Raw genomic sequence first — 57,276 nt, 5'->3', positions numbered from 1 at the left:
AAAAGCGGTTCACGTTGATCGGACCAAAGCGGCGCGCGAAGTCGAGATGGTCGTCCGGAGCAATGTTTTGCTCCCTGAGAACAATGACAGAGTATTTGGCGAAGGCTGCCTGGATTTCCGCGAACTGCGCACCGTCTCTTACGTCAGCTCTGACAACTTCTGCCCCCAAGCTGCCTGTCAAAGGTCTGATGTCCATCGATTCTCTCCCTGTTTTCTATCGAGAAGGGTAGGATATTGCTTGAGATCGGAAAAACTGAATTAATCTGGCGCAAAGGATGATTTTCCTGATGGTTCGATTTTCACTACGTCAACTTGCCTTTCTGTCGGAAACCGCCCGATGCGGTGGCATCGCGCCTGCGGCGAGAAATCTGAACGTCTCCGCTGCGGCGGTCTCCTCGGCGCTTGACAAACTCGAAGCGGTCACCAGCCTGACCTTGTTTGATCGTTTTCCCGCGCGCGGTGTGCGGCTGACCAGTGCATGTACGGAGTTCCTTGCCGATGCAGAGGCTCCGCTAACGCGGGCGAAGGCCCTGGACCGACGTGCCGCCAAAATGGCCAAAGGGGAAACCAGCATGATCCGGATCGGAACATACTACGCCGTATTGCTTGCGCCAGCGGTAGTAGGTCTGTTCAAGAACGTCGATTTGCCTGACCGCATCAAGACGGGACTCCCCTTGTCCCATCAGCACCTCAACCTGCCGTAACTTCGAGACAATCTCTTCCGGCATTGGTCGCTTGTTTGAGGATATTCCACTTGCGGATAGCTGCATCGACACGGTTGTGCTGACCTATACACATTGTACGGTTCAAGACGTGTCAGCAGTGCTGAGTGATGTCCGGCGTGTGCGGCGCGCAGATGGCGAGGTGCAGTTCTGCTAAAATGTCAACGCACCAACGCCTGGGGTTTCGCGCGTGCAGGATATTGTTCAGCGACCCTGAGCTTCGCTGCTTGGCGGTTGTCAGCTGACCCGCGGCGCGGCTACCGCATTGCGCCGTGCTAAGTTTCGTGTCGACGCAGACACCTTCAAGCTCGGCGGTGTCCCGTTCCCAATTGCTTGGCAAACAACCGGGCGTGCGAGCCCCCTGAAGCCAGGCGAACGCCCTGACCGCTGCCCGACCGGCCCCGATCTTTGTCTGTTTATCTAATCCCCCAACTGCAGTCAGTTTCATGACCAAACACGTATCAACCGGCTATTGTCCCCACATTGATCGAGGGGCCAGATCACACATATTGTTCCTCCACAGCGCGGCGGGCGATCATCGGATCTGGGCACCTTACGTACAGGAGCTTTCGCAGAAGTACAGATGCATAGCTCCGACCTTGCGGTGGTACGGTCAATCGCCTTGGCCGGCAACTACGTTGGAGTTCAAGGAGCAAACGCATGCAGATGATCTTGCTTCTATCATTGAAAGACTTGGTTGTGGCCCGGTGTTTGTTGTGGGTTGGTTGTATGCTTCAAATATCGCCCTACACCTGAGTGTTGACAGACCTGACCTGATCTCGGGTGTCGCGGTTTCTGAACCCAGCTCAACAAGCCTAGTCAACAAGTCTTGGGGCCAAGACCGCCTACATCGAACCAGGATCACCTTGGGAGAACGGCTACTGCGAAAGCTTCAATGAGCGGCTGCGGGACGAATTGCTCAACGGCGAGATTTTCTGTTCGCTGCGTGAGGCCCAATTCATTATCGAAAACTGGAGGAAACACTACAACACCAAACGACCCCACTGTGCTCGGGGCTATCGACCACCAGCCCCGGAAGCCTTCGTCCCAAGGGACCACAAAGGACAACCATGCACTAATTTTCAATTTGGACCACACAAGTGGGGCTGCCCACCCTGCATGTCTCACCGACGTCTGATCGTTTTCTCTATTACGTCGTAGGGCAATTCACGCTCATCATAAACACCGATAAAAATACCGACATCAGCCGCACTCCCGTCTCGCTTCTTCAGCAGCGTTTCATTTGTAACTGTTGTACGTTGCGATGGACGGCGCGCCCATTCTGACAAGCGCTTCATGAACATGTTGATCACCTCGGCATGGCCCGGGTCGGCACCGAGATCATTCAACTCTTTAGGGTCGTTTTTTAGGTCGAACAATAACGGGCGAAACCCACCATCGGCAAAGATGAATTTCCAATCCTTGTCCGCCAGCATGAACAGGCGTGCTTGTTTGGGGTCAAGGCCCAGAGCCGCGGCTTCGGGCGTGGCAGAATAATCATATTCGCTAACCACATACTCGCGCCATGCTTTGGGGTTTTGGCCATACAGGAACGGCAGTAGCGAGCGGCCTTCGATAACGTGATCCGGGACATCGCTACCTGCCAGATCAACAAATGTTGCCGCCAGATCAATACTTTCGACCAGTGCGCTACAAACAGTGCCGCGTGTTGCGTCTGCTTCTGGTGACGGGTCATAGATGATCAGTGGAACGCGCACCGACGGATCATGGAAGAGATCCTTTTCACCCATCCAATGATCACCGAGGTAGTCCCCATGGTCGGAGGTCACGACGATCATCGTGTCTTCCATGTGGCCACTCTCTTCTAGCCAATTGAACAGGCGACCCATCTGATCATCAGCCTGTTTGATCAGCCCCATATAGGCGGGTATCACCTTTTCACGCACACCCGGCTTGCTAAAGGTTTGACCGATTTCGTTCTGCATGAATTGTTCATAGACAGGGTGAGGATTATGTAACTCGCCATCCGAGCGAACCACCGGCAAAACATCCTCTGCCGTGTACATGTCATGGTACGGCGCTGGAACAATGTAAGGCCAGTGCGGCTTGATATAGGACAGGTGGCACATCCATGGCCCAGCGGAATTTGCATCCTGCGTTTTAATAAATTCAATCGCCTGTCCCGTCAGCCAGGGCGTTTCGCTATCTTCTTCCTTAATGTTTGCAGGCTTATCAGCGTGCCGCATAAACCAACCCGAAGCGACACCACCATCTTCATCAACCCCGGCATTGGCATTGTGCTGCCAGGGGTTTTCAGCCTCATACCCCTGCCCTTTCAGATACTCGTTATAGGGCGAACGTCTTTTGTCATAAAAGCCTTGCGGCCCCTCACCCCATAAGCCGTCATCACGGAGGAAGACATCAAAACCACATTCCGCGACACGTGCTCCGATAACGCCATCGCGCGAAATGCCCAGACGATCCATCCCTGCCTGATCCACGCTCATATGCGTCTTTCCGATCAACCAACTATCCATCCCACGTTCGCGCAGATGATCGCCCAGAGTAACCTCTCCGACCTTGAGCGGAAAATTGTTCCAGGCAGCGCCGTGACTGTGTACGTAACGCCCTGTGTAAAAGCTCATTCTTGAGGCACCGCAGATGGGCGATTGAACATAGCAATGGGAAAACCGCACGCCCTTGGCCGCCAGCGCATCCAGATGGGGGGTATTCAAACTCGGATGTCCGGTGCAGCTCAGGTAATCGTACCGCAGCTGATCGAACATGATAAACAGGATGTTCTTGGCTTTTCTGGTCATGTCGCCTTAACCACCCCTTCATTCATCCATTTGTCGAACTGTTTGAGTACAGCCTCGCAGAAGGTGTCGTCATTGATATGGGCATCAATTTCTGTAGTTGATGCAACCGCAGGCATCACGTTGCGGGCCTCGTCCACCATTTCGGCAAGCGCTTCCGGGTCATGCGCTTCCTGACCTTCGCGATCCCATTCCTCAACACCGCCGGTGGGCAGGAAAAAATGGGTTGGGCCGGTGGCTTGTTTCAGACGATCAGCCATTTCCCGAATAGCGGCCCGTCGCTCTTTTGCATTGAACACCGCACTTTTGATCAGGCGATTATGTTCATGGAACGAGCGGTCGGCATATTGGTCGGGAATGTCCTGCCAACCGGCAAAATCCAAAAGATCCAGCGCGCCAGGGGCCACCATTTGCGGCACGCCCACGCGCCCGGCATTTGTCAGCCGGTCACGCCCCGAGGACACCAGCGAACCTGCAAGCATGTTGGCAAATTCCTGCATGCAGAAATCCATTACACAGCAGAACGCACCCTCACCCGCAAGCTTCTCGAATGCCATACCGCCCATGCCCGTTGAATGGAACACGGCCACTTCGTATCCCCGTTCTTCCAAAGCAGGTTTCAGGGTTTTCATATAACGCAGGCAGGATGAGCCCAACGAGGTCATTCCGATCATCGGGCGATCGCGCCGGGGGCGTTGGACGGCGCGGGCTGCGCCTAAAACAGCGCCTGCGGCCTGGCTTAGCGATGAGCGGCAAACCGAGTTCATACCATAAAGCCCGCCCGCCCACAGGATCATCTGAATATCCGGCGCCAAACGGTGTGGCGGAATCAGCGGTGAAAAACTGACGGTGGAGACAATGTATTTCGGCACACCCATTGGCAAAGCTTGCGCGCAATCCAGCGCCAGATCGGTGCCCATCGTGCCACCAGTTGCGAGCATCCCATCAAATTTGCCGTCGGCGTAGACCTGTGCCACAAGCGTTGCTGCGCCCCGCGACATCACGCGAAAAGCCTTGTTTTCGTCACCGAGCGCGATCACCTCATCTATGGTCATACCACCGGCCGCGGCCACATCATGTTTGGAAATGTCTGTGGGCGTGGTTGGATCCCCAAGAACCGAGACGTCCATGGTCAGCACGTTGCCACCCTGCGCAGAGATGCACTCTTCGATGTAGCGCATCTCGGGGTCTTTGGTGTCATAGGTGCCGATCAGCAAGATAGTCTTTTCGCCCATGGTAATCTTCTCCTCGCAGGCTATCGTCTTACAGCTGAATCCAGGCTGTTTTTAGATCGAAGTACTTTTCCATTGCGTGCAATGACTTGTCGTGGCCGTTGCCAGACTGTTTTACACCACCCAAAGGCACAGTGGCGTCAGCACCGCCGTAAGTATTGACGTGAACGACGCCAGAGCGGATGCCCGCCACCATGCGATGTGCACGGCTCAGGTTTGCAGTCCACACGCCCGAGGCCAATCCATAAACGCTGTCATTTGCCAGTCGCAGTGCCTCATCTTCGTCCCTGAACGGTGTCACGGCCAAAACCGGACCAAAGACCTCATTGCGGAACAGATTGTCGGTGGGTTTGACCCCGTTCATTACAGTGGGTGCCATATAATAGCCGCCCGTTTCCGTCAGAATTCGGTCACCGCCGGCACGGCGCTCAGCACCTTCCGCTTCGGCTTGGGCGACGAAATCCAGATTGCTTTCCAATTCCGGCAATGAGTGCACTGCCCCAATCTGTGTGTTCAAATCCAGCGGGTCGCCGACGCGGAAGGCCCGTGCGTGTTTAACGATCTCGGCGACAAAATCTTCGTGAATATCCTCCTGCACCAGCAAGCGTGATCCCGCGACGCAAATCTGACCTGAATTTCGGAAAATACCTGCGGCGGAGACCTTGGCCGCCTGCGCGAGATCAGGGGCGTCGTTGAACACGATGTTGGGGGACTTTCCGCCAAGCTCCAAGTAGCAGCGTTTCAAGTTCGAGCGCGCGGAATATTCCAGAAGCCGCCGCCCTGTCGCACCCGAGCCGGTAAAAACCATGATGTCTACATCCATCGACAGGGCCAGAGTTTCACCAACCACGCTGCCTTTGCCTGTGACAACGTTCAGGACACCGTCCGGCACACCTGCCTCAAGCGCCAATTCGGCCAATCGCAAAAGTGATAGCGAGGCCGATTCCGCTGGTTTCAACACCACCGAGTTACCCGCCGCCAGCGCCGGCGCGATCTTCCACGCACCGATCATCATCGGCATGTTCCAAGGCACAATCGCGCCTACAACGCCGACAGGCGCGTGATGCACAAGACCCAGCACATTTTCAGCTGTGGGCGCAATCTGACCATAGATCTTGTCTATGGCCTCGCCATAATAGCGGAACGTGCCCGCAGCCGACATCGGCTCGGCCTTCATGGCCATGTTGATCTCAGTGCCATTGTCCCGCACACCCAGAACGGCCAGTTCCAAAGCGTGTTCTTCAATCAGATCGGCCAGTTTCAACAACACCTTCTTGCGTACAGAAGGTGCAGCCCGCGACCAGCGTCCGTCTTCAAACGCCGTGCGGGCCGCCGCAATAGCCCGCTCCATATCCTCAGGGGTGCCCTCGGCAATTTGCGTTAGAACCTGACCGTCAATTGGAGAAATGACATCCAGTTGCCCTCCTGCCGCTGCGGCCTCGTGACGCCCATCAATCAGAAGGCTCCGGGCCGGTACGGGCTGACCACGTAGCGCGTCGATGGCAAGTTGATCCATAGGTCGCTTATCCTTGCTGGTTCGGATTATCGGAATCCACGGGTTGCATCGTAGGTTCCGGCCGCAGTTTGTTTTTGAATTCGAAATACAGCGTTCGGCAGTGCAGGATCAGGATCAGAACGATCAGGCCAAACAGAATGGCCGCGATGGGCCGGTCGATGAAGTCGAGCGGCGTTTTGACCCGTGCCATTGCGCTGCGCAGCTTGGTTTCCATAATCCCGCCAAGAACCATGCCCAAAATGATTGGAACAATCGGCAGGTCCAGCCGTTTTAGGATCAACCCAAAAACCCCGAACCCGGCAGCAATGGCGCAATCGGTGATCGAATTACGCAGACTATAGACCCCCACGAACGCCAAAATCAGGATCATGACACCAAGGAACCGGGTCGGGATCTGGATAATCTTCAGCAGCAGGTTCGTCGAAAACAACAAGAACACAAGAACGATCACGTTAAGCAGGATCAGCGCCATATACAGGGCCAATACGAAATCCATCTGGTTTTCGAACAGCTGCGGTCCGGGGATCACGTTGTGGACATAAAACACCGACAGCATCATCGCCGTCAGCGCCTCGCCAGGAATACCCAGAGCCAGCAGAGGAATCATCGCAGCGCCTGGAACGGCATTGTTCGCCGCCTCGGACGCTACAAGTCCCTCGGGTGAGCCATCACCAAACTTTTCTGGGTTCTTTGACGTTTTTTGAGCATAGGTGTAGGACAGAAATTGCGATGTAAACTCGCCCGTACCCGGCACCATGCCCATGAAGACACCGATACTTGAGGACACGGTAGCAACGCGTTTCACGCCCAGAAGTTCTTTGAGACCGGCAAAGATATTGCCACTTACATGGGTGTCGCCTGGCGCGTGGTTCTTTTCCAATAGCAGCAGAAATGCCTGGCTAATCGCAAACAGACCCAGCACGACCACAATGAGATCAATGCCGGAAGCCAGCCAACTTTGATCGAAGGTGAACCGGCGGGTGTATTTCACGGGCTCCAGCCCCACCGAATTCAGGAAAATGCCGAAGGCCGCCAACATACCAGCGGCAAAAATCTGCCCCCGGTGGGCCAGCACAACCAGAATGATGCCCAATAGCGCGGCCAGGAAAATCTCGCGGCTGCCGAAATGTGGGGCGACAAGGGCCAGAACCGGTGACAACACCATCAGACAGATGATCGCAAACACGCCCCCGAAGAACGAGGCCGAATACGCCAGAGACAGCGCACGGTGGCCCTGCCCCCGTTTGGTCATGGGATATCCGTCATAAGTGGTCAGCGCGTTCACCGCTGTGCCGGGGGTGTTGATCAGAATCGCGGGAATGGCTCCGCCATACATAGACGAGCCGTAGATACCCAATAACAGGGTTAGTCCTACGATGGGCTCGAACGCAAAGGTGGCAGGCAACAGGATTGCGATGGCCACCGCCGCACCCACGCCGGGTAATGCACCGATGATGACGCCGCCGATCGAACCAATCAGCAGGGCGACGATTACCTGCCATTGCAGCAGGATAGAAATGCCGGAAAGAAGCGTTTCCATAGTGGCCCCTTACAGATAGGTCAGCGCAAAGGCGCGCACGGAATCCGGAAGGTATTCATAGACCGCTCCGGCGGGGATTTTGACCTGAAGAAAGCCACGGAAAACGATTGTGACCACAAAGCCGAAAAACGCAGCTATTCCGATAGCATTTGCACCACGAAACCCTACACGAAGGGTCAGTAAGACTGCGAACAACATGGTTGAGGGTAGATATCCCAGCTGCGGAACCACCAGCACATAGATCAGGAAATAGGCAACATATTCGAACGACCGAACCCAAAACCCGACCTCGGTCCAGCGGCCGCTGATCCGGTCTGACAAGGCCGAGCTAAGCCAATGCAGAAACCCGAACACCACCATGCACCAGATTGCAATTGTGGGCCAAAGACCCGGCTGCGCGAACCATTTGGTTCGTTTGACGACCTTGGTCTGATCACCCAGTTGGGACAAAAGAAACACCGCGAATGCCAGAAACAGTACGGCGAAAACGACATCGCCGGGTCGGCGATATCTTTTGAACATGTCCTGTAAAGTCTTTGCAATCATCGTTTCCTCCCAACCTGAAAGAGGCGTGAGGCAGCGCCCCACGCCCGATCTGGATCTTACTCGCCCAGAATTTCTTCAATCTTAGCGAAAGAGGATTTGTCTTGCTCAATCTGAGCGTTGGATGCGTCTGGGTCCTGCCAGTAGATCAAAGCACCAGTTTCCTCAGCAAGCTGCTTGGCTTTGTCCGACTGCACCGCCTTTTGTGCTGCTGCGGTGATTTTTTCGCGTGCCTCGGGTGGAGTATCCTTGTGAACGAACAGGCCGTTCCACAATGCCAGCGGCAGATCCGGGTTGAGCTCGACGATCGTCGGCGTATCGGGGATCAGCGAAATCCGCTCGCCACCTATGCTCGCCAGAATGTTCACGTCATCCAGGCAAGGTAGAACAAGTTGCAACGTGGTGTTGATGACGTCCACGTCACCCGATGCCAGCGTGTTGCAATCCAACGCGTCAAAGGCTGCTTCACTTGCAAAATCAAATCCGCTGCTGACAGCAGCAGCAAAGGTGACCTGCGTGGGCGGCAAGACCGAGCCGAAATGACCAAGCGCCAAATCGTTGTCCTTGCCGTGTTCCGCCAGTTCTTCCCAGTTCGAGAACGGCGCATCCTTGCTGGATGCGATTACGAACGGGTAAGTCAGAAAAATACCGATCGGATCGAACGGGTTCGGGTTCAGTTCAGGGATACCGATTTCCGGTCCAATGACGGGAACGCCAATGACGAAAGAACCAATAGTGTATCCGTCCGCTGGGGCGGTGGCGACTTCGACTGCACCTGGGAACGGACCGCCGCCGCCGCCGGGCTTGTTCACGACCGCGGCCGGGACGTCGTACATGGCTTGAAATTCGTCCGCGATCATTCGCGTCAGCACGTCCTCAAGATCGCCCGGAGGCCATGGAACCACGAAGGTTACCGGTTTCTCTGGATACTCTGCCAGTGCAGCGGTTGCTGACGCTACAAATGCGGCGGTTGCTAGAAATTTCTTCATTGACACCTCCCGTTAGTGGTTCAATAAATGAACCGCGTTAACAATAATAATGTTGCGTTGTTAAGTTAATTCTGTCAAGTATAACCTGACCGGGAGGAGGCAAAACACATGGGCACCGCACTTAATGCCTTGAAAATGCTAGAGTACTTTTCAAGCTCTCAACCGGAAATCGGGCTGAGTCACATTGCGCGCCTGGCTGGTTTGAACAAGGCGACCGCCCTCCGCCACTTACGGGCACTGGAAGAGTTCGGCCTAATCGAGCAGAATCCGCAGACGAAATCATATGCCATCGGACCAGCTGCTCTACGGTTGGCCGCCCTGCGCGAAATTGCCAAGCCCGGCCTTGATGGAGCACGCCAGAAAATGCAGGCCGCGATGTATGAGGTTGGCGAGAGCCTGCACCTTACCCTGCTTGAGAAAGACACTCTACAAACCGCGTTGGTGGTTGAAACCACGCAGCACAGCGTTCGCGTAAGTCTCGACCCTAGCGAAATTATTCCGGTCAACGCGACTGCTTCGGGATTGTGCATGCTGAGCTTCGGTCCCGCTTTCCTTCTGGAACGCTTGGAATCCGACACACTCACCCGATTTACCGAGGCAACAATGACGGACCCAGAGATTATCCGTGACCGGGTTGCACAAATCGGTCAGGCGGGCTGGGCCAATAGTAATGGCAGCTTTGAAGATGGTGTCTTCGGATATGCGGCGCCTATCTTCGGTATTGATCAGATCGCGATTGGAACCATTGCGATTGCCGTTCCCGAAATTCGTGCAACCAGCGCGCGGCAGCCGCTGATTTTGACCTCACTCCACACCCTTTCGAAAGAACTGACCGCAAACTTTGGCGGCCAGATGCCCGAAAATTTTCCAACTGAATTCCACCCATGATTGACGGGCGGACTAAATCTCCGGAGACACGCTACATGAAAGACTCCAACTTTCTGAAAGAAAACAACGCCCGACATTTCTGGCAACCAATGGCGCACCCGGCAGACAGCCAGAAAAACCCGCCGACCATTCTGACCGGAGGTGAAGGAGTCAGCATCATTGATGTAGATGGTCACAAGGCGCTGGATGCAGTGGGTGGCTTATGGAACGTCAATCTGGGCTATTCCTGTGATCCGGTAAAGCAGGCCATCACCGATCAGCTGAACGCGCTGCCCTATTATTCAACCTTTCGCGGCACCAGCAACGACAAGGCGATCGAATTGTCCTACGAGTTGGCTCAGTTCTTTGCGCCTGACGGACTGACCCGTGCATTCTTTACTTCGGGTGGATCGGATTCGGTTGAGATCGCGCTGAAACTGGCGCGCCAGTATCACAAAGTACGCGGCGAGGCTGGCCGTACCAAGTTCATCAGCCTGAAACAGGGCTATCACGGCACCCATTTCGCGGCTGCCTCGGTCAATGGCAATCAAAAGTTCCGCGCGGCTTATGAGCCGATGATGCCGGGCTGTTTCCACGTGCCAGCACCCTGGACCTATCGCAATCCGTTCGATGAGACGGACCCCGAGCGTCTTGCGCAGCTTTGCGTAAAAGCGCTGGAGGCCGAAATCGCATTCCAGGGTGCAAACACCGTCGCCGCATTTATTATGGAGCCAATCTTGGGCGCAGGCGGAGTGATCCCGCCGCACAAGAGCTTTATGCCCATGGTGTGTGAGGTCTGCTCGAAGCACGGAATTTTGCTGATTTCGGACGAAATCATTACTGCCTTTGGGCGTACAGGCAGCGAAAGTGGCGCGAGACATTGGGGGGTGCAGCCCGATATCATGACAACGGCCAAAGCCATCACAAACGGCTATTTCCCATTCGGCGCGGCAATGATCTCAGGCGCGGTTGCGGAGGTGTTCGAAAGCGACACTACCGGCAAAGCTTCTGTCGATCAGGGCTACACCTATTCCGGGCACCCGGTTGGCGCGGCCGCAGCCTTGGCCACGCTTGCCGAGATCAACCGCCTGCGAGTTTGGGAAAACGCAGCTGCACGGGGGGATGAGTTGTTTGCCGGGTTGAAAAAACTGGCCGACAAATACGACGTAGTCGGTGACGTGCGAGGGGGTGAAGGTCTGATGTGCGCGCTCGAGCTGGTTTCGGATCGCGCAACCAAGGCGCCAATTGCCAAACATCTTCCGTTGCAGGTTCAAAAAGCGACTTATGAAGATGGCGTGATGGTCCGTGTATCTGGAAACAACATCATATTGTCTCCGCCGCTGGTCATCACGTCTGATGACGTAGCCAAGATCCTGGCCGCCCTAGATACAGGACTAGCGAGCCTGTAGTGATCATGCTGGCCCCGGCCTTCAAGGTCGGGGTCAAACCTTTACGGCCTGCAATTCCTCAAGTAGATCCAATAGGTTGTCGATTTTTTCCTGTCCCATTTGCGCCTCGATTGTATTGTGAATCGCTAGCGAGGTCGCGAGATTTTCTTCAAGAATTTGACGCCCCTCATCGGTGATCTTCACCATGGTGCGACGCTTATCCGTGCTGCCCTGACGGCGGGATATCTGCCCATCACTCTCCATCGTGCGTAGAATTCGCGTCAGGCTGGGCAGCAAAAGGCAGGCCTCATTTGCAATAGCGCTTTGTTCCACTTCGCCCATTTCGTCCAGAACACGAAGGATACGCCACTTTTGCTCGGTCAGCTGTATCCCCTGCAGCATATCCCGAATTGGGGCCATAACGGTTTCGCGTGCGCGCAGCAGTGCAATCGGAAGAGCGCGAGAGGTTCTCGTGGTATGGCTTTGTCGGTTCATTCCAGCCTTCTAGAACGCCATTTCAGGAATTGCAAAGATTAACAAAGCAAGTTCTTGACGGCCGCGATCCAATTTACTAAACATGTTAAGTAGTAAAGGAGAGGTCATGCCACACTTCCACGTCGAATACTCCGGCAATCTGGACGATCGGGTCGACATCGGTGGCTTGTGCGAATGCATACGAGACACCGCTGCGGGGATTGAGGCTTTTCCAATGCCGGGAATTCGCGTCCGCGCCACGCGTGTTGACTATTTTGCCATTGCGGATGGAGATCCCAAGCATGGCTTTGTGGACATCTCAATCCGCCTGCGCGCTGGCCGTCCTGACGACGTTAAGAAGGACGCAACACAGCGTATCTTTGACGCGGTTGAGGCGTATCTGGAACCGGCCTTCTCGAAGCACTCTATCGCGCTTTCACTAGAGATGCGTGACATCGACCCAGACCTTTCGCCCAAGACCGGCACAATCCGGAATCATTTGGCTGCGACAAAGCAGGAGACCTGACGCATGAGCGTACTGGATACGAATATCGAGAAACTGGCAGGCTTTCTGGCCCGGTTCAAAGAAACAGGCATCAAGAACCGTATCGCAGGCGAAGACCGGGATGGCGCAGCGGGTGTTTTCCAATCCACCTCTCCGGTGGATAAATTGGTGATCTGCGACGTTGCGCACGGTACGTCCGACGATATCGACGCAGCGGTCAAAGCGGCCCATGCCGCCTTTACTGAATGGCGCGACATGCCCGCCACCGAACGCCGCCGGATCCTGCTAAACGTTGCCGATGCGATCGAAGCCCGGGCCGAAGAAATTGCGCTGTGTGAATGTTGGGATACGGGCCAAACATTACGGTTCATGTCCAAGGCCGCGCTGCGCGGTGCCGAGAATTTTCGCTACTTTGCGGATCAAGTCGTGCAGGCTCGCGACGGGCAGCACCTGAAGTCGCCGACGTTGATGAATATCACCAGTCGTGTACCTATCGGCCCGGTTGGTGTGATCACTCCGTGGAACACGCCCTTCATGCTGTCGACTTGGAAAATCGCGCCCGCTCTGGCCGCGGGCTGCACCGTGGTCCACAAACCAGCCGAAGACTCGCCTTTGTCCGCCCGCCTGTTGGTGGAAATCGCTGAAGAGGCAGGGCTGCCCAAGGGCGTGCTGAATACCGTGAACGGTTTTGGCCCTGATGCCGGTAAGGCGCTGACAGAGCACCCCTTGATCAAAGCCATCGCATTTGTCGGAGAAAGCCGGACAGGCAGCATCATCACAAAGCAGGGTGCCGATACGCTCAAGCGGATGCACCTGGAACTGGGCGGCAAGAACCCCGTTGTCGTGTTTGATGACGCCGATCTGGACCGGGCTCTGGATGCGGTAATTTTCATGATCTACTCGATCAACGGTGAGCGCTGCACCTCGTCCTCGCGGCTGCTGGTGCAGGACACTATCAAGGAAGAATTCGAGGCCAAACTGGTCGAGCGTGTGAACAACATCAAGGTCGGGCACCCCCTGGACCCTGCAACCGAGATCGGCCCGCTGGTCACCGAGGAACATTACAACAAGGTGACCTCATACTTTGACATCGCCAAAGAGGATGGTGCGACCGTCGCGGCCGGTGGGGTCAAGGTTGGTGATGTCGGATTTTTCGTACGCCCGACATTGTTTACCAATGCCAACAACAACATGCGCATCGCGCGAGAGGAAATATTTGGCCCCGTGCTAACTTCCATTCCATTCTCGACCGAAGAAGAAGCTCTGAATATCGCCAATGACACGCCCTATGGGTTAACCGGCTATGTCTGGACCAACGACCTTACACGCGCCCTGCGCTTTACCGATAAGTTGGAAGCTGGGATGATCTGGGTGAACTCAGAAAATGTTCGCCACCTGCCCACGCCCTTTGGCGGGGTAAAGGCGTCAGGTATCGGTCGCGACGGCGGTGATTGGAGCTTTGACTTCTATATGGAGCAGAAACACGTGGGCTTTGCCACTGGTCAGCACAAGATTATGCAGTTGGGAAAGTAACGCCTTCCGAGCGACGTCTGGACAAGGTGCCGCTCGTAAAAAGTTAGGATACTCGCGCACATCTATGGTCCATGAACTCTTTGAGAGTCGGACCAAACGACGTCTGGTCGTCCGCTCTCCCTTCCAAAGCGGTCAGACGCCACCTTATATGAGGAGGAACTGTCATGGGAAAGATTGTACAGGCTGCTAAGATCACACATGTGCCCAGCATCTGGATGTCCCACACGATGCCGAAATACAAAGGTATCCGGCAACCTGCGATAGATGGTTACGCACGTCTGCGTCAGGACGCGATTGACCGCGAGGTCGACACCTTCATCGTTTTCGATACACATTGGATCACCAATCAGGGCTTTCACCTGAACACAAAAGAGCGCCACAAGGGCCGTTTTATTAGCCATGAACTGCCGCACATGCTGGCGGATATGGAGTTCAACTATCGCGGTGATCACGACCTTGGTGAAACCATCCTCGACGTCCTGAGAGAGCGTGGGGAACGGGCTCTGGGTCATTCGCATCCCGACATGGGAATGGAGTACGGTACCCTTCTGCCTATGCATTTCATCAATGAAGGTGTGAATGCCCGGGTGCTGCCGGTTGCGGTCAACCAGTTCTCGTCTATCGCCGAGAACCGCGTTTGGGGTGAAGCCATCGCCGAAGGCATCCGGCGTTCGAACCGCAATGTTTCGATTCTGGCCTCCGGGTCTCTAAGTCATGACTTCACGCCAAATGAGCGCTCGGTCGAAGGTCTGAACGCAGTGAATGGCGAGTTCAACCGCCAGATGGATATGCGCGTTCTCGAATTGTGGGAACAGGGCCGGTTCGAAGAATTCTTGGACCTTTTGCCTGACTACGCCAAGAAATGTACGGGCGAGTGTGCGATGAACGACACTGCGCTGCTGTTCGGTGCGTTGGGATGGGGCAGTTACAAAGGCGAGATCGACATCTACACCCCGTATTTCGGTAGTTCCGGAACGGGTCAGGCAAATATCAGCTTTTCGGTCTGAGGCCGAGACACGGAAATCCTGCAAATGACAGACTTACGTCTCAACGACCCCACGTTGCTTATCGAAGCAGCGCGGGTTGGCTCCAAATGGGTCGGTGCCACTGAGGTATCCACCACCCTGGAAGTGACCAACCCGGCAACTGGTGATCTAATCGGACGAGTCCCCAATCTTGGGGCGGCCGAAACGGCCGAAGCAATCGCCGAAGCGCACCGTGCACAGAAGAGCTGGGCCAAGCTCACAGCGAAGGCCCGCAGCCAAATTCTGCGCCGCTGGTATGACCTGATGATCGAAAACCAGGATGATCTTGGCGCTATCCTGAACGCAGAGCAGTGCAAGCCGCTGGCTGAGGCCAAGGGTGAAATCGCTTATGGTGCCAGCTTCATCGAATGGTTCGCTGAAGAGGCCCGCCGCGCCTATGGCGACGTCACCCCTAGCCACGCGCCGGATAAGCGGATCATCACAATCAAACAGCCGATTGGGGTTGTTGCCGCGATCACGCCGTGGAATTTCCCCAATGCCATGATCACGCGAAAGGCGGGACCGGCACTGGCGGCAGGCTGTTCCATGGTGCTCAAACCTGCCAGCCAGACGCCGTTCTCGGCTATCGCGCTGGCGGTTTTGGCCGAGCGAGCTGGGTTGCCTGCGGGATTGTTCTCGGTCATCACTGGATCAGCGCGCGCCATCGGAGGTGAGATGACCTCGAGCAAAATCGCGCAGAAACTGACCTTTACCGGGTCCACCGAAATCGGCGCGATGCTTTATGCGCAATGCGCACCTACGATCAAGAAACTAGGATTGGAATTGGGCGGCAACGCGCCGTTCATCGTTTTTGACGACGCAGATCTGGACGCGGCAGTCGAAGGGGCAGTGATCGCCAAGTTCCGAAACAACGGCCAGACCTGCGTCTGTGCCAACCGCATCTATGTCCAGTCTGGGGTCTACGACGCGTTCGCCGAAAAACTGGCGGCTAAGGTCGCAAACCTGCCGACTGGAAACGGCTTTGACGAGGGCACCGTCTTTGGCCCACTAATCGATCAAGCCGCAGTCGCGAAAGTGTCTGAGCACATCAAAGACGCAACCGCCAAGGGTGCAACAGTCACACTGGGTGGCAAGCCGCATACCCTTGGCGGCACTTTTTTCGAGCCGACCATCCTGACTGGCGTGACCGCAGACATGGCGGTGGCGACCGAGGAAACCTTCGGCCCAGTCGCGCCTTTGTTCAAATTTGACAGGGAAAGCGAAGTTATCGTAGCCGCCAATGATACCGAATTCGGCCTCGCTTCGTATTTCTATTCGCGCGACATGGCCCGTGTCTGGCGCGTATCTGAGGCATTGGAATATGGCATGGTCGGGATCAACACCGGCCTGATCTCAACTGCTGAAGCGCCCTTTGGAGGCGTTAAGATGTCAGGTCTGGGACGCGAGGGGTCGCGCCATGGGCTGGATGACTTCATGGAACTCAAATACTTGTGCATGGGTGGCATTGACGCCGCCGAGGAGGCCTGATGCGCTTTGCAACTTTCACCGCAAACGGAGCAACTTTTTTCGGCGCGATCACCAAGGACGGTGCAATTGCGCTAAACGACGCCTTTCCCGATCAGGCCAGCCTTTACGAGGTGATCGCCGCGGGCACGTTTGAAAAGTTGACCGAGGCCGCAGCAGGCCGCGAAGTAACCCACAAGGAATTCACTTACGAAATGGTGATGCCGGATGTCCGCCGCATCCTCTGCGTCGGAGTGAACTTTCCCGACCGCAACGCAGAATACAAAGACGGCAGCGAACAGCCGAAATACATGTCGTTGTTTCCGCGCTTTGCCAGCGGTTTCACCGGGCACGACCGCCCGCTGATCCGTCCTCCAGAAAACCACACGCTGGATTACGAGGGCGAGGTTGTTATCGTGATTGGCAAATCCGGTCGGCGAATTTCGCAGGAAGACGCCTATGACCACATCGCGGCCCTAACCTTGTGTAACGAAGGCACAATCCGGGACTGGGTCCGCCATGCCAAGTTCAACGTCACACAGGGAAAGAACTGGGACAATTCCGGTGCCATCGGTCCTTGGCTAGTGCCATTCACCGACGCGGCCCAGTTGGACGATGCCCGAATTCAGACCCATGTGAATGGTGAGTTGCGCCAAGACGATACGCTGAACCGCATGATGTTCCCGATAAGGCGCGAGATCGAGTATATTTCGACCTTCATGACGCTTCTGCCTGGTGACATCATCGTCACCGGCACCCCGACGGGTGCGGGCGCGCGGTTTGATCCACCGAAATACCTGGAACCGGGTGACGTAGTGGAAATCTCAGTCGAGGGCATTGGAACGCTGCGCAACACAGTCGAGGACGAACAGGTATGACCCCCGAAGATCATGCCCGTGCCGCAGCCGACTTATTGCAGGCTGAATGTTCGCACGAACAGATTGGCCTTCTGACACTGCGCCATCCCGAAATGGGGATGAGCGACGCCTATGAGGTGCAGAACGCCATTTATAGAAAAAAATTGGCCGAAGGGCACAAGGTGATCGGCTGGAAAATCGGGCTGACCTCTAAAGCGATGCAATATGCGCTGAATATCGATATTCCCGACAGCGGAATTTTGTTCGATGATATGAAGTTCGATCACGGCGAAACCGTTCCTGCGGGCCGGTTCATCCAGCCCCGGATCGAGGCCGAGATTGCTTTTGTCATGAAATCTGCGGTAGGCGGAGAGAACGTCACCCGTGACGACATCATTGCCGCCACGGATTACGTCGCGCCTTCAATTGAAATCCTCGACACGCGCATTCAGCGTGTCGACCCCGCGACCGGACAAACACGTACAGTCTATGACACAATAAGCGACAACGCCGCCAATGCGGGCATCGTGTTGGGCCCTGAGCGTCACGCGATAGATGCATTTGATTTGCGTTGGGTTGGGGCACTGACCTTCCGCAATGGTGAGATCGAGGAAACCGGTCTGGGCGCGGGTGTTCTGAACGACCCGGTCGAAAGCGTCGTCTGGCTGGCTCGTCGCATGGCGCAGTACGACCAGAGCATAGAACCGGGCCAGGTGGTCTTGTCTGGCAGCTTTATTCGACCCGTCGAATGCCCTCCGAGCACCGAAATCCATGCTGATTTCGGGTCATTTGGCTCGGTCGATATCAACTTTGCCTAAAGGAGGCCGGGATGCCTGCGCCACTAAACGCTTTCAAGGCCGCGCTGCAGGCTGGTCAGCCGCAGGTCGGCTGCTGGATTGGAATGGCCAACACCTATGCCGCTGAAATCGCGGCCACGTCCCAGTTCGACTGGTTGCTTGTTGACGGGGAACACGCCCCAAACGATCTTCGCTCAATCCTGGAACAGGTGCGGGTCATCGAAGGAAGCGGCAGCCAACCGGTCGCACGCTTGCCGATCGGTGAAACCTGGATGATCAAGCAATACCTCGATGCCGGCGTTCAGAATATTCTGGTGCCGATGGTCGAAAGCGGAGATCAGGCACGGGATTTGGTACGGGCGGTGCGATACCCACCCCACGGGGTTCGGGGCGTGGGTTCGGCGTTGGCAAGGGCTTCGCGATTTGGGGCGATCCCGGACTATCTGAAAACGGCGGATGAACAGATCTGCCTGCTCGTTCAGGTGGAAAACCGCGCCGGGTTAGAGGCACTGGACGATATTCTTGCCTCTGACGTTGATGGGGTCTTTCTCGGTCCCTCCGATCTGGCCGCTGACATGGGACATATCGGTGATGCTGGTCATACAGAAGTGGTAGAAGCCATTTTGGAAGCGATAACTCGGGTCGTCGCGGCAGGCAAATTTGCCGGGATACTGACACTTGATCCGGCCATGCAGCGTAAATGTCTGGATCTGGGGGCGACCTTCCTAGCCACAAACATCGACGTTACTTTGTTCGCGCAGGCGGTGCGCCGGGCCGCCGATGAAGCCTTGGCGTTGCTACCTGACCAAAGCATCTCGGGTGTTGCCCAAACGGAAGCGGCCAGCAAGTACCTGCAGCAATTGTGCAAACACTGGTCCCACAAGGCCAAGGTGGCTTTCGACGACAACCACGGCTGCGTGGAATTTCCGGGCGGAAACCGGCTGACCTTGGTCGCGGGTGAATCCGGCCTTTCGCTGACGGCTGAAACCGGCCCTCGCGGAGATCTGACCCGCTGGCAGGAAGTCATCGAAGCGCATCTGGTACGGTTTGCCTTTCGCGAAGACATTAGCATTGACTGGGTGGGCTGATCCCAAATCAACTACCGCCTGAAGACGACGACAAGGAACACTCATGTCAGATCCGGTTTATGTAATTGGCGATATCCATGGCCAACTGGGGATGCTTGAAGACGCACTGGACCGGATCGAACGGGATGGAGGGCCAGACGCCAAGATCGTGTTTCTTGGCGATTATACGGACAGGGGTGCGCAAAGTTGCGGGGTTTTGGATCTGCTGGTCCGAGGGAACGCCGACGGTAAGAACTGGGTCTTTCTACGTGGCAATCATGACCAGATGTGCGCAATGTTTCTGGAGGACTATCCGCGCAATGATGCGCGCCTGCTGGTCGGGTATCACTGGCTTCATCCTCGGATCGGCGGGATCGAAACGCTGCAGTCCTATGGGGTTGAAGCCACCAACGTGGACAGAATCTATCAAGTTCACGCCAAAGCCAAACAGGCCGTCCCTCAGGCTCATATCGATTTTCTGAACGGGCTAAAGCCGTTCCATCAGGACGGCGCATTGCTGTTCGTGCATGCAGGTATTCGACCCGGGGTGAAACTGGAGCAGCAAGACCACGACGATCTGATATGGATTCGTGAGGAATTCCTGAACCATAAAGATCCACATCCATGGTTGGTAGTCCATGGCCACAGCCACGTGTCCGCAGCTGAACATCATGGAAACCGAATCAATCTGGATACAGGAGCAGGCTATGGCCACGCCCTGACCACCGCCGTGTTCGAAGGCACCAAATGCTGTGTGCTGGATGCTGGTGGGCGTAGACTTGTGACCCACTGAGACAGACTCTGACTCACATGGCGTAAAAATGTGGAGTCGCCGATGTCGTTTCTTTTTTAAAAAGCTTCTCAACCATGATCGCCGTCATCGCTAAGCCTTGAACCACCACATTGGGTCCATCAGACGTTTTATGGAACAGCAGTTCTTTACGGCGGTCGTCAGGATTGGCGGCAATAATAGCTGGAATGGACAACATTTTTCTACGCCGGCAACTTCGGAAAAATCTTCGAATGCACTCAGCAACAATAGTTCAAACACGTGACTCCAAACGAAACGGCATTGACTTTAGTTTCATATGTAACGATATTCGTTGCAAATGAAACAAAACGAGTCACGCGAGCGACATACTTCGGGAGAACACAATGGCTAAGGCATTCGCATCTCAGGGAGATTTGGGTGAAAAGACGGTTAGCTTCACCGAAGTGGGTGAAGGGCTTTGGGCCTTTACTGCTGAAGGTGATCCCAATTCCGGCGTGATCATCGGCGATGATAGTGTCATGATTGTCGAGGCGCAGGCCACGCCACGTCTGGCTGGCAAGGTGATTGAGAAGGTCAGAGAAGTTACGGACAAACCGATCACACATCTGGCGCTAACTCACTATCACGCGGTTCGCGTTCTAGGCGCTTCAGCGTATGGCGCAGATCAGGTTCTCATGTCCGAAACAACCCGAGCGCAGGTTGTCGAACGCGGTCAGGAAGATTGGGACAGTGAGTTTCAGCGTTTTCCACGTCTGTTCGAAGGCCATGAAAGCATCCCCGGATTGACCTGGCCCACCACGACCTTCAAGGATCGCATGAGTGTATACCTCGGCAACCGGCGCGTCGATCTAATGCATCTTGGTCGCGCTCATACTGCCGGGGACATCGTCATTCACGTCCCCGACCAGAACGTCATGTTTACCGGTGACATCGTCGAGTACCACTCGGCCTGCTATTGCGGCGACGGCCATTTCAACGATTGGGGTGGCACTCTGGACAATATCGCCGCATTTGACGTCGATGCTATCGCGCCCGGCCGCGGTGATGCTCTGCTGGGAAAAGACATGGTTGAAGCAGCAATCGAGTCCACCCGGGATTTTGTCGAAAGCACCTATCGCCCGGCCGCTCGTGTCGCCGCTAGCGGCGGCAGCCTGAAAGATGCCTGGGACGCTGTACGTGACGCGTGCGACCCGAAATTCGCTGACTACGCGATCTACGAACACTGCCTGCCGTTCAATGTTGCGCGCGCCTATGACGAAGCCCGCGGCATCGACACACCACGTATCTGGACGGCGCAGCGGGATCTGGAAATGTGGGAACAACTGCAAGGCTGAACGCCTGAAGGGAGGGGATTTTCTAATGTTCGATGACCGTTACACGCTCGCCTACAAGAGCTACCCATACGAGAAGTCACCCGATCAGGAAATTGACGCGCCGGTGCGTCACCCGGTTGTGGTCATGGGCGGCGGGCCGATCGGAGTGGCCACCGCGCTGGACCTCGGTCGCCAGGGTATTCCGGTGGTTGTGCTTGATGATCATGAGGGGATAGGCATGGGCAGTCGGGCGATTTGTTTCGCAAAGCGCTGCCTGGAAGTGGCCGACCGCTATGGCTGCGGCGAACCGATGCTCGAAAAAGGCGTTATCTGGAATCTCGGTAAGGTATTCCATCGCGATGACAAGGTTTTCGAATTTAACCTGTTGCCGGAAGACGGGCATAAGTACCCCGCCTTCATCAATCTACAACAGCCATATTTCGAGCAATACATGATCGATCGCCTGCGCGAGCTGCAGGACAAGGGAGCCCCGATCCAGTTGCGCGGCAAAAATCGTGTGGACGCGGTCGAAGTACACGACGATCACGTCACCCTGAAAGTGATGACACCGGATGGACCTTACACGCTTGAAGCGGACTGGCTTATTGGTTGCGACGGCGCCAATTCACCACTGCGCGGGATGCTTGGTCTCGATTTCAGCGGTCGCGTCTTTCAGGACAGCTTCCTGATTGCTGATATCAAACTGAAAGGCGATCTGAACTTCCCCACCGAGCGCTGGTTCTGGTTTGAACCGACCCACGGCTCCGGCGCCTCAGCTTTGTTGCACAAGCAACCTGATGATGTCTGGCGGATCGACTTCCAGATCGGCTGGGATGTCGACCGCAAAGAAGAACTTAAAGAAGAGAATATCCGTCGCCGATTGGACGCAATGCTGGGGGATGTGGACTATGAAATGGTCTGGTCCTCTATCTACACCTTCCAGTGCAAGCGGATGGACAGCTTCCGCTCTGGTCGCGTGTTTTTCGCTGGTGATGCGGCGCACCAAGTCTCGCCCTTTGGTGCGCGTGGCGCCAATTCCGGCATGCAGGACGTGGACAATCTTGGCTGGAAACTAGGGTTGGTTATTCAAGGCAAAGCGCCGGAGAGCCTGCTTGACACCTACGATACCGAACGGGTTCATGGCGCGGACGAAAACATCATGAACTCTACACGGTCCACCGATTTCATCACGCCGAAATCAGAAACCAGCCGGATATTTCGTGATGCCGTGCTCAGCCTGAGCGGAACGTATGAGTTCGCACGACCGATGGTCAACTCGGGTCGGCTCTCGGTTCCATGCGTGTACAGTGAATCGGGACTCAATTCCGCTGACGCACTGGCAGGCGGTCCCGAACGGACGCAGCCTGGCGCCCCCTGCCCTGATGCCCCGTTGGGCGATGAATACCTGTTGTCGAAGCTGGGTGATGAGTTCATCCTTTTGACAATCGATGCAGAAGCACCTGAAATTCTGGAAGAGGACGGCATCACGGCACGCCGCCTGGCTCTTTCAACCCGCGACGACCCGACTGGTCAGCTCAGGAAACGCTATCTCGGCGAAGCCAGTTCGGCGGTCTACCTGATCCGCCCAGATCAGCATGTCGCCGCCCGCCGAGCGGAATACAACGAAACCCTAATGCGCACTGCCTTGCGCCGTGCGGCCGGTAAGGAAGTAGGCCAATGAGCGATCTGACCCTGACACCGAATATCGACGGAACCGACGATTTCTACGCCGACCTGCTGGCAACGCATGAGGGCAAGACCAAGGCCGAGAGCGATATAATCAACGCGAGGTTAATTCTGATCCTGGCCAACCACATCGGCGACCGGGGCGTCCTGAGGCAGGCGCTCAATGCCGCCGACATCACATAATCCAAGGGAGGATACCATGAATATCAAACTGAAGGGCAACACCCTGCTGCTCGCCGGCATTGCAACCGCTGCAATGTTTATCGCAACGACTACCGTGGCAGAGACCAAGCTTGCGCTTTCGAGCTGGCTGCCGCCGCGCCATCCAATCGTCGTTGAGGCAATCAAACCCTGGGCCAAGCAAGTGGAGGAAGTCACCGATGGCCGCGTGACCGTACGTGTGCTTGCAAAGCCCATGGGCCCGCCCCCGGCACATTACGACATGGCTGCCGAAGGTATCGCTGACATCACCTATGGCTTGCATTCCTTTACCACAGATGACCGTTTCACCCGCTCTCGGATCGGTCAGTTCTCGTTCATTGGTGACGATGCCGTTGCCGGTTCCAAAGCATTCTGGAATGTCTATTCCGGCCCGCTGGAAGCGCAGAAAGAACATGAGGGCACCAAGCTTCTGGGGCTATTCGTGCACGGCCCCGGCATGTTGCACAACAATGTCCGCAAGATTGAAACGACAGACGATTTCTCGGGTCTCAAGATCCGCGTTCCTGGTGGTTACATCTCAGACCTGATGTCTGGTCTCGGCTCCACAACGCTCTTCATGTCTTCCGGTGAGGTGTATGAAAAGCTCTCGCGCGGAGTAATCGATGGCGTGACGTTCCCCTACGATGCTCTGGCTGCGTTCAAGCTGACCGAAGACGTCAAGTACACGATGCAAGTCCCCGGCGGCATCTACAACACCACTTGGTTCATGGTCATGAACGAAGACAAATGGAACGAGATCTCTGAAGAGGATCAGGCAGCCATCGAGGCGATTTCCGGTGAAGCCTTTGCCGCACTGGTTGGCGAAGCTTGGGTCGGTGCAGACGAGAAAGGCAGCGCCGCGGCTGAAAAGGCCGGGATCGAAATCTACGAAGCGCCAGCCGAAGTCGTTGATGCGATCAAATCACAGGCAGCAGATGCCGAAACAGCTTGGTCCGAAGCCATCTCGGCGGACGGCTATGACGGCACTGCTGCTCTTGAAGAAATGCGCAAACAAGCTGGCGTGGACTTCTGATCCATGGAGCGGCTTCGCCATCGTTTCCCCGACCAGCCCCCTGATGAGGGGCTGGACATCGGGCTGCTGCTCGACAGATCTCTGGGTGTCGGGGCCGCACTGATCCTGTTCAGCCTCGTCCTCATCACCTGTGTGGATGTAGTTGGGCGCTACCTGTTCAACGCACCGCTATCCGGTGCCTTCGAACTCACTGAAATACTGCTGGCAGCGCTCGTTTTCCTTGCCTTGCCACTGACGACAGAGCGCCGTGAACATGTCGAGGTCGACCTGCTGAATCTGGCGCTTGGACGCAAGACGCAACGTCTTTTGTCTGCGTTTGCAGGCCTGTTCTCTGCAGCCCTGTTAGCCACCTTTTCTTGGCGGCTTTTCACCCATGCGGCCAAGGCCGCACATGACGGCGCGGTGACCAACGCGCTTGAGATTCCACTGGCACCATTCGGCTATCTAGCTGGGGTCTCCTGCATGGTTTCGGCGTTCATCGCATTCCTGCGCGGATTACAACCCCCCATCGAACACGACACCGATCAAGATCACCTAGAGGGCGCCCCATGATTGAATCTCTGATCGGCTTTGCGATCCTACTGGGACTTATACTACTGCGCGTGCCCATCGCCTTCGCAATGGCGGCCGTAGGCGGCTTTGGGTTTGCCTATATGCGTGGTTGGGAGCCTGCCTGGGCTATGACAGGGCAAGTGGCCTTTGACACTTCTTTGTCTTACTCCCTTTCGGTCATCCCTCTGTTCATCTTCATGGGCAATGTGTTGGCCGGCTCTGGCGTGGCACACGGGCTGTTCGCCGGTGCCGATCGGCTTTTTGGCAGGCTGCGCGGCGGACTTGCCATGGCTTCAGTCTTTTCTTGCGGCGGTTTCTCCGCGGTGTGCGGCTCGTCCTTGGCCACTGCTGCCACGATGTCAAAAGTTGCCATGCCTTCAATGCGTCGTTTTGGCTATGATGACCGGCTGGCGACGGGCTCTATTGCGGCGGGCGGGACACTGGGCATTTTGATCCCGCCGTCGGTGATCCTGATCATCTACGGCCTGCTGACCGAAACCAATATTGCCAAGCTTTTTATCGCGGGAATTGTGCCAGGTATCATTGGTGTGCTGTTTTATCTTGGCGCGGTCATGGTTGCGGTACGGTTGAACCCGTCTTTGGCTCCGGAGGAGGAAAACACCGAACCGATGAGCCGGGCTGACGTCATAGGCGTGATCTGTGTGCTGGGCCTTTTTCTCTTCATCATGGTTGGCATTTATGGTGGGTTCTTCACACCAACTGAGGCGGCCGGAATGGGTGCAGGTGCTTCGATCCTGATCGCCATTGCCCTCAGGACGATGACCTGGCGCAGCTTTTTCGCAGCTACGCTGGATTCGATCCGGGCTACTGCCATGATCTTTGCTGTGATCATCGGTGCCGAGCTGTTCACCAACTTCATAAACTACGCCGGACTGCCGGATGCCCTATCAGGCTTTGTTGTCGACAATGAATTGCCGGTCTGGGCAGTCATTGTGTTCATCATGCTGACCTACATGGTGCTTGGTTGTGTGCTTGAAAGCCTGTCGATGATCTTACTAACAGTGCCGGTCTTTTACCCACTGATGTTTGAGCTTGAGTTTGCCAATGAACTCCTGCTCGATCCCGAAAACGCCCTGATCTGGTTCGCCATTGTCGTTGTTGTGGCCACTGAAATCAGCCTGATCACACCCCCCGTCGGTATGAATGTCTTCGTGCTGAAGGGCGTGTTGCAAGATGTCTCACTCGGAACGATCTTTCGCGGCGTGCTGCCATTCTGGATCGCGGACATCCTGCGGCTGACCCTGCTCATCCTTGTACCCTCCCTGTCACTCTGGCTGGTGGGGTTGATGTGAACGCCTGAGGCGACCGTACGTTGCCTTGGCCTTGAAAACTGCATTCTCGGAAAGGAGAAATCGATGAAAATCGAGAAGATCCATCACGTCGCTTACCGCTGCAAAGACGCAAAAGAGACGGTCGAATGGTATGGGAAAATGCTGAACATGGACTTTATCCTGGCCATCGCCGAGGATCATGTCCCATCTACGCATGAGCCGGACCCCTACATGCATCTGTTTTTGGATGCCGGGAATGGGAATGTTCTGGCTTTCTTCGAGCTGCCCACGAAGCCGGAAATGGGCCGGGATCCCAATACCCCGATCTGGGTGCAGCACATCGCCTTCAAGGTGAAGGATCGTGAAACGCTGCTTCAGTTCAAGGACCATCTGGAAGCTAATGGCGTCGAAGTACTCGGCGTGACCGACCATTCGATTTTCCACTCTATCTACTTCTTTGATCCTTCCGGCCATCGTATCGAACTGGCCTGCCCGGACCCGGAAGAAGAAGCGCTGCTGGAGCGCATGGACGAAGTGAAATGGCTTATGTTGGACGAGTGGTCGAAGACCAAGAAAGCTCCGAAACATGCCGATTGGCTGCATGCCAAGGAACTCAACAAATCTGCCTGACGGGCATCCCGTGCCGGATCGGTTTCCGGCGCGGGAACCTATTTTTGGCAAAATCTGAGACGGTTGACCACAAAACAAGGAAGTCATGAAACTATACGGCTATTGGCGCTCGACGACCTCTTTTCGGGTCCGGATCGCACTGAATCTCAAGGGTGTTTCCTACGAAACGATCCCCGTCGACCTTGTTGCCGGAGAACAGCGCGCGCCGGACTACGTCGCGCTAAACCCCGGGAAGGGCGTCCCTACGCTGATCCTGCAGGACGGTCGTGTACTCACCCAGTCGCTTGCGATCATCGATTATCTCGACGCCACCATACCCGAACCTCCGTTCCTGCCGGAGGACCCGTTCGAGCGTGCGCGGGTACAGGCTGCGGCCCATACCATCGCGATGGACATACATCCGGTTAACAACCTTAGAGTCACCGCGCATCTGAAGTCCCGGTATGGGCTTACGGCCGAAGATGGGATCGAGTGGTTCCGGCATTGGATGACCGAAGGTTTCCATGCCTACCAAGCGCTTTTGCCAGCTAACACCACCTTCAGTTTTGGTGACAAGCCGGACCTTGCCGATATCGGCCTTGTCGCACAGCTTTACAATGCACATCGCTGGGGCGTCGATATGGCTCCATTCGACCGTCTGCTTGAGATCGAAGAACGCGCATTCACCCTGCCCGCTTTCGACGCCGCCCGACCTGAAAACCAGCCCGATGCCTCCTGAGAGAAATACACTGGCAGACCTCATTCTATTCTAGGTCGACGGCCTTAGCCCAACCAAGAAGACAATGCCCTTCCGCGTCACCGACTACACGGAATTCTACGCCGGTCGACAGCCAACGCTCCAGATGGCTTGAGTTGCGCAGATTGGCTTATGTACCTATGTCACCGACGCGGCCTTAAGCAGCGCAGTTACGCCTTGGTCCAGTGCTGCACGGTCCTCGGCCGATATGGAATTCAGCATCCCTTGCGCGCAAGCATCGACTTGTGGCAGCAACTGTTCGAAACATCGATGGCCTTCCGACGTACAATGATAAACCCTAATTCGGCGATCTTCTTCGGAAATTGCTCTGGTTATTAATCCTTTATCGTCAAGCCTCTGCGCGGCCCGGCTGACTTGAACCTTATCCAGAGTGGTGCGTTGCGAGAGTTCCAGAGAGGTCAGGCTTTTGGCATTTGCAAGTAGAAAAAGCAGGCGCCATTCCTCCCGTGATAGCCCGAATTCGCGCTGGTATACTTCCGTGAGTTTTCGTGAGAACGCTTCGGATGCCACGGCGAGACGATAGGGAAAGAAGGAATCTAGTTGCATACGAAACTATAATCCCGCTTTGTTTCATATGCAACGACATTTGCCTGCACTGATCTTCGCCATCCTTATGCAGGTTGTTTTGTAAACTATAAGCCGAAGTTTACGAAATCGCGGTTCCCAGTGCTTTGATTTTGTCACGAAGTTTTGTCTACTTGCCAGAAAACTGCGGATCCGCTGGATCAAGGTTCCGGATCGGCAATCTGCTGAAACGGACAGATTCCCAGCGTGAACCGACCTTTGCAAAATTTAGCAGTTCTGCAACGCAAAATCCCAAAAGCGAAAGTTGATCGTTGTGTCAGCTTCAGCTGCCAAGAAAGGTCAACACAAGCCTTGGATGTAGGCACGCACCGAGACTAGCGGAAACACTGGACCCGGAAGTGCAACAAAAACTATTAGCATTCTTGCAGAATACTTTTTACCATGCGGTCAAATTTGGGGGAATTGGATGCTCGATTTAATCATCAGACAGGCCAGCCTGCCAGATGGCAGCGGGCCGGTAGATATCGCGATCAAGGCAGACCGCGTTGCGGAAATTGCGCCTGATATCAAAGCTGAGGCGCATGAGGAGATACAGGCGGCTGGGCGTTTGGTTTCCCCTCCTTTTACGGACCCGCACTTCCATATGGATGCGACCCTGAGCCTAGGGTTGCCGCGTATGAATGTCTCGGGCACGCTTTTGGAGGGTATCGCGCTTTGGGGGGAATTGAAGCCCCTGCTGACACCAGAAGCGGTGATTGAGCGGGCCATGCGCTATTGCGACCTTGCTGTGTCGCAGGGGCTGCTGGCCATCCGTTCCCACGTGGATGTTTCATCCACTCCATTGGTGGGTGTTGAAGCGCTCTTGGAGGTACGTAAACAGGTTGCCCCCTATATCGACTTGCAACTGGTGGCATTCCCGCAAGATGGCCTTTACCGATCAAAAAACGCCGAACAAAACCTGATCCAGGCGCTCGATATGGGCGTCGATGTCGTGGGCGGGATCCCGCATTTTGAACGCACGATGTCGGAAGGAGCTCGATCGGTCACAAGACTGGCCGAGATAGCGGCAGATCGCGGCCTGATGCTGGACCTGCATTGCGACGAAAGCGACGATCCTATGTCACGCCACGTAGAAACCTTGGCCTTTGAGACCACGCGCCTTGGGCTTGGGGGCCGTGTTACTGCAAGCCACGTCACTGCGATGCATTCTTATGACAACTACTATGCATCGAAGCTAATCCCGCTCATCGCAGAAAGCGGTATGAACGTGGTACCCAACCCTCTGATCAATATCACGCTGCAAGGGCGTTCGGACACCTATCCGCGCCGCCGAGGCCTGACCCGTGTGCCAGAGTTGCGCGCGGCCGGTGTAAACGTTGCCTTCGGGCAGGATTGCACAATGGACCCGTGGTATTCGCTCGGGTCCGCCGACATGCTGGAAGTGGCTCATATGGGTGTGCACGCGGTACCGATGACATCCCGAGAAGCGATGGAATGGGCATTCACGTCGGTAACCCAAAATGGCGCCAAAGCCATGGGCCTGCCCGACCCGACAATCCGCGAGGGCGGCCCTGCCAGTATGGTTGTACTGCAGGCGCGTGATCCGATTGAAGCTGTTCGCATGAAAGCCACCCGCCTTGCCGTAATCAAAAACGGCAAGGTGTTGGCCCGTACAGAACCCCGAATGGCCGCGCTTTCGTTGCCCGGCCGCCCCACGACCCTGGATCCCGCAGATTACGCGCCCAGGCCCAATACTCAGGAAGCTTAAGAACAAGAACAATCGCCACCAACAGAAGAGGATCTACCAATGAAACTCACCACAACCCGCCGTCAACTGATGGTCGGCGCTGCGGCCACGTTGGCCCTGCCGGCTTATGTTCGTCGCGTGAACGCACAATCTGCGACCCGAGTCGCTGGCGTGCATATGTCTCCGGTCGAAAACGCGTGGAACAGTCGTATCCATGTAGCGATGCAGGAAGCCGCCGATGCTGGTCTGATCGAGTATGAGTTCTCGGAAGGTGTAGCTCCGACTGACTATCCCCGCGCGATGCGCGAATATGCCGAAGGTGGTGCGCAAATCATTTGGGGCGAATCCTACGCCGTTGAACGCGAAGCACGCGAAGTGGCGGGCGATTACCCGGATACCGCTTTCCTCATGGGCTCTTCCGGTGGGCCGGAAGGGGACAATTTCGGCGTCTTCGGCACCCGCAACCACGAGGCGGCCTATTTGGCCGGGATGCTTGCGGGCCAAATGTCAGAAAGCAATGTCTTTGGTTCGGTCGGCGGTTATCCGATCCCTGAAGTGAACCTGTTGATCAATGCCTTCCGAATGGGGGTGACCGAAGTGAACCCAGATGCCACCTTCGTCAACGGCTTTATCGGAGCATGGTTTGATCCGGCCCGCGCACAAGAAGCTGCGATTGCCCAGATCGACGCGGGCGCAGATGTCCTGTTTGGTGAGCGCATTGGCACTGCGGATGCCGCCCAAGCGCGGGGTGTGAAGGCCATCGGTTCGCTTATCGACTATACGCCTCGCTATCCAGGCACAGTCTTTGCCAACGCGATCTGGAATTACGGTCCTACTATCGAGGCCATCGTAGCCGACGTTCAGGCCGGTAACCCAACGGGGCGCAACTACACAGAATATTCCTTCATGGCCCATGGTGGCAATGAGTTGATCTATGTCGCCGATGAAGTGCCTGCTGACGCCATCCCGGCGATGGAGGCTAAACAGGCCGCGATCCAATCCGGCGAATGGGATGTTCCAATCGACGAAAGCGAGCCCTCCTGATCCCGCGGGCTTTGACGTGACCGATGCCACGGCTCTTGCGGCCGCCATTACGTCAGGGCAGATCACTGCCTTCGACGTGATGGAGGCAAGCCTTTCTGCCTGCCACGCGCAGGCGGATTTAGGGGCCGTGGCATTTCTGGACGAAGACATGGCGCGCGCCGGGGCAAGGGCAGCAGACGCATTGCCATCTGACCAGCGCGGTCCGTTTCATGGGGTTCCGTTTTTGGTGAAAGACCTCGGTGGTTTCGCAAAAAGGCTACCTGCTGCGGCAGGATCCGCAGCAATCCGCGCACAAGCGCGTAAACCTGAAAGTGACAGTCGCCTGTTACAGGATTTGCGCCAAACTGGCTTGATCCCTTTTGGCTTGACTACAACACCCCCATTCGGCCTTTCCCTGACATGCGAACCAGATGGCATGGCTGCGACCCGAAATCCATGGAATCCCGCGCTGACACCCGGTGGTTCATCTGGCGGTGCTGCGGCTGCCGTTGCAGGTGGTATCGTTGCAATTGCTCATGCCACAGATGCAGCCGGATCCATCAGAGTACCTGCAGCGTGTTGTGGTTTGACCGGGCTCAAGCCGTCTCGTGGTGCGGTGCCCGGAGGCCCTGATTTTGCCAATCACCTGATGGGCATAGCGTCTGAGTTGATCCTGACGCGATCGGTCCGTGACGTGAAGACTGCCCTTGATGCTGTTGTCCAACCTATGGCCCCGGTGCACTTCCCAAAACGTCCCCGTGTCGCGGTGGCATTGCCGGATCGTTGTGGACCTGATCAGCGCAAAGCTGCGGAAGGTGCTGCCGACGCGCTGCGCGACGCAGGCTGTGAAGTGCATGATGTTCGTGCCCCCGACCGGATTGGGGCTGAGGCTCATGAAATCGCCCGAACCATACTGGCTGTTTCGTTGGCTGAGTGGCTGACCGCACTCAAGATATCTGACGACCAGGTTCCACCGCTCGCAGCCGCCATGGCTACTGAGGGTCGTGCGACACCTGCCACCGCGCTTTTTGCGGCCTCGCGACAGCTGGCACGCCTGACAAATCGCTCCCGCAAGCTTTTCAAATCCGCCGATGCCATCCTGATGCCGGTCCTCTCCTCTGCTCCGCCTGTTGTCGGCACTTTGGATCTGTCTGGCACTTCCCCCGATGAACACATGGCGCGGCTGGAAGCTTTTGCCCCAAACGCAGCACTTGCCAATGTTGCAGGCTTGCCAGCCCTGGCGCTGCCTTTTGGCATGGCAAATGACCTTCCTCTCGGTGTGCAACTGATTGGTCCCACCGGTGCCGATTACGCACTGCTAAGACTCGGTGCACTTATCGAGACCCGCGCGCCCGCACTTTCCTTTCCGTCCCCAATCACAGGCCTACCCGCATGACCAAGGTTCTGGAGCTTCACGGCATCACCAAGCGTTTTGGAACGCTTACCGCAAATGATGATGTGACCCTGACACTGGCGGAGGGGGAAATCCTTGCGCTTCTGGGTGAAAACGGCGCAGGCAAGACGACGCTGATGAATATCCTGTTTGGCCACTACGCAGCCGACGCAGGCACTGTCAGGGTGTTCGGGAAAGAGCTGCCTCCAGGCCTTCCACGTGCAGCGATCGAGGTGGGTGTGGGAATGGTTCACCAGCACTTCACGCTTGCGGGCAACCTCACCGTTCTTGAAAACGTCATGCTTGGCTCCGAACCCTTGACGCGCGCGCGATCCGCTCGTGGTGAGGCGCGCGAAAAGCTGTTGCAGATCGCAGAGCGGTTTGGCCTGCCCGTGAACCCCGAGGCCAAGGTTCGGTCGCTTTCCGTAGGAGAACGCCAGCGTGTTGAAATTCTTAAAGCGCTCTACCGTGACGCGCGCATATTAATTCTGGATGAACCTACTGCCGTTCTGGCCCGGCCCGAGGCGATGCGCCTGTTCGAGACCCTGCGCGACATGACGAAAGAGGGTCTCTCGCTTATCTTCATCAGCCACAAACTGCATGAGGTCATGGCTGCCTCTGACCGTGTGGCAGTGCTACGCGGCGGCAAGATGGTTGCAGAACGCAAAACCTCTGAAACCAACCCCGGAGAGCTGGCGGAACTGATGGTTGGCCGCAAAGTGGAACGGCCCGTACGCCATGACCATAAGATTGGCGCGCCAGTGCTGATTGCAAAAAATGTGCGCGTGGAAGAGGACGATGAAATGCGGCTGGATGACGTGTCATTCACCGTCCATGCTGGTGAAATCCTTGGTATCGTCGGCGTTTCAGGCAATGGTCAGGCATCGCTCGGCGGGCTGCTATCTGGATTGGTTCACCCAAGCGCCGGGCAGCTGACACTTCTGGACGAAGATATCGGCCATCTGGGGCCGCGCGGCATGATCCGTGCGGGGGCTGGTAGAGTACCGGAAGACCGACACGCGGAAGGCGTAGTAGGCGAGTTGAGCCTGTGGGAAAATGCAGTGCTCGAACGGCTGCGCGCACCAGAGTTTTCGCGCCGCGGCTTTGTCCGGCAACGTGCCGCCCGCGATTACACGTCAGGGCTGATTGAACGTTTTGATATCCGTGGTGCCAATCCCGACACGCGAACAAGGTTGCTGTCTGGCGGCAATATGCAAAAGCTTATCCTCGGTCGGGTCCTGACCAACGGACCGCGCTTTGTCGTCGCCAACCAGCCGACGCGCGGCCTTGATGAAGGGGCAATTGCCGCCGTTCATGCCGAGCTTTTGGCAGCGCGAGCCGAAGGTGCTGCGATCCTACTAATCTCGGAAGAACTGGAGGAGGCCGTGGCCCTGTCAGACCGGATACAGGCCATCGTCAAAGGTCGCTTGTCGGAGCCCATATCCGCCGACGAGGCTGACCCGCAACGCCTTGGCCTGATGATGGCGGGTGTCTGGAAGGAAGATGATGATGCGGCTTGAACGACGCACACATGTACCGCTGCACCTTGTGGTCATTGCGCCGCTGGCCGCGATCTTTACCGCATTGCTTTTGGCTGCGGGTCTCATCGCCGCTGCTGGGGTAAACCCGCTCACAGCGTATGGCGAAATGCTGACCGGTGCGCTTGGCTCACGCCTTTCGATCACCGAGATGCTGACCCGCGCCACACCGCTCATTTTCACAGGGCTTGCTGCGGCAGTCGCCTTCCGTGCACGGCTTTGGAACATCGGAGGTGAGGGACAGTTCTTTGTTGGTGCGCTGGTCACCGCTTGGATCGGGCATTCGCTCGGGGTTCCGGGATGGATTGGTATTCCTGTTTTAATGCTGGCGGGCATGGCGGCAGGCGCGGCCCTGTTGGCGGGACCTGCCTATTTACGCCTGCGTTTTGGGGTGGATGAGGTGGTGACGACCCTTCTGCTCAACTTCATCGTAATCCTCTTCGTCGGCCTCATGATTGAAGGTCCGATGCGCGATCCGTTGGCCTTTGGGTGGCCCTCTTCTGTGCCCGTAGACGGAGATTTTCGTCTCCCGGATCTGATCCCGCGCACGCGTCTGCATATCGGGCTGCTTTTTGCCATCGCAGCAGCAGGTGCCGTTTGGCTGATCCTGGCGCGCACCGTTTTTGGCGCTGAAACGCGCGCCGCAGGTTTGAACGCCAGTGCCGCTGCCTTTGCCGGAATATCCCTACCCCGAACGATCATGGGCGTAGCCCTGCTTTCGGGCGCTCTGGCGGGGCTCGCCGGGTCTGTCGAAGTCATGGGTGTTACAGCAGGGGTCACCACCACCATGAGCCCCGGTTTTGGTTATGCAGGCATCGTTGTCGCCATGCTCGCCGCTTTGCATCCGGCCGGCGTCGTTGCTGCCGCTGTTTTCGTTGCTACAGTCTTCGTCGGGGCCGACGCCATGAGCCGCGCGACCGGTGTTCCCAGTTTCATCGCTGATGTGATTGTTGCGCTCTGTTTGCTTACCATGATCGTGGCCCTTCTTTTCACAACCTACCGGGTGCGCCGATGAGTGATGCTATTGATCTGCTGCTGAATACCAGCCTGTGGGCTTCCGTGTTGCGTATTGCTACGCCACTCATATTCGGCGTCCTTGGCGCATTGCTCTGCGAACGTTCGGGCGTGCTCAATCTGGGGATCGAGGGGATTATGACCATGGGCGCGATGAGCGGTTGGCTTGCCGTCTACATGGGTGCACCTTTGCTCGTGGGCCTGATGATTGCGGCCCTTTGCGGCGCGGTGATGGGCTTGCTGCACGCCATGCTGACGGTACCACTTGGGCTTTCGCAACATGTATCGGGGCTTGGTATTACGCTGTTTGCATCCGCTTTGGCCTATTACCTCTACAGGCTCCTTGTCGAAGTGGGTGACCTTCCCCCAACGATCGAGGCTTTTCAGCCACTTAACGTTCCAGGGCTATCCGACATACCTATTCTCGGCCCGATCCTGTTTTCCCAAGCCCTTCCGACTTACCTGGCGCTCTTTGCTGTAGCTGCGATGGCTTATGTTCTTGCCCGTACGCCGCTAGGGCTGGCCATTCGTATGACTGGTGAAAACCCGCATGCGGTTGAGGCACAGGGGTTGAACCCCATTCGCATCCGTATCGGCGCAGTCGTTGTCGGATCGGCATTGATGGCGGTTGGCGGGGCTTTCCTGACGACAACGGCGTTTAACAGCTTTTTCCCAGGTATGGTTCAGGGGCGGGGCTGGATTTGCATTGCGCTGGTCGTCTTCGCCAGCTGGCGGCCCGGCAAGGCGCTGATAGGCGCCTTGTTATTCGCATTCTTTGATGCATACCAGCTGCGGCTGCAGACTGCGATTGAAGGCGTACCCTACCAGCTCTTCTTGATGGCGCCTTACGTGCTTTCCATCGTTGCGCTCGTCCTCGTCGCACGCAGAGCCGAAATACCTGCGGCGTTGATGGTACCCTACCGGCGCGGTGAACGTTAGCGGCATTCGTTCGCGCATAAACGCCGAACCGGCAGAGTAATGTGGCACAATCAAACTAGCTGTGCGATAAGACTGACGCCGAGCTCTCTGCATGGCCTCCATCACTCGATCACGATATGAAAAAATACAAACTTCAAAATCACCCCGTACATTTCTCACCAATTGAACCGGATGCCACCATTCGGAGTTGCCATTTGTGGAACTAGCCATCTAAACACAGCAACTTTCACGAAGAATTTACACTTCAGAAAAGAATGCGACAAAGCCGCCGGAATAGACAGGAAAAGTTAGTCTTGAATGTTTCGCGGCTTACTGACCTCGCACACAGGATTGCACCTACGAAATACGCGGTCCCGCAAGCGGTGATTTTCTATTTACAACTTCGGTGTTAGGCAGCCTTCTGGTGTTACGGGTGTAAGGGATTTTTTCCAGATCGCAGAGAAAATCACCAGGTGATGAGACCGCAAAAATATCTCCTGAAATAGGTCCAAAATCAGCCCTAAAATGCGTCGTGCTTTTTACGCAAATCACTGAATAGTTTGTGGGATTTAGCCCGATATGGGTAAAATGCGCACGATCAAGGCATTGGTTGCGAATACTCGTCACGACGAGGTCAATCTCGGCCTCATGCCCAACCAATCTTAGTGCCGCCGTCTTACCGAGCGTCGCAACGCCGCCGCCATACATTTCTCCGGTATAGCGGCACGTGCCATCACCCACAGCCAGGACTTCAAACTCTGCCTTGACCGGAACGTTGCCAGCCAGGTCGGACTTTGCGCCCATAGCCAAATTGACCAGTGCGCCTTCACCTGCCACATGGGCCTGATTGGCACTTTCCGGATCATGGAACAGACCCATCAGAACGCCCTTTACGCCGCCCTCGATCAGTGCCACCAGCAGTCCAGTGGTATCGGACGTCCCGCCTGCCCCAGCATTATCTTGAACATCTGCCAGAACAACGGGTTTTTCCCGTCTTTCGCGGCATGTCGAAACGGCATCCTCCAGCGACAGCATCGAACAATCAAGATCTGCTTCCCGGGCCGCAAACAAGTTGACGATTTCTTCAGCGGCGGCGGCGGCGCTATCGGCAGTGGCTGCATAAGCAATGCACGATGGGCCGGTGTCGGGGAAATCCGCCGCTGTGAATCCAAGAGCGATCTCCGCCAGAATTCCCTGCTGCTCCAACCTTGTCGGCGTTAGATAAATTTCATCGAAAGGAAGAGAACCAGTGTATTGCGCGTGCAGGGGGATGAGGTAAGGCACGGTCCGAAACGCCTTGTATAGGGCTCCGCCAGTTAGCAATCGTTGCAAAACCGGAACGCACCTGGCACCTGTCTCTGCCATATCCAAATGAGGGTAAGTGCGAAAAACTGACAGGTAGTCCGCAAGCGCCACCATTCGAGCCGAGACGTTGGCGTGCAGATCCAAACTTGCGACTACAGGAACAGTGGAACCCACAAGCTCTCGAATGCGGCGCAGAATCTCTCCTTCACCGTCAGCATGGCTTTCGGTGACCATTGCCCCATGGAGATCAAGATAGACGCCGTCGATTGGGCCTGCATCGCGAATGCCGTCCAAAAGCAACCCGCAAATCGCCTCAAAGGCGTGATCAGTTACATGCGCGGACGGCTCGGCAGAACACCAAAGGATTGGAACAACCTCAACCCCTGCGGCTTGAGCAGCCGCAGCAAAACCTGCGACGGGTAAGTTCATGCCCTCGGTTTCCAACAAGACCTTTTCACCGCGCAACATGCCGGGCCAGGAATCTGCCATCTCAAACTCGGGGAGACCGGCCTTTGTCACACCAAAGCAGTTCGTTTCATGCTGAAACCCTGCGATCACAATACGCCGGGTCGTCATTCCGTACGCTCGATTACTTGTTCAGCATGCGGCACAGCAAAGACAGTTTGACCGTTGCGGATCGTTTCAAGCACCTGTGTATCGGTCAAACACTCAGGAGCGAATAGTGGGTTACGCGAAAGGATAACGAAATCAGCTACTTTACCCGGTTCGATGGACCCACGCTGCCCCTCTTTGAAGACCTGCCAAGCGGCATCGATGGTCTGGGAACGCAAAGCCGACAGAACACTGATCTTCTGATTCTCGCCCAGTACACGGCCTGAGGAGGTTTTCCGGTTTACCGCACAATGGGCCAGGTGGATTGGACGTGTTGGCGTGACTGATGCATCATTGTGGATTGTATATCGCACGCCAAACCGTTCTGCTGATGCGGCCGGGGATATCCGCTCGGACCGCTCAGGCCCAAGAAAGGAGTCGTAATGGCGATCCCCCCAGAAATACACATGAGCGGGAAAGAAACTGACCGTAAGACCAAGCTGGGCCATGCGCTTAAGCTGATCATCCCGCAGGGCCTGACCGTGGATGATAGTATGACGGTGATCTTGGCGTGGGTGCGCCTGAAGCGCTTTTTCCACCGCATTAATGAACATCTCGGCGCCGGCATCGCCGTTACAGTGGCAATGAATCTGTAGTCCCTTGCTATGGAGTTTGCTGACATCAGCATCCAGCTGCTCTTGCGAGGTGTAAGTCATCCCACGTGGATGTTCTGGATCAGCCGGCTTGAAATACGGGGCAGTCAGATACGCGGTCTGCAGTTGAAAGGCCCCATCCGTGAACAGTTTGCGCGGACCTAGTGTGAAATGCGGGTTGCAGGGCCAGTTCGTGCCGATCCATTGGGTACTTAGTTCTGGTTCCAGACTCCCGACGGGTAACAGCTCGATATCAATTCCCGGATCCTGGTCTGCGGGCAGGCTGGCGAAGTGATCCAGCATGGTTTGCGACGTCCAGGCATTTTGGGCATAGGTCACCCCATGGGTCAGATATTCGTCACGGCAGGCATCAAAGCCCTGCCAGAACCTTTCGCGGTCGATCAGGAAATCGGTATCGCCCATCTCTCCCATGGCCGAAAGACCTTCGATCAATCCCGTTAGGGCTCCGGTTTCAGGGTCGCGGCCAAAACGGCCACCGTCCGGGTCTGGTGTGTGACGGGTAACCCCACGCCTCTCAAGCGCAAGAGAATTTGCCGTGCCGTTGTGACCCGATGCATGAATAACCCAGATTGGATGACGCTGTGATACCTTGTCCAACTCGGCCCGCGTGGGCATGCGACCTTCGAGAATAGAGGTATTGTCAATCGACACCCCCATGATCCATTCACCCTCGGGCGTTGCATTAGCCTTTTCCCGAAGCCTGTCCAACGCCTGCGCCATGGTCCGGCAATCCCCTAGAGGAGGCGACGACAGGTCAACACGGAACAGCCGGATGAATCCGGGATCCGGAAAATGCCCGTGTGGGTCAATAAACGCGGGCATCAGAGTGCGCCCCCGCAGGTTGCGTTCCTTAGTATCCGCAGGCATGGAAGCGCGCAGATCGGCCTCGGTTCCAACGTCCTTAATCCTGTCTCCTTCGGTCAGAACTGCCTCCGGCGAAGAATTCTGCGCATCCATAGTCAGGATTGTGCCGTTGAAAAAAAGTGTACTTAGCATTGGACTTCCTACTACGACAACGGCGCCAGACAACGCAGCCCATGGCCGCCGTCCACTTCCCATTGTGGGGTCTGGGTGCAGATATCCTTGGCAAAAGGACAGCGTTCACGGAATTCACATCCCGAAGGGCGTTTAAGCAGGCTGGGGGGTTCACCTTTTAGGGCGATCCGTTCCAACCGCGCATCCGGATCCGGCTCTGGGTTGGCGCTTAACAGGCAGCGGGTGTACGGGTGGCGCGGATCTCTGAATATCGTCTCTGTTGTGCCTTCTTCTACCAACCGGCCCAGATACATGATGCCCATTCTGTCGGCCACGTGGCGCACAACGCTTAGGTTATGGGTGATGATTACCATCGCCAGTCCCAGCCTTTCGCGCAGATCGTTGAGCAGGTTCAAAAGCTCACCCTGCACCGAAACATCGAGGCCAGCGGTCGGTTCATCCGCGAGGATCAATTTCGGCTCCAACGCCAGCGCACGGGCCACGCCTACTCGCCTCGCTTGCCCACCCGACAACTGATAGGGATAGCGGTCTGCGAAATGCGTGGGCAGATTGACCATTTCCAGCAGTCGCTTGGCTTCTGCATCCAGATCTTTGTCTTTCATACCCTGAATTCGGTAAGGCTCAGTGATCAGGCTGCGGATTGTCAGACGTGGCGACAGGCTTCCCACCGGATCCTGAAACATCATTGCCATGTCTTTGCGCAGCGGGCGCATGACACGTTCCGGCGCGCCGCGAATTTCCTGCCCCTCAAAAGTGACTGAACCGTCTTGCGCGGGCGCAAGACCCGCTATGGCGCGTATTACGGTCGTTTTACCAGACCCGCTTTCGCCAACCAGCGCGTAGGTCTCGCCAGGTTGCACGGTAAAGCTGACACCCGCCAAAACATTGACCGGGCCATAGCTAGTTTTAAGGTCCACGACGTTCAGCAAGCTCATGTTGTGACCTCCTCATGGTTCAGCCAGCATGCGGCGTGATGGCCTTCTTTCAATTGATCCAACGGCGGCACTTGGGTGGCGCACCGTGGCATCGCTTGATCACAACGATCCCGGAAGATGCAGCCACCCGGCAGATTGGCCAGATCAGGCACTTCACCGGGAATGGTCGGCAAAACGCGCGCGCGTTCTTTGATATGACCGGGGTCACATTCGATCAGGCGGCGTGTGTAGGGGTGTTTTGGGTTATGGAAAATCTCACGCACTTCGCCGCTTTCGACAACTGCGCCGGCATACATCACCACCACCCGATCACAGAGTTCCGCGATCACGCCCAGATGGTGCGAGATGAACAGGATGGCACAGTGAAACTCGCGCTGCAGCTCTTGCAGACGTTCGATAATCTGGACCTCAAGTGTTGCGTCCAATGCAGTAGTAGGTTCATCCGCGATCAAAAGGTCAGGCTCCGACATCAACGCCATTGCGATAGCGATCCGTTGGCGCATCCCGCCCGAGAATTCATGCGGGTATTGCTTTAGGCGCGCCTCGGGATCGGGGATGCCAACAGCGCCCAGCATTTTGGCGGCGTGGGCCAGCTTGTCCGGTTTTGACTGTTTGGAGCGGTGCTGAATGTCCAACATTTGCTGCCCGATGGTCAGAACCGGATTATGCGTTTGCATCGGGTCCTGAAAGACGATGGATATGTCCGCCCCGCGCAAGTCGCGCATATGTCGTTCCGATGATTGCAGCAAATCCTGCCCTTTGAACCTGATCTCTCCTTCGCGGAACCGCGTATTAGGCGCTGTCAAACGCAGGATGGACGAGATCAGAGTGGACTTACCGCAACCGGATTCCCCAACAATGCCAACTATTTCGCCTTTGTTAACGTCGAATGTGATGTCTCTCAGAGCCTTGAGGTCACCACGGCCTGTTTCGTAGTCGACGCTGAGGTGGTCGATTTCCAGAAGTGTGTCGGTCATCGCTGTTTCCTCAGTTTCGGGTCAACCACATCGCGCAGGCTTTCACCCAGGAAGGTAAATCCGAGCGTCGCCAGAATGATCGGGAGCCCACCACCGACCACCAGCCAGGGGGTTTGGCGGATCAGAGAATAGCCATCCTTGAGCAAAGCTCCCCAACTGGGGGTCGGAGGTTTCACGCCCAGCCCCAAAAAGGACAGGCCAGCCTCCAGCGCGATGACTGTGGGAATATCCATAGCCGCCAGCACAGCCAGAACGCCGATGATATTGGGCAGCATATGCACGCCCAGAATGCGCGCCATGCTGGCCCCCATCGACCGCTCTGCCAGAATGAATTCAGAGTTTCGCAACGTCAGTGTCTGGGTTCGCGCGACGCGACCGTAAGTTGGGATTGAGGTCGCCATGACGACGAAGACCACGGTTTGAAGGCTGGGTCCGATCAGGGCCACAACGGCAAGCGCAAACATCACCGTTGGAAAAGATCGGATGGTATCGAAGAACAGCATCAGAAGGTTATCAAGCCATTTGGGCCCATACCCGGCAATCATGCCCAGCGTCAGGCCAATCGCCATAGCGCCGAACACGGCGGGCAATGCCACCTTGAGCGCAACTTGACCCCCGGCGATGACCCGCGAAAACGTATCGCGCCCTAACTGATCTGTACCTAGCAGGTGTGCTGCGGACGGTCCTTGCAAGCGGGATTTGATATCCATCGCAATCGGATCATAGGGTACAATCCAATAGGCGAAGATGGCACAGAACACGATGACACCGACGATGATCAAACCCATTAGGCCAAGCGGGTCGCGGGCGACGCCGATGATGATCTGGCCAAGTTCGGAACGAGATTTTTCCATAACGCTCCCTCCTCAATGAGCCGTGCGTGCGCGTGGGTCGAGCAACGCATTGATCAGGTCTGCCAATGCGGTCGACACCACGAACAACGCCGTTGATATGAGGACTGAGCCCATAACAATCGGGTAGTTTCGGGTGGTAATGCTATCGATAACCAACTTACCCAAACCCGGTCGGGCAAAGACGATTTCAGCAAAAACGGCGGAGCTGAGAAGAAAGCCCATCCCTACCCCAATCACCGTAACGACCGGCAGAATGGCAATGCGCAGCGCGTAGACCATGACCACGCGACGCTCGGCGATGCCAAAGGCGCGCGCCGTGCGCACATGGCTTTCGCCCATAACCTCGAGCATCGAGGCGCGTACCAGCCGGGCAATATAGCCAACCCAGCTGAGGCCGATGGCAAAGGCGGGCAGAACCAGATGGTCGAGGCGGTCCCAGAACCCCTCTCCGGCGCCGATGGCGGGAAACCACTGCAAATGCACGGCGAATACCAGCAGCGCCAAAAGTGCGACAACAAAGGCCGGGGCAGCCACGAAGCTGACGGAAATTGCTGCGGCGATCCGATCGATCAGCGTGTTGGGATGTGCCGCAGCATAGGCACCAAGTGCGATGCCCAGGCTTGCAGACCAAAGGATTGACGCAAAAATCAGTTCCAGAGTGAATGGCAATTGCTGGAACACGATGTCCGTCACGGACCGACCCGAAAATACATCGGTTCCCAAGTCTCCTTGCAGAAGATTCCCATAGAAGATCAAGAGCTGTTTCCAGATCGGTTGATCAAGCCCCAGCGCCGCTGTGAGTTGGGCCTGAAGTTCGGGCGTGGCACGCGGGCCCAGCATGATCTGGACCGGATCGCCAGGCACGGCGCGGATCATCAGGAACATGACGGTGACCGCCACGAACAGGATGAGCAGCGACAGCCCGAAGCGACGGGTTGCAAAACTTAGCATGGCCAACTGGCTCCTTGTGGCTTGATGGCGTTCAATTTGGCACGGCGAGCGTCACGCGCCCGCCGTACCCGGTCGACCTGGGGAGGTCAGGTCGCCTTGCCGAAATAGCGAAGCAACGACAGGCCATCTGGCCGCAATGCAGGAATGACCCGGGCGCTGTGAATGACCGGCGTTGCCTCATGAGTGATGAAGCGATAGGCACCGCTTTCTTCCATCAGATCCTGCGCGCGCTGATACATTTCCGCCCGTTTTGCGATATCCGTTTCCGCAGCCGCGGATTCATGGATTTCGTTAAATTCAGGGCTGTTAAAACGTTCCCAGTTCCATTTTCCGATCTGTTCGGGCGTGAACCACGACGTCGCATAATACGGGTCTGGAGTCATCGAAAAACGGTTCAGAACGAGCTGCAGGTTTTCATTGTCGCCAGACGCCCAGAATGCACCGGATTCCAGAACGTTGACTTCAACCGTGATCCCAATCTGCGCTAGCGTCGCCTGAATGATCTGAGCGGTTGTCGTGAAGGTCGTTTTGTTCAACGTATCGAGGGTCAGCGTGACATTGGTTTCACCGGATTCCGCCAGCAGCTGTGCCGCCTTCTCAAAATCCGCCGCCGGTGGCACCAGCGAAGAAGTCCGATGCCCGGCGAGGCCCGGTGCGATGATGCCGGTCGCTGGTTCGGCAGCACCAAAATATGCGGCCTCCAGAATGCTGGGTACATCCACCGCGTGCTGAATCGCCTGCCGCAGTTTTTGATTTTGCAGCTTCGGATGCTCGACGTTCATGCCCATCCAGACATAGTAGAGCGACGGCTTTTCAACCAACGATCCACCATTGGGCACCCCGGCGCGGTAACGCTCGACCGAGCCCAGCGAAACGCGGGTTACATCCAGTTCACCTGCCTCGAACGCAATCTCGGCGGTGTTCTCATCGTCAATCGGATAGATCTCGACGGTGTCCCAGGTGGGCGCGTCCCCTTTCCAGTCGGGGTTACGCTTAAGAACGGTCTTTTCCTTGGGCGACCAGCTGTCGCGCAGGTAAGGACCGGATTCCGCAACCGGATCAGCGCCTATCCGGCCACCAGCGGCTTCGACTGCGGCTTTCGAGACAATGTTGCCAGTAATGTACGGAAGGGCAATCGACCAGATTGGTGCGAACGGTTTGTTCAGTACAATCGTGCCTTCGCGTTCACTGGTCACGTCCACATGGCTGAATGGCCCCAGATCGGGCTTGTTCGGACTGTCGGTCGCGTCGTCCACGATCCGTTCCATACTGAACTTGACGTCCTCGGCGGTCATGGCGCCAAATCCATTGGTGAACCCGATATCGTCACGCAATGCGAACTTGATATGGGTCGGATCGACCTGCTCGATCATCGTGGCAGCATCCATCTGCCAGCCCCATTCCTCGCCAGGCTTGTACTGGATCAGCTTGTTGTAGATCGAGGCATGAACCTCTTCTTCAACGACACCAACGGAATGGGCCGGATCCATGTTCTGCGCGTCACCATATGCCCGCACTCTCAGCACGCCGTCATCTGCCGCAAACGCACGGTTCGCCCACCCCATCGGAAGCGCCGTGGCGGCCCCAAGCGCGGTTGCACCTTTCAGGAACCCCCGCCGACCTACATTGGCCTTTGTCCATTCGATCTTCATAGTATCCTCCCTTGGAATAAGTCAGAGAAGTCCGCGCGGAACGGTTTCGGACCATTCCTTCGTCAAAACTTCGATTTCATCTGCGCCTTCAGTGGCGCGTAGTTGGCGGTAGAGATAGAAATTCTGCGCGTCGCAGGTCATTCGGCATTCGGTTGAGATGGCGACCTGCCAATCCGCTCGTTCGAAGGTGAAATTCCAGGCGCTCTTAAAACACGCGGTTGTCGGATCATCGGGGTGAATGCCGTAGTGCATGCGCACATCACTGCCGACAATCAGATCGTGATACGGATCACGCGCTTTTCCATAGTCATCAAATGTCTCCAGAACGATCCGACCATCGTCAGTCATGATGCGTTCGGATTGCGCGGATGGCAGACGCAATTGTTCAGCGGCAAGAACCGGATAATCCTGTGCCGGGCCAGGTTCCGAGGCTTGAATCTCGTGCGTGACGCCGCGCACCGGCAGATGCAGGGTGCACTCCTGTACGTGCAAAGTCACCTCGGACGAACGCGGCGATGGCCAGACGATCGGCCAGTACGACGTCGACAGCGCCAGTCGCAACACGTGACCTTCGCGCAAATAATGCGCGCATTCGTTCAGAACAATCTCGGCCTCATAGATTTCACGCGGTTGCAGGGTTTCAGGCGTTTCGTGACTGCGGTAGTGGCACAGGTTCAACGGACGATAGCTGATGCGCTGGGACACACCTTCGGGCGAAACATCGCATAGCCTTGCGACAAGCTGGGCAACGGGCTGATCCACCGAGAACCGAAACTTTAGCTTTGCGCGGCCCAGCAGTTCCAATGGGGCTTGCAGCGGCGCGCTGTCAAAACATACCGACAAGGCATCATCCCTTGCCTGGTCGCCTGCAAGTTCATTGTCGATCCGCATGCCAGCGCAGAAATACCCACCCTCCCCGCCGACATGGCTGGGCGAAGTGACAGTGATCGTGCCCGTGGCCGGTTGCTGAGAAAACCCACCCGGCGTCAAATGCCAGACCTGTTCGGACACATGCGGCGATGGCCAAGTGGTTTCGGCAATCCAACGACCTTGCCGGGCAGAGTTGTGCGCCGTCGGATTGAAATGTTCCTGCATATATGTCCGGTACGCAGGCAGGTCCTCGGCCCCATTTTCCTGCCCCTTCAGCCAGCGATCAAACCAGCCGATCACTTCGGAATGAAAGTCTGCAGGATCGAGTTTAGAGATATGAGGATAACGGTGTTCCCACGGCCCGATGATGGCTTTGGTTGGCACCGTCAGATTAGCCGCCAAAGCCGGGGGCGCATTGACATAAGCATCTGCCCAGCCGGTGATTGCCAAAACGGGGGTTTGGATCGCAGGCCAATCCTCGCAAACCGATCCATGTTTCCAAAACGCGTCACGCGTTTGATGGCGCAGCCAATCTGCGGCAGAGAATGGAACGTTTTTTAGCCGAGCCAGCCAGTCCTCTCGCCAATCTGTACGAATGTCCGGATCAGCGGGGCGGGTCAAATAGGAAAACATTTGGCTGCCCCAGTTCATGTTGTCACTCAGCAGGCACCCGCCCATAAAATGGATGTCATCCGCATAGCGATCCACGGTCGAGGCGACGCTGACCACCGCTTTCAACGCGGGTGGTTGCCGAAAGGCCAGTTGCAGGCCGTTGAATCCGCCCCACGATATTCCGATCATCCCGATATGACCGTCGCACCAATCCTGCGCGGCGATCCAGGCCAGGACCTCTTCACCATCGCTCAGTTCCTGCTCGGAGTATTCGTCGTCGAACTGCCCTTCGCTGTCCCCGGTGCCCGCGATGTCGACCCGGACGCAGGCATATCCTGCGTCGGCAAATACGGTGTGTGTCGTTTCATCTCTTGGCGCGGTGCCGTCGCGTTTGCGGTAAGGCAGGTATTCCAGAATTGCAGGGGCGGGACCGGATTCGGGCAACCAGATGCGCGCAGCCAACCGTCGCCCGTCGGCGAGCGTGATCCATGTGTTTTCGATGGGTTCAATTGGCATCTGGTCGCTTGTCTGTTGCAAAGTGATGCCTAAGAAGAAACCGATTTGCAGCCAAAGCAAATTGTGCGATCTTACGCGAACTGACGCGTCTTGTCGTGATATCGCGTCAAAACGCGAAAGGTTTTTCCTGTGTCAGAAAATTTTTCTTCCAACCTTCGGTCGTTATGCGCAGAGCATGGGAATATTTCACAGATTTGCCGTGATATCGGCGTCAACAGACAGCAATTCAATCGCTACCTGAATGGCGCCAGCCTGCCGTCTGCCCACAACATGCGCCGGATTGCACGTCATTTCGACCTGACAGAAGCCGACCTGTTCGCGGAAACAGCAAGCTTCGAACGAATGCTCATGCGTGCCCTACCGCAAGCCGGGAATACGCCAACGGACACGTTTCTGGGCCCGTTTCGGGGGCAGCAGAAAAATCTAAGGCGATATGTGGGCTTTTATCATTCCTATTTCTGCACGCCGTCCTGGGAAGGAAAGATCTTTTGTTCCCTGATCCGCATTCAGGAAAGGGATGGGCTGTTCACGATCCGGTCCCGGGAAATCGCCACCTCGCCAGACAAGAGCACTCACCAAATTTCGCGTTACTCTGGCCTGGTAACAATGCGCGGTAACAGGATATTCGTGACCGAACACGAGCTGGCACGCGAAGGAAGCGTCGCCAATACTATCTTGTATTCCGCACACCGCCAGCAACTAAAGTATCTGCGCGGCATGACCATGGGCGTCGCCTGGCGCCCCTACCCGCACCCCTACGCTGCCAAAACAATCTGGAAACGCTTGCACGAGCGCGTGACAGCCCGCGAGGCTATTGCCGCATGCGGGATCTACCCTGCCCAAAGCAACAGGATCGATCCAACTGTCCGAAAGCACCTTCAGAATTCTTGATTGCAATGCCAAGTAATTTGCATGCGCCAGATTGAGGTCTGATCTTTGTTCGTCAGGCAGTCATTTCGAAAGCGTGACTGTCCCATAGGTCGAAAGCAATGGTACTGGCGCGACGGAATGAGACGGCGGAGAATTGATAGCGACCAGGGCGAAAGATCAGGTTGATCCGGCCATGCGCGGATAAAAACCTCTGAGATTGCCTCGGGGATTTGAAACACCCCATTAGCCTCTCGCGCTTTCGCGTGGGTCTGTATGATCTTTCGATCCGATTGTTTAACCCTTTATGTGCTCGGTGACCCGCACCCGTCGCGAGATCTCGGATCGGCTTGAAATAGATTCGCAACTTATCCGTGATCACGACACGGGGTTCGCCATTTTGCGAAAACAATCGCTTCAAAAAACACGGGGCTGCCTTGGCGTTCCGCTGTTGATGAACGAGAATATCAAGGGAATCTCTGTTCGCGTCCACCGCCCGCCAAAGCCAGCACTTTCGGCCGTTGATCGGGATGACCACTTCGTCCAAATGCCATTTGTTGGCCGCCTTTGGCCGGTCTCGCCTGATACAATTGATGAAGTGAGGACTAAAGCGGTTAATGCCGTTCGCCACACAGGCACTAGCCCACCGGTACACTGTCGATCAATTTTCCAAGATTGCCACGCTCCGCCAGAAAATCAACCACATCTTGATAAGATAGCTGTTAGCGCAAGCACCAACGCAGGGCACAAAGAATGACCTCACGCGGGAAGCGGTGGCGCTTGAAAGGGGATCAACGCGACATGCCCAACCTCAAAGGCAAGAAGCTGGCCAAACGATCCGATTTACGCAGCAGTCCCATATATACAGCTGCACTCTATCGGCCAATTCCAAGTGGAGAAGATAGCGGGCCTTCTCAACCTATCTCCGGTCGACTATGTCTCAATTGCAGCTCCGCAGGTAACATCCCGTATTGCAGCCAAAATACTTCGAACCCGATCGTCTGATAATCGATAGTAAATTGATTTGCCGTCCCGCCGCGGACTAACCAATCCCTCTAGCCGAAGGCATGACAACTGCTGGGAAACCGAGGATTGGCGGAAAGTAAGGGCCGTCTGGAGTTCAGTAACAGCCTTCTCTCCTGAGGTCAGATGATAGAGAACTTGGAGCCGCCCCTCATACGACATTGCTTTGAGAGTGTTTGTGATTGTCCGTCGTCAGGGATATTGGGACAGATGGTGGCCTGAGCTAAGAGAGGGTCTGGCGCATCTGGATGGATTGATTATGCGGCAGATTTGCGGTGAAGCAAGCGCCGCGTTTCGATTGTCTTCTGTTTGATCCCTTCTCGTTGTTTCAGGATTGCTTGATCGCGCCCGAAGTAGACGTCGGCGGGCGTGAGGTTTTGTAGGCTCTCATGATAACGGCGATGGTTGTAGTGCCCGACGAAGGCGTCGATTTGCTGCGAGAGATCGCCGGGCAGATAGTAGTTTTCCAGCAGGATGCGGTTCTTCAAGGTTTGATGCCACCGCTCGATCTTGCTTTGGGTCTGCGGGTGATATGGCGCGCCACGGACGTGATCCATCTGCTGATCTTCCAGCCAGTCGGCCAGCTCGCCAGATATGTAACTCGACCCATTGTCACTGAGCAGGCGCGGCTTGTGCAGCACGGTTGCCTGATCACAGCCCGACGCCTGTAGCGCCAGGTCCAGCGTGTCTGTCACATCCTCAGTCTTCATCGTTGTACAAAGCTTCCAGGCAATGATGTACCGGCTGTAATCATCCAGGATCGTACTGAGATAGAACCAACCCCAACCGATCACTTTCAAATAGGTAAAGTCTGTCTGCCAGAGCTGGTTCGATCGTGTTGTCTTGTCCCTGTACTCATCCGCTGAGGACAAAACCACATAAGCCGGGCTGGTGATCAGGTCGTACGATTTGAGGATGCGATAGACCGAAGCCTCTGACACAAAATACTTTTCCGTGTCGGTGAAGCGGACAGCCAACTCACGCGGAGACAGCTCGCTTTCCTTCAGGGCCAGACCCTTGATCTTTTCGCGCATTGGTGTGGGAATGCGGTTCCAGACCCGTGACGGCGTGGGTCTACAATCTTCAAGCGCCTCGGGACCGCCGGCGAGATACAGGTCGTACCAGCGATAGAAAGTGGTCTTCGGAATACCCAGCTTTTCCAAAGTACGCTTGGTCGGCAGATGGGATTGCTCGACCAACCGGATGATCTCCAGTTTCTCAGATGTGGGATACCTCATACGTCGTCCCCATCCGCGATCATGCTTTTTTTGAGCAGACGCAGTTCCAGAGCCTGTTCTGCCACAACTTCTTTCAGATTGCGGGCTTCACGGCGCAGGTCTTTGACCTCGGTCGATGTCGTGGCACGTGCCGTGTCACCTGCCAGCCGCTTCTTGCCCGCCTTCAGGAACTCTTTGGACCAGCTGTAGTAGAGGTTCTGCGCAATGCCTTTGCGACGGCAGAGGTCGGCAATGCTGTCCTCACCCTTCAAGCCATCCAGGACAATCCTGATCTTCTCTTCGGCAGAATACTGTTTGCGCGTCGCACGGCGAATATCTCTAACAACTTTCTCACCGTGGCTCGGCTTGGTTCCGGTTATGCGCTACGTTTGATCCACTGGATCAAACGCTTAACGCTTTGACCTATCTCATCTCCACTCCTTGGCGGTTACGATGAGCCAGAAAACCTCCCTTATCAAATCAACCTAAACTGTCCCATTGGCGCTGACGTCAGACAGTCCTCAAGAGCCTCTTGCCCTTCAAGGTCGAGGTGGCTTGTCGGTTCATCAAGCAAGTAAAACTTGGATACTTGAGCCGTAATACCAACATCGCCAAACGCGCCTTTTGCCCTCCAGACAGCGCGCCAATTTTGGTGTCTTGCATCTGTATGTTCACGCCGCACTCGCCTGAAGACCACGCGCGCGTTGGTCGCCAATGTCAAACCGCCGTAGGTCAGCGGTTCTGATGGATTCCATCTCCAAAATTTATCAGATGTGAGATCAGGGGATGTCCATTTTTTCAGAACCCTCCAGCCATCTAAAAAGCGAAAACTCAAACGCTCTTTTTAGGCATAAGAACACAATTTCGATGTCGTCAGTTTCGCTTTTACCAAGGCTTCAGAAAACGCGACGGCACACGCTACCCCGTCGACTACAGGTAAACCGAACTCCTCTGAAAGCTGCAACATCAAGTCTGTCATCCCCGCGCAACCCAGAACGATGGCTTCAGCCCTGTCTTCATCAATCGCCGCCCGAACTTCAGCCCGTATCTTGTCGACGGTCTTCGGGTCGTTTTCTTCAAGCTTCAGAACCGGAACATCCGAAGCCCGCACCCGAACACAACGGCGGTCCAGACCATAGCGCAACAGGTTCGCCTCTAACCCTGCAAGCGACCGGGACAATGTTGTAATGACGCTAAATTTTGGACTGATCATGGATGCGGCGTGATAGGCGGCTTCACCAACGCCGATCACTGGGGCAGACGTGACGCAGCGCACCGCATCAACGCCGGTGTCGTCGAAACAGGCTACCACGATTGCATCCACGTCCGTATATTGCGAAACGACGTCCAATAGACCCGGAACACAGGTCGAAACATCCAGGTATCCCTGAATACTGGCCGGGCCATCTTGCGAGTTGACGGCCACAATCTCGGTTTCGGCATGCGCGACCGCCCGCGCCGCAGCCTCGATCTTTCGGGTCATGGAACTTGTGGTGTTGGGGTTGACGACAAGCAGTTTCACAACATCCTCACACTTCTCCGCCCAGATAGGCAGCTTTGATCCGAGGATCGGTCAGAAGTTCCTTGGAATTTCCTGAAATCACGACATTCCCGGTAGTCAACGCGTAAGCCCGGTGCGAGATCGACAAAGCCATTCGCGAGTTCTGTTCCACCAGCAGCACTGAAACGCCTTCGTCCCGATTGATGGCCACGATCGAACGAGCAATGTCCTGTACCAGTTTGGGCGCAATGCCCAACGATGGTTCATCCAGCAATAACAGGCGCGGTTTAGCCATCAGTGCGCGCCCGATGACCATCATCTGCTGTTCGCCACCCGACAGTGTGCCCGCCGATTGGGAATAGCGTTCTTTCAATCGCGGGAACCGTTCCAGTACGGATTCCAGCGTTCGATGGATTCCCGCCTTATCCGACCGAGTGAACGCCCCCATCAGCAGATTGTCTTTCACGGTCATGTAGGGGAAAACGCGGCGTCCTTCGGGCACCATGGCGATGCCCTTGGATACGATGTCGGCCGGATTGGTCCCATCGATCTGTTCACCCTCGAAAGAAACCGATCCGGATTTGACCTTGGCCAGCCCGGTAATCGCTCGCAGGATCGAGCTTTTGCCGGCACCATTTGCGCCGATCAATGCAACCGTTTCACCCTGTTCCAGGTCAATCGACACACCTTTCAGCGCATAGACGTGATCGTAGTAGAGCTCGACATCCTTGAAATCCAACATCTTTGTCATGGTTCAGATCCCGATCTCGTCATCTGCGCTGCCCAGATATGCTTCGATGACTTTTTCGTTGTTCTGGATTTCAGCAGGTGTGCCTTCTGCGATCATCTCGCCAAAGTTCAGCACAACAATCCGGTCGGAAATATTCATCACCGCAGGCATGTCGTGTTCCACCAAAAGGACGGTGACACCTCGGTCATCACGCACCTTTCGCACCAGATTGACCATCTTCATGGTCTCGTCGTGGTTCATTCCAGCAAAAGGTTCGTCCAACAGCAGGACCTTGGGGTCTGTGGCCAGACCAATTGCGATCCCCAGCGCCCGCAAGTTGCCTTGTGGCAGGTTCGAGGCCTGCTCATTGGCGATTTCCGTCATGCCAAGGAAGTCGATCAGATCGTCGGCATATTGCCCAAAGCTATCGACATCCTCATGCGCTGTCTTCGTGCCCCAGAAGTACCCCGCCAATGAGGCACGGGCCCGCAAATGCTGAGCAACGATGACGCTTTCGCGCACAGTCATCGACTTGAAGATTGTCGTTTCCTGAAACGTGCGGACAACTCCCTTACGCGCCACCACATGAGGCTTCAGGTTCGAAATCCTCTCGCCCTTAAACAGCACTTCCCCTGCCGTCGTGGGTAGAAAGGACGAGATCATCTTGAATAGGGTGCTTTTACCGGCGCCATTCGGACCGATCACCGACAGGATTTCGTTTTCATTGACGTTGAAAGAAATATCGCTGTTGGCGGTCAGACCGCCGAACTTTTTGGTGACATGGCGAACTTCCAGAAGATGGCTCATTTGTCGGCCTCCTTCTTTCCAGGCAGCCGAAGGCTAAGCAGGCCGTTGGGAAGAAACAGCATCAAGATGATCAACATGCTGGAATAAGCCAGCAGCTGGAAGCGGCCGAGCTCGAACAGCAGATCCCAACCAAAGTACAGAACCAGCGTGCCCAGCATTGGACCAAAGACATAGCCAAGCCCGCCAAGGAAGCAGTTCAGCATGAAATTCACACTATCGGCGACCTGAAAGCTAGAGGGATAGACCGACTGCGCGATTGAGCCGAACATCGCCCCGCCAATACCGCCCAAAAAGGACGAGATCGCGAACACGATGACCCGGATGTACGAGATATTGACGCCGATAGAACTTGCCAGCTCCTCGTTCTGCTGCATCGATCGGCACAGATGGCCAAGCCGCGAATTCACCAGCCGGTACATGGCTGCGAAGGTCAGTACCATCAGCACGCTGGCAGCGTAGTAGAAAGCCAACCTTGGGTTTTCCAGTGTCGCAAAATCCGGGATTAGGGTCAGCCCCAATACCGACACACTGCCGGGCAACGGGATCGAAGTGATGCCCTTGGCGCCGTTTGTGATTGGCAATGCCAGTGCAGTCAGCGTGACCACCTGTGTCAGCACCAGCGAAATCATGGCGAAGTAGACACCCCTAAGGCGCAGGATCGGAACCCCTATTACAACCGCCACAGCGGCGGCGAACAGTCCCGCCAGCGGCAGTGACAGCCAGAATGACATGCCTGCTTTTGTCACTAAAACGGCTGACACATAGGCCCCGATCAGGGCAAATGCCCCCTGCCCAATATTGATGCGCCCGATGTAGAAGGTGAGCCAAACCCCTGCGCTGGCAATAGACAAGAGCGCCACCGAGGTCAGAGTATAATACAGGTCGGACCGCCCCGATGCCGCGATAAAGCCAGGTATTGCGATGAAAACGGCCAGCAGGAAGATAGCCACACCGGCCCATTGGATCATGTTGAGTTTCGGCACTGCGCTATCCCCACGGCTTGCCCATCAGCCCCTGCGGACGGATGGCAAGGAATATCATCAGCGATACGAAGATCAGCAGATAGGTGATGTCGCCATATTGCGAGAGAACGGCCAGACCGATGGCTTCGAGGAACCCAAGAATGATCCCACCTGCGATTGCGCCGGATATCACCCCCGCACCACCGATCATCACCATCATGAAGGCTTTGATCGAGGTCGGCCCGCCCATGCCAAGATTGACGCCCGTGATGGTCACCAGCAATCCACCAACCAGACCGGCCAGCATGGCGCCAAGCGCGAACCCGATCATCGAATACCGGGCGACGTTGACGCCCATCAACTGCGCTGCCGTCCGATCCTGCGCCAGTGCCCGCAGTGCTCGACCAGTTTTGGAATATTGCATGAACAGGATGAACGAGACGATCGACAGAATGGCCAGAACGCAGATCAGGATGCGATCATAGGGCATGATCAATCGGAAATCCCAATTGAAAACCCCATCAACAATTTTGGGGACTCCGCGCTGTTTCTCGCCAAAAACAAGCAGGATGACCGCGTCAAAAAAGAACGCCAAACCTGCCGCCAGAAGCATAGTGCTTTCCTCGCGCGAAGATCGGCGTATGACCGGCGCAAACAGAAAACGCTCGATCAATGCGCCAAGCACCGCAAGGGTGATGCAGGACGCCAACAGCGCCACCACAAACGGCAAGCCCAATTGGCCGTAAAATGTATAGGTGACAAAACCACCTAGAACATACATTTGTCCGTGAGCGAAATTCAGTACGTTCATCAGGGCGAATATCAGCGTCAGTCCAAGGGCGATCATCGCATATTGCGCGCCCAGATAGATGCCGTTTGCTAGTATTTGTTCCATGAGTGTCCCGCGTAAGGTTCGGGTATCCCGGGCTGATTATTAGCCCGGGATAGTGAGTGGTTTGTTAGGTTATTGCCTGAGTTGGGAGTATTGCCTCAGTCGACTTCAGCAACAAAGAGCGTTTCAAACGCGCCATCCTGATAGACATTGACGACTAGTGGAACGGCAATCTGCCGCTTTTGTCCAAAGGACGTCGTGCCCACATACCGCATCTTGGCGTCGCCCTTCATGAACGGGTTGGGGGCCTCGAACGTGTCCATCGTGGTCTGGAACGCCGCGACGTCCTCGATGCCCGCCGGGTTCGCATTCAATGTCGCCAGAATGTACTCCAGCGCGTAAACCTTGGTGTTGGACTCGTCATTATACTCGCCGAACATATCGGTATAGCGTTTGACGAATTCCTTCATGTCATCCGATGCAATCTCAGGCGTCGACGCGCCGCCAACCGAAATGAACCCGTTGGCCAAGTCTCCTGCCCCCTCGCGCAGAACCGTCGCATCCTGTGCGGTTTCGGTTGAGATGATACCCTGGAACCCGAGCTCGCGCGCCGAACGGATCAGCTGCGGGGCATTGGCCGGAGAAACGCCGGACAGGACCAGCAAGTCAGGCTGTGTGCGCATGACGGGGGTTAGAACCGGAGTGAAATCCGTGGTGTCCACCTGATAAGTTACGTTGTCAGAAACAACCTCAAGCCCCAAAGCCTTGGCAGCTTCGATACCTCCATCCCGTTGGCTGAGTGGATCGGACTCGTTCGCGGCCACAAAAGCAACAGAATTTACGCCCTTTTCATCCTTGAGGTATTTATAGATCGCGGGACCTGATTGATAGTTCGCAACCATGCCCAGAACGGCGTTTGACGCCGGGGCCGAGTACAGCTCTTTCGGGAAAGCATAGGGGAAATACATGATCCCCTGGGCTTCGGCGACAGGTCGCACCGCTGCAGCACCGTCATCCACGTTGGGACCGACCACATAGTGGATACCTTCTTGCGCCATCTTTTCCATACCGGCGATCGCGCGCTTGGGGTCCTTTTGGTCATCAAAGGAAACGATTTCGATATCGTAAGTGGTGTCTCCGATCTTGTAACCGCCGGACTCGTTTATCCAGTCAGCTCGTGCCTCCATCGAACGTTGATTTGAGATACCCCAAGCTGCCGCCGGACCAGAGGTCACGCCAACAAAGCCTATCTTCAGCACCGGGTTTTCGGCCCAGGCTGTCGATCCAAGGACGGATGCGGCCAAAGCCAAAGCAACAGAAGATTTCATCAGATTTCTGCGTTTCATTATTTCCTCCCTACTGAGGTATCAGCGCCTCTTTCGAGCGCTTGCAAAAACAGACATTGTCATCGGTCGAATCCCGGTGAACGGGTTAAGTTCTGCATTGTTAACAATCTGTGTCAACATTTTTTGTCATCAGTATCATTGATATTGTCAACGCAATCCCGATATATTGTCAGAAGAAAACCTTGCAGCTATTAACAATTTTCAGACCACTTCCACCGGTACGGAACGAGATGACAAACCAAGCTGAAGACAAGCTCGACACCTTGCGAACCGATCCAGACGAACAAATGATCGTCGACCGGATTTATTCAGCCGTCATGGAACAAAAGCTCGCGCCCAGAACCAAGCTGAGCGAATTGGCATTGTGTGAAACCTTTGGCGTCGGACGTATGCGCGTGCGCCGCGCGTTGCTGTTGCTCAGCAGTCAGGGGATCGTCGACCTCCAGTCTAATCGCGGCGCCTATGTTGCCTGCCCCAGTGCTGATGAAGCCCGCGAGGTTTTTGTTGCCCGCCTGATGATTGAAACCGGGATCGTGCGGGAACTGGCACGCGACGTTGGTGAAACTGGCGTTCAAACCCTGCGCGCGCATGTCGAGAAGGAAGAAGTCGCGCGCAAAAACGATGACCGAACCGAAATTATTAGCCTTTCGGGTGCCTTTCACGTCGAGCTGGCGAGGTGCCATGAGAACTCGGTTCTGACCCGCGTTGTACGCGAATTGGTAACCCGAACTTCATTGATCGTAGCACTGTTCGGAACAAACCAAGCCTCAACCTGCCCGGATGATGAGCACGCATCTATTATCGATGCTATCGTTAGCGGAGACCCGCAATCCGCTGAAGACGCCATTCGTCATCACCTCTTGCATGTTCAAAACAGTTTGGATTTAGAACAGACGCAAAAGGCGGAACCCGACCTGGTCAAGATTCTTACCGGGCGTATTTAATGTGGTTGTGTCGCAAACTTAAGGCTTAGATTAACGTGACTGCTTATTCTGGCATTTGTTTCATGCAAATTATTCTCGGACAGGTCTCAGCATGGTCTCTTTGAAAGGCTGCCACTTTCCCAAGGATGTGGCTTTGTTTGCAGTGCATTTCTATCTCAGACACACGGTTTCATATCGTGACTTGGAAGAGATCATGGCCGAACGCGGCGTGCAGGTTGACCACGCCACTTTGAACAGGTGGGTGGTGAAGTATTCACCGATGGTCGCAGCGTGCGCATTCGAAGAAGCGGCCAACGCTGGAATCATGGCGCATGGATGAAACCTATCTGCGGTTGCGCGGCAAATGGATGTATCTATATCGAGCATTCGATAGAGCAGGAGACACCCTTGATTTCATGCTTTCCCCACGCCGAAACAAACCGACCGCCACGAAGTTTTTCGCTCGGATGTTGGAGACCAATGG

54 protein-coding genes and 4 pseudogenes (1 of these 58 only partly in view) are annotated in these 57,276 nt (G+C 55.9%); 31 read left to right on the top strand and 27 right to left on the bottom strand.

The features are described from left to right. Positions 1-196, bottom strand: the start of a protein-coding gene (locus AC2FLA_RS07165) for a TauD/TfdA dioxygenase family protein (RefSeq protein ID WP_496721428.1). Its footprint begins 629 nt before the window's first position; the window shows 196 of its 825 coding nt (coding positions 1-196); its start codon is at positions 194-196; its stop codon lies off the left edge, out of view. A 79-nt stretch (positions 197-275) separates the two neighbouring features. Between AC2FLA_RS07165 and AC2FLA_RS07160 the strand changes: the two are divergent. From AC2FLA_RS07160 to AC2FLA_RS07145, 4 genes and pseudogenes are all read left to right on the top strand, one after another. Beyond that, positions 276-467 (top strand): annotated as a pseudogene (locus AC2FLA_RS07160) (helix-turn-helix domain-containing protein); the annotation flags it as partial. A gap of 268 nt (positions 468-735) precedes the next feature. Continuing rightward, entirely contained in the window at positions 736-879 is a 144-nt protein-coding gene (locus AC2FLA_RS07155; protein ID WP_496721427.1) for a methyltransferase domain-containing protein, read from the top strand. Between the two features lie 289 nt (positions 880-1,168). Beyond that, positions 1,169-1,621, top strand: a complete 453-nt coding sequence (locus AC2FLA_RS07150) for an alpha/beta fold hydrolase (RefSeq protein WP_496721426.1) — start codon at positions 1,169-1,171, stop codon at positions 1,619-1,621. Beyond that, a pseudogene (locus AC2FLA_RS07145) lies at positions 1,548-1,883 on the top strand (integrase core domain-containing protein); the annotation flags it as partial. The gene AC2FLA_RS07150 and the pseudogene AC2FLA_RS07145, both read left to right, overlap by 74 nt. Here the strand turns inward: AC2FLA_RS07145 and AC2FLA_RS07140 are convergent. From AC2FLA_RS07140 to AC2FLA_RS07115, 6 genes are read right to left on the bottom strand one after another with little or no spacing between them, the layout of a single operon-like run. Next, positions 1,847-3,502 (bottom strand): sulfatase-like hydrolase/transferase, encoded by a 1,656-nt coding sequence (locus tag AC2FLA_RS07140; RefSeq protein ID WP_496721425.1) that lies wholly within the window; start codon positions 3,500-3,502, stop codon positions 1,847-1,849. The pseudogene AC2FLA_RS07145 and the gene AC2FLA_RS07140 sit on opposite strands and share 37 nt — an antisense overlap. Continuing rightward, positions 3,499-4,734 (bottom strand): Tm-1-like ATP-binding domain-containing protein, encoded by a 1,236-nt coding sequence (locus AC2FLA_RS07135; protein WP_496721424.1) that lies wholly within the window; start codon positions 4,732-4,734, stop codon positions 3,499-3,501. Before AC2FLA_RS07135 ends, AC2FLA_RS07140 begins: the two co-directional genes overlap by 4 nt. Before the next feature lie 28 nt (positions 4,735-4,762). Continuing rightward, positions 4,763-6,247 (bottom strand): aldehyde dehydrogenase, encoded by a 1,485-nt coding sequence (locus AC2FLA_RS07130; RefSeq protein WP_496721423.1) that lies wholly within the window; start codon positions 6,245-6,247, stop codon positions 4,763-4,765. Positions 6,248-6,254: 7 nt separating this feature from the next. Then, entirely contained in the window at positions 6,255-7,787 is a 1,533-nt protein-coding gene (locus tag AC2FLA_RS07125; RefSeq protein ID WP_058278613.1) for a tripartite tricarboxylate transporter permease, read from the bottom strand. Positions 7,788-7,796: 9 nt separating this feature from the next. After that, on the bottom strand, positions 7,797-8,333 hold the full coding sequence (locus tag AC2FLA_RS07120; RefSeq protein WP_496721422.1) for a tripartite tricarboxylate transporter TctB family protein: 537 nt from the start codon (positions 8,331-8,333) through the stop codon (positions 7,797-7,799). A gap of 56 nt (positions 8,334-8,389) precedes the next feature. Beyond that, a complete protein-coding gene (locus tag AC2FLA_RS07115; protein WP_058274540.1) occupies positions 8,390-9,319 on the bottom strand; it encodes a tripartite tricarboxylate transporter substrate binding protein in 930 nt (309 codons plus the stop codon). 108 nt (positions 9,320-9,427) lie between these two features. Here AC2FLA_RS07115 and AC2FLA_RS07110 point away from each other — a divergent pair, with 108 nt between their 5' ends. Both AC2FLA_RS07110 and AC2FLA_RS07105 read left to right on the top strand, forming a co-directional pair. After that, complete coding sequence (locus AC2FLA_RS07110) at positions 9,428-10,207, top strand: IclR family transcriptional regulator (protein ID WP_496721421.1); 780 nt, start codon at positions 9,428-9,430, stop codon at positions 10,205-10,207. Between the two features lie 35 nt (positions 10,208-10,242). After that, the gene (locus AC2FLA_RS07105) at positions 10,243-11,595 is read left to right on the top strand and encodes an aminotransferase class III-fold pyridoxal phosphate-dependent enzyme (protein WP_496721420.1); all 1,353 of its coding nucleotides are present in this window, start codon (positions 10,243-10,245) and stop codon (positions 11,593-11,595) included. A 33-nt stretch (positions 11,596-11,628) separates the two neighbouring features. Here AC2FLA_RS07105 and hpaR read toward each other — a convergent pair whose 3' ends face one another. Next, positions 11,629-12,069 carry a homoprotocatechuate degradation operon regulator HpaR gene (hpaR, locus tag AC2FLA_RS07100; RefSeq protein ID WP_113788316.1) on the bottom strand — a complete coding sequence of 147 codons (441 nt, stop codon included), beginning with the start codon at positions 12,067-12,069 and terminating at the stop codon, positions 11,629-11,631. Positions 12,070-12,175: 106 nt separating this feature from the next. On the opposite strand from hpaR, the gene AC2FLA_RS07095 reads away from it, so the two are divergent. From AC2FLA_RS07095 to AC2FLA_RS07060, 8 genes are all read left to right on the top strand, one after another. Continuing rightward, the gene (locus AC2FLA_RS07095) at positions 12,176-12,574 is read left to right on the top strand and encodes a 5-carboxymethyl-2-hydroxymuconate Delta-isomerase (RefSeq protein WP_496721419.1); all 399 of its coding nucleotides are present in this window, start codon (positions 12,176-12,178) and stop codon (positions 12,572-12,574) included. Positions 12,575-12,577: 3 nt separating this feature from the next. Further along, complete coding sequence (hpaE, locus tag AC2FLA_RS07090) at positions 12,578-14,086, top strand: 5-carboxymethyl-2-hydroxymuconate semialdehyde dehydrogenase (RefSeq protein WP_496721418.1); 1,509 nt, start codon at positions 12,578-12,580, stop codon at positions 14,084-14,086. Positions 14,087-14,250: 164 nt separating this feature from the next. Next, a complete protein-coding gene (gene hpaD, locus AC2FLA_RS07085) occupies positions 14,251-15,093 on the top strand; it encodes a 3,4-dihydroxyphenylacetate 2,3-dioxygenase (protein WP_496721417.1) in 843 nt (280 codons plus the stop codon). Between the two features lie 24 nt (positions 15,094-15,117). Continuing rightward, entirely contained in the window at positions 15,118-16,599 is a 1,482-nt protein-coding gene (locus AC2FLA_RS07080; RefSeq protein ID WP_496721416.1) for an NAD-dependent succinate-semialdehyde dehydrogenase, read from the top strand. After that, on the top strand, positions 16,599-17,453 hold the full coding sequence (locus AC2FLA_RS07075; RefSeq protein ID WP_496721415.1) for a fumarylacetoacetate hydrolase family protein: 855 nt from the start codon (positions 16,599-16,601) through the stop codon (positions 17,451-17,453). The genes AC2FLA_RS07080 and AC2FLA_RS07075 overlap by 1 nt, the downstream gene beginning before the upstream one ends. Next, positions 17,450-18,250: a 2-oxo-hept-4-ene-1,7-dioate hydratase gene (gene hpaH, locus AC2FLA_RS07070; RefSeq protein WP_496721414.1), complete on the top strand. Its 801-nt coding sequence runs from the start codon at positions 17,450-17,452 to the stop codon at positions 18,248-18,250. The genes AC2FLA_RS07075 and hpaH overlap by 4 nt, the downstream gene beginning before the upstream one ends. Positions 18,251-18,261: 11 nt before the next feature. Then, positions 18,262-19,317, top strand: coding sequence for an aldolase/citrate lyase family protein (locus AC2FLA_RS07065; RefSeq protein WP_496721413.1), 1,056 nt, complete (start codon positions 18,262-18,264; stop codon positions 19,315-19,317). Between the two features lie 43 nt (positions 19,318-19,360). Beyond that, positions 19,361-20,089: a metallophosphoesterase family protein gene (locus AC2FLA_RS07060; RefSeq protein WP_496721412.1), complete on the top strand. Its 729-nt coding sequence runs from the start codon at positions 19,361-19,363 to the stop codon at positions 20,087-20,089. Between the two features lie 13 nt (positions 20,090-20,102). Here AC2FLA_RS07060 and AC2FLA_RS07055 read toward each other — a convergent pair whose 3' ends face one another. Further along, on the bottom strand, positions 20,103-20,285 hold the full coding sequence (locus tag AC2FLA_RS07055; protein WP_496721411.1) for a hypothetical protein: 183 nt from the start codon (positions 20,283-20,285) through the stop codon (positions 20,103-20,105). 166 nt (positions 20,286-20,451) lie between these two features. Here AC2FLA_RS07055 and AC2FLA_RS07050 point away from each other — a divergent pair, with 166 nt between their 5' ends. From AC2FLA_RS07050 to maiA, 8 genes are all read left to right on the top strand, one after another. After that, entirely contained in the window at positions 20,452-21,402 is a 951-nt protein-coding gene (locus AC2FLA_RS07050; protein WP_496721410.1) for an MBL fold metallo-hydrolase, read from the top strand. Positions 21,403-21,427: 25 nt separating this feature from the next. Beyond that, on the top strand, positions 21,428-23,062 hold the full coding sequence (locus tag AC2FLA_RS07045; RefSeq protein WP_496721409.1) for an FAD-dependent oxidoreductase: 1,635 nt from the start codon (positions 21,428-21,430) through the stop codon (positions 23,060-23,062). Continuing rightward, complete coding sequence (locus AC2FLA_RS07040) at positions 23,059-23,250, top strand: DUF2783 domain-containing protein (RefSeq protein ID WP_058274303.1); 192 nt, start codon at positions 23,059-23,061, stop codon at positions 23,248-23,250. The genes AC2FLA_RS07045 and AC2FLA_RS07040 overlap by 4 nt, the downstream gene beginning before the upstream one ends. Before the next feature lie 16 nt (positions 23,251-23,266). Beyond that, a complete protein-coding gene (locus AC2FLA_RS07035; RefSeq protein ID WP_496721408.1) occupies positions 23,267-24,301 on the top strand; it encodes a TRAP transporter substrate-binding protein in 1,035 nt (344 codons plus the stop codon). A gap of 3 nt (positions 24,302-24,304) precedes the next feature. After that, a complete protein-coding gene (locus AC2FLA_RS07030) occupies positions 24,305-24,853 on the top strand; it encodes a TRAP transporter small permease (protein ID WP_082637164.1) in 549 nt (182 codons plus the stop codon). Continuing rightward, positions 24,850-26,166, top strand: a complete 1,317-nt coding sequence (locus tag AC2FLA_RS07025) for a TRAP transporter large permease (protein ID WP_058278629.1) — start codon at positions 24,850-24,852, stop codon at positions 26,164-26,166. Before AC2FLA_RS07030 ends, AC2FLA_RS07025 begins: the two co-directional genes overlap by 4 nt. Before the next feature lie 63 nt (positions 26,167-26,229). Then, positions 26,230-26,775 carry a VOC family protein gene (locus AC2FLA_RS07020; protein WP_058274548.1) on the top strand — a complete coding sequence of 182 codons (546 nt, stop codon included), beginning with the start codon at positions 26,230-26,232 and terminating at the stop codon, positions 26,773-26,775. Positions 26,776-26,860: 85 nt separating this feature from the next. Further along, a complete protein-coding gene (gene maiA, locus AC2FLA_RS07015; protein WP_496721407.1) occupies positions 26,861-27,493 on the top strand; it encodes a maleylacetoacetate isomerase in 633 nt (210 codons plus the stop codon). 156 nt (positions 27,494-27,649) lie between these two features. On the opposite strand, the gene AC2FLA_RS07010 is transcribed toward maiA, so the two are convergent. Beyond that, positions 27,650-28,078: a MarR family winged helix-turn-helix transcriptional regulator gene (locus AC2FLA_RS07010; RefSeq protein ID WP_496721406.1), complete on the bottom strand. Its 429-nt coding sequence runs from the start codon at positions 28,076-28,078 to the stop codon at positions 27,650-27,652. Between the two features lie 445 nt (positions 28,079-28,523). On the opposite strand from AC2FLA_RS07010, the gene AC2FLA_RS07005 reads away from it, so the two are divergent. The 6 genes from AC2FLA_RS07005 to AC2FLA_RS06980 are packed head-to-tail and all read left to right on the top strand — an operon-like array spanning position 28,524 to position 35,711. Further along, positions 28,524-29,825 (top strand): amidohydrolase family protein, encoded by a 1,302-nt coding sequence (locus AC2FLA_RS07005; protein WP_496721405.1) that lies wholly within the window; start codon positions 28,524-28,526, stop codon positions 29,823-29,825. 39 nt (positions 29,826-29,864) lie between these two features. Next, positions 29,865-30,848 carry a BMP family protein gene (locus AC2FLA_RS07000; RefSeq protein ID WP_058281138.1) on the top strand — a complete coding sequence of 328 codons (984 nt, stop codon included), beginning with the start codon at positions 29,865-29,867 and terminating at the stop codon, positions 30,846-30,848. Further along, entirely contained in the window at positions 30,817-32,223 is a 1,407-nt protein-coding gene (locus AC2FLA_RS06995; RefSeq protein WP_496721404.1) for an amidase, read from the top strand. Before AC2FLA_RS07000 ends, AC2FLA_RS06995 begins: the two co-directional genes overlap by 32 nt. Next, positions 32,220-33,740 carry an ABC transporter ATP-binding protein gene (locus tag AC2FLA_RS06990; protein WP_496721403.1) on the top strand — a complete coding sequence of 507 codons (1,521 nt, stop codon included), beginning with the start codon at positions 32,220-32,222 and terminating at the stop codon, positions 33,738-33,740. The genes AC2FLA_RS06995 and AC2FLA_RS06990 overlap by 4 nt, the downstream gene beginning before the upstream one ends. Then, positions 33,730-34,773: an ABC transporter permease gene (locus AC2FLA_RS06985; RefSeq protein ID WP_496721622.1), complete on the top strand. Its 1,044-nt coding sequence runs from the start codon at positions 33,730-33,732 to the stop codon at positions 34,771-34,773. Before AC2FLA_RS06990 ends, AC2FLA_RS06985 begins: the two co-directional genes overlap by 11 nt. After that, positions 34,770-35,711: an ABC transporter permease gene (locus AC2FLA_RS06980; RefSeq protein WP_496721402.1), complete on the top strand. Its 942-nt coding sequence runs from the start codon at positions 34,770-34,772 to the stop codon at positions 35,709-35,711. Before AC2FLA_RS06985 ends, AC2FLA_RS06980 begins: the two co-directional genes overlap by 4 nt. Before the next feature lie 336 nt (positions 35,712-36,047). Here the strand turns inward: AC2FLA_RS06980 and AC2FLA_RS06975 are convergent, their stop codons facing one another. From AC2FLA_RS06975 to AC2FLA_RS06940, 8 genes are all read right to left on the bottom strand, one after another. Next, on the bottom strand, positions 36,048-37,571 hold the full coding sequence (locus AC2FLA_RS06975) for a M81 family metallopeptidase (protein ID WP_496721401.1): 1,524 nt from the start codon (positions 37,569-37,571) through the stop codon (positions 36,048-36,050). Continuing rightward, positions 37,568-39,217 carry an amidohydrolase gene (locus tag AC2FLA_RS06970; RefSeq protein ID WP_496721400.1) on the bottom strand — a complete coding sequence of 550 codons (1,650 nt, stop codon included), beginning with the start codon at positions 39,215-39,217 and terminating at the stop codon, positions 37,568-37,570. The genes AC2FLA_RS06975 and AC2FLA_RS06970 overlap by 4 nt, the downstream gene beginning before the upstream one ends. Before the next feature lie 11 nt (positions 39,218-39,228). Continuing rightward, a complete protein-coding gene (locus AC2FLA_RS06965) occupies positions 39,229-40,152 on the bottom strand; it encodes an oligopeptide/dipeptide ABC transporter ATP-binding protein (protein WP_282153096.1) in 924 nt (307 codons plus the stop codon). Beyond that, positions 40,149-41,129: an ABC transporter ATP-binding protein gene (locus tag AC2FLA_RS06960; protein ID WP_496721399.1), complete on the bottom strand. Its 981-nt coding sequence runs from the start codon at positions 41,127-41,129 to the stop codon at positions 40,149-40,151. The genes AC2FLA_RS06965 and AC2FLA_RS06960 overlap by 4 nt, the downstream gene beginning before the upstream one ends. Beyond that, the gene (locus AC2FLA_RS06955; RefSeq protein WP_113791915.1) at positions 41,126-41,983 is read right to left on the bottom strand and encodes an ABC transporter permease; all 858 of its coding nucleotides are present in this window, start codon (positions 41,981-41,983) and stop codon (positions 41,126-41,128) included. Before AC2FLA_RS06955 ends, AC2FLA_RS06960 begins: the two co-directional genes overlap by 4 nt. Positions 41,984-41,995: 12 nt before the next feature. Then, a complete protein-coding gene (locus tag AC2FLA_RS06950) occupies positions 41,996-42,934 on the bottom strand; it encodes an ABC transporter permease (RefSeq protein ID WP_108859860.1) in 939 nt (312 codons plus the stop codon). An 86-nt stretch (positions 42,935-43,020) separates the two neighbouring features. Further along, on the bottom strand, positions 43,021-44,586 hold the full coding sequence (locus AC2FLA_RS06945) for an ABC transporter substrate-binding protein (RefSeq protein WP_496721398.1): 1,566 nt from the start codon (positions 44,584-44,586) through the stop codon (positions 43,021-43,023). A gap of 21 nt (positions 44,587-44,607) precedes the next feature. Further along, a complete protein-coding gene (locus AC2FLA_RS06940) occupies positions 44,608-46,584 on the bottom strand; it encodes a CocE/NonD family hydrolase (protein WP_496721397.1) in 1,977 nt (658 codons plus the stop codon). Between the two features lie 129 nt (positions 46,585-46,713). On the opposite strand from AC2FLA_RS06940, the gene AC2FLA_RS06935 reads away from it, so the two are divergent. After that, positions 46,714-47,475 (top strand): helix-turn-helix transcriptional regulator, encoded by a 762-nt coding sequence (locus AC2FLA_RS06935; RefSeq protein WP_496721396.1) that lies wholly within the window; start codon positions 46,714-46,716, stop codon positions 47,473-47,475. Positions 47,476-47,527: 52 nt separating this feature from the next. Here AC2FLA_RS06935 and AC2FLA_RS06930 read toward each other — a convergent pair. The 9 genes and pseudogenes from AC2FLA_RS06930 to AC2FLA_RS06890 all read right to left on the bottom strand — a co-directional run bounded on the left by AC2FLA_RS06930 (position 47,528) and on the right by AC2FLA_RS06890 (position 55,869). Continuing rightward, positions 47,528-48,206, bottom strand: a pseudogene (locus AC2FLA_RS06930) (IS6 family transposase). Positions 48,207-48,384: 178 nt separating this feature from the next. Further along, positions 48,385-48,657 (bottom strand): ArsR/SmtB family transcription factor, encoded by a 273-nt coding sequence (locus tag AC2FLA_RS06925; RefSeq protein WP_496721621.1) that lies wholly within the window; start codon positions 48,655-48,657, stop codon positions 48,385-48,387. 74 nt (positions 48,658-48,731) lie between these two features. Then, positions 48,732-50,071 (bottom strand): IS3 family transposase gene (locus AC2FLA_RS06920; protein ID WP_496721620.1). Its coding sequence is split into 2 segments (ribosomal slippage): positions 48,732-49,744 and positions 49,744-50,071, totalling 1,341 coding nucleotides; the frame shifts between segments, so codons are not numbered across the junction. Positions 50,072-50,535: 464 nt separating this feature from the next. Next, a complete protein-coding gene (locus AC2FLA_RS06915; protein ID WP_496721395.1) occupies positions 50,536-51,213 on the bottom strand; it encodes an aspartate/glutamate racemase family protein in 678 nt (225 codons plus the stop codon). A 7-nt stretch (positions 51,214-51,220) separates the two neighbouring features. Then, a complete protein-coding gene (locus AC2FLA_RS06910) occupies positions 51,221-51,943 on the bottom strand; it encodes an ABC transporter ATP-binding protein (RefSeq protein ID WP_496721394.1) in 723 nt (240 codons plus the stop codon). A gap of 3 nt (positions 51,944-51,946) precedes the next feature. Then, complete coding sequence (locus AC2FLA_RS06905) at positions 51,947-52,729, bottom strand: ABC transporter ATP-binding protein (protein WP_496721393.1); 783 nt, start codon at positions 52,727-52,729, stop codon at positions 51,947-51,949. Next, positions 52,726-53,697: a branched-chain amino acid ABC transporter permease gene (locus AC2FLA_RS06900; RefSeq protein ID WP_496721619.1), complete on the bottom strand. Its 972-nt coding sequence runs from the start codon at positions 53,695-53,697 to the stop codon at positions 52,726-52,728. The genes AC2FLA_RS06905 and AC2FLA_RS06900 overlap by 4 nt, the downstream gene beginning before the upstream one ends. 19 nt (positions 53,698-53,716) lie before the next feature. Continuing rightward, entirely contained in the window at positions 53,717-54,586 is an 870-nt protein-coding gene (locus AC2FLA_RS06895; RefSeq protein ID WP_496721392.1) for a branched-chain amino acid ABC transporter permease, read from the bottom strand. A gap of 95 nt (positions 54,587-54,681) precedes the next feature. Further along, the gene (locus tag AC2FLA_RS06890; protein WP_496721391.1) at positions 54,682-55,869 is read right to left on the bottom strand and encodes an ABC transporter substrate-binding protein; all 1,188 of its coding nucleotides are present in this window, start codon (positions 55,867-55,869) and stop codon (positions 54,682-54,684) included. A gap of 230 nt (positions 55,870-56,099) precedes the next feature. On the opposite strand from AC2FLA_RS06890, the gene AC2FLA_RS06885 reads away from it, so the two are divergent. Beyond that, positions 56,100-56,813 (top strand): GntR family transcriptional regulator, encoded by a 714-nt coding sequence (locus AC2FLA_RS06885; RefSeq protein ID WP_496721390.1) that lies wholly within the window; start codon positions 56,100-56,102, stop codon positions 56,811-56,813. A gap of 91 nt (positions 56,814-56,904) precedes the next feature. After that, positions 56,905-57,276, top strand: a pseudogene (locus tag AC2FLA_RS06880) (IS6 family transposase); the annotation flags it as partial.

The organism is Ruegeria sp. CDSA033, assembly GCF_059612305.1.
This window is presented reverse-complemented; position numbering and strand designations above follow the sequence as displayed.

Coding starts and splice junctions, on each gene's coding strand:
- AC2FLA_RS07125 (WP_058278613.1), bottom strand. CDS start 7,787: ATGGAAACGCTTCTTTCCGGCATTTCTATCCTGCTGCAATGGCAGGTA.
- AC2FLA_RS07105 (WP_496721420.1), top strand. CDS start 10,243: ATGAAAGACTCCAACTTTCTGAAAGAAAACAACGCCCGACATTTCTGG.
- AC2FLA_RS07120 (WP_496721422.1), bottom strand. CDS start 8,333: ATGATTGCAAAGACTTTACAGGACATGTTCAAAAGATATCGCCGACCC.
- AC2FLA_RS06905 (WP_496721393.1), bottom strand. CDS start 52,729: ATGAGCCATCTTCTGGAAGTTCGCCATGTCACCAAAAAGTTCGGCGGT.
- AC2FLA_RS06885 (WP_496721390.1), top strand. CDS start 56,100: ATGACAAACCAAGCTGAAGACAAGCTCGACACCTTGCGAACCGATCCA.
- AC2FLA_RS07025 (WP_058278629.1), top strand. CDS start 24,850: ATGATTGAATCTCTGATCGGCTTTGCGATCCTACTGGGACTTATACTA.
- AC2FLA_RS06890 (WP_496721391.1), bottom strand. CDS start 55,869: ATGAAACGCAGAAATCTGATGAAATCTTCTGTTGCTTTGGCTTTGGCC.
- hpaR (WP_113788316.1), bottom strand. CDS start 12,069: ATGAACCGACAAAGCCATACCACGAGAACCTCTCGCGCTCTTCCGATT.
- AC2FLA_RS07095 (WP_496721419.1), top strand. CDS start 12,176: ATGCCACACTTCCACGTCGAATACTCCGGCAATCTGGACGATCGGGTC.
- AC2FLA_RS07050 (WP_496721410.1), top strand. CDS start 20,452: ATGGCTAAGGCATTCGCATCTCAGGGAGATTTGGGTGAAAAGACGGTT.
- AC2FLA_RS07040 (WP_058274303.1), top strand. CDS start 23,059: ATGAGCGATCTGACCCTGACACCGAATATCGACGGAACCGACGATTTC.
- AC2FLA_RS06980 (WP_496721402.1), top strand. CDS start 34,770: ATGAGTGATGCTATTGATCTGCTGCTGAATACCAGCCTGTGGGCTTCC.
- AC2FLA_RS06975 (WP_496721401.1), bottom strand. CDS start 37,571: ATGACGACCCGGCGTATTGTGATCGCAGGGTTTCAGCATGAAACGAAC.
- AC2FLA_RS07150 (WP_496721426.1), top strand. CDS start 1,169: ATGACCAAACACGTATCAACCGGCTATTGTCCCCACATTGATCGAGGG.
- maiA (WP_496721407.1), top strand. CDS start 26,861: ATGAAACTATACGGCTATTGGCGCTCGACGACCTCTTTTCGGGTCCGG.
- AC2FLA_RS07045 (WP_496721409.1), top strand. CDS start 21,428: ATGTTCGATGACCGTTACACGCTCGCCTACAAGAGCTACCCATACGAG.
- hpaE (WP_496721418.1), top strand. CDS start 12,578: ATGAGCGTACTGGATACGAATATCGAGAAACTGGCAGGCTTTCTGGCC.
- AC2FLA_RS07075 (WP_496721415.1), top strand. CDS start 16,599: ATGCGCTTTGCAACTTTCACCGCAAACGGAGCAACTTTTTTCGGCGCG.
- AC2FLA_RS06945 (WP_496721398.1), bottom strand. CDS start 44,586: ATGAAGATCGAATGGACAAAGGCCAATGTAGGTCGGCGGGGGTTCCTG.
- AC2FLA_RS06955 (WP_113791915.1), bottom strand. CDS start 41,983: ATGGAAAAATCTCGTTCCGAACTTGGCCAGATCATCATCGGCGTCGCC.
- AC2FLA_RS06900 (WP_496721619.1), bottom strand. CDS start 53,697: ATGATCCAATGGGCCGGTGTGGCTATCTTCCTGCTGGCCGTTTTCATC.
- AC2FLA_RS06950 (WP_108859860.1), bottom strand. CDS start 42,934: ATGCTAAGTTTTGCAACCCGTCGCTTCGGGCTGTCGCTGCTCATCCTG.
- hpaH (WP_496721414.1), top strand. CDS start 17,450: ATGACCCCCGAAGATCATGCCCGTGCCGCAGCCGACTTATTGCAGGCT.
- AC2FLA_RS07055 (WP_496721411.1), bottom strand. CDS start 20,285: ATGTTGTCCATTCCAGCTATTATTGCCGCCAATCCTGACGACCGCCGT.
- AC2FLA_RS07030 (WP_082637164.1), top strand. CDS start 24,305: ATGGAGCGGCTTCGCCATCGTTTCCCCGACCAGCCCCCTGATGAGGGG.
- AC2FLA_RS07065 (WP_496721413.1), top strand. CDS start 18,262: ATGCCTGCGCCACTAAACGCTTTCAAGGCCGCGCTGCAGGCTGGTCAG.
- AC2FLA_RS07140 (WP_496721425.1), bottom strand. CDS start 3,502: ATGACCAGAAAAGCCAAGAACATCCTGTTTATCATGTTCGATCAGCTG.
- AC2FLA_RS07005 (WP_496721405.1), top strand. CDS start 28,524: ATGCTCGATTTAATCATCAGACAGGCCAGCCTGCCAGATGGCAGCGGG.
- AC2FLA_RS06895 (WP_496721392.1), bottom strand. CDS start 54,586: ATGGAACAAATACTAGCAAACGGCATCTATCTGGGCGCGCAATATGCG.
- AC2FLA_RS07020 (WP_058274548.1), top strand. CDS start 26,230: ATGAAAATCGAGAAGATCCATCACGTCGCTTACCGCTGCAAAGACGCA.
- AC2FLA_RS06995 (WP_496721404.1), top strand. CDS start 30,817: ATGTTCCAATCGACGAAAGCGAGCCCTCCTGATCCCGCGGGCTTTGAC.
- AC2FLA_RS07115 (WP_058274540.1), bottom strand. CDS start 9,319: ATGAAGAAATTTCTAGCAACCGCCGCATTTGTAGCGTCAGCAACCGCT.
- AC2FLA_RS06910 (WP_496721394.1), bottom strand. CDS start 51,943: ATGACAAAGATGTTGGATTTCAAGGATGTCGAGCTCTACTACGATCAC.
- AC2FLA_RS07035 (WP_496721408.1), top strand. CDS start 23,267: ATGAATATCAAACTGAAGGGCAACACCCTGCTGCTCGCCGGCATTGCA.
- AC2FLA_RS06985 (WP_496721622.1), top strand. CDS start 33,730: ATGCGGCTTGAACGACGCACACATGTACCGCTGCACCTTGTGGTCATT.
- AC2FLA_RS07000 (WP_058281138.1), top strand. CDS start 29,865: ATGAAACTCACCACAACCCGCCGTCAACTGATGGTCGGCGCTGCGGCC.
- AC2FLA_RS06960 (WP_496721399.1), bottom strand. CDS start 41,129: ATGACCGACACACTTCTGGAAATCGACCACCTCAGCGTCGACTACGAA.
- AC2FLA_RS07010 (WP_496721406.1), bottom strand. CDS start 28,078: ATGCAACTAGATTCCTTCTTTCCCTATCGTCTCGCCGTGGCATCCGAA.
- AC2FLA_RS07130 (WP_496721423.1), bottom strand. CDS start 6,247: ATGGATCAACTTGCCATCGACGCGCTACGTGGTCAGCCCGTACCGGCC.
- AC2FLA_RS07060 (WP_496721412.1), top strand. CDS start 19,361: ATGTCAGATCCGGTTTATGTAATTGGCGATATCCATGGCCAACTGGGG.
- AC2FLA_RS07135 (WP_496721424.1), bottom strand. CDS start 4,734: ATGGGCGAAAAGACTATCTTGCTGATCGGCACCTATGACACCAAAGAC.
- AC2FLA_RS06940 (WP_496721397.1), bottom strand. CDS start 46,584: ATGCCAATTGAACCCATCGAAAACACATGGATCACGCTCGCCGACGGG.
- AC2FLA_RS06970 (WP_496721400.1), bottom strand. CDS start 39,217: ATGCTAAGTACACTTTTTTTCAACGGCACAATCCTGACTATGGATGCG.
- AC2FLA_RS07080 (WP_496721416.1), top strand. CDS start 15,118: ATGACAGACTTACGTCTCAACGACCCCACGTTGCTTATCGAAGCAGCG.
- hpaD (WP_496721417.1), top strand. CDS start 14,251: ATGGGAAAGATTGTACAGGCTGCTAAGATCACACATGTGCCCAGCATC.
- AC2FLA_RS06990 (WP_496721403.1), top strand. CDS start 32,220: ATGACCAAGGTTCTGGAGCTTCACGGCATCACCAAGCGTTTTGGAACG.
- AC2FLA_RS06965 (WP_282153096.1), bottom strand. CDS start 40,152: ATGAGCTTGCTGAACGTCGTGGACCTTAAAACTAGCTATGGCCCGGTC.
- AC2FLA_RS07110 (WP_496721421.1), top strand. CDS start 9,428: ATGGGCACCGCACTTAATGCCTTGAAAATGCTAGAGTACTTTTCAAGC.